A 57,671-nucleotide genomic window follows, 5' to 3' on the forward strand; every position below is an offset into this window, starting at 1 on the left:
TCTTTGGTGGTGAAGAACGGCTCAAAAGTGCGTTTACGTACGTTCTCACTCATGCCGATACCATTGTCTTCCACCTGAATCTCTGCCCACGGCGGGTTAAGACGTGTGCGCAGGATGATGCGCCCCGGTTCGCGATCGTCTTCACGCAGATGAATGGCCTGGGCTGCGTTTTTTAGCAGGTTGAGCAGTACTTGTTCCAGCTCGTTGGCAGTGCCGGGCACCGGGCCCAGTTGGGGGTCGAACTGACGAATGATCGCCTGGCCCTTGAAGTCGAAACCGATGGCCAGATCGAAGTCGTTACCGGCAATTTCCACGGCCTGGTCGATCAGCGCCGGCAGGTCGCAAGGCGCCATCTGCCGGTTGCTGCGGCGGCTGAAGCTGAGCATGTGAGTGACGATCTTGGCCGCTCGCGCACCGGCTTGCTGGATGCCATCCAGCAGTTGTGGCACCTCACGGCCTTCCAGGTAGCGGTTGATCTTTTCCAGTTCGATACCTGCCTGCTCGGCGAATTCCAGGTTTTTGGGTAGGTCGGACGACAGCCGGCGCCGGATGTTCTGCACGTTATGCAGGATCGCCCCCAGCGGATTGTTGATCTCGTGAGCCATACCGGCGGCAAGCCCACCGACCGAGAGCATTTTTTCCGACTGCACCATCATTTCTTCCAGGGACAGACGCTGAGTGATGTCGTCGATACGGATCACCACGCCCCGCCCGGCACCGCCCATCAGCGGGTAGAAGGTCAGGGCGTAATGCTTGGGTTCATCATCCTTGATCCAGGTGACACGCTCGATGCGTTCTACCGTGTGCTGCTCCACCGTAGCCTTGATCTGCGGCAGGTACGGCTTGAGCGGTTGAAAAGCGAGGTAGATCGGCTGATTCAGCGCTTCATCCAGGCGCGTACCGGAAAGCGCGCTGGCTTCCTGGTTCCACTGGGTGACGTAGAGTTGTTCGTCCAGGGCGATCAACGCCGAGGGCATCGAGTCGATGATGCTGTTCAGGTAGTTTTGAAAACCGGTGAGTTTTTTCTCGATCTTGCTGCGAACCTGGACTTCCAGCTCCAACTTTCGGTTGGTATGGCGTGTTTCTTCGGCCAGGCCTTGGGCTTGGTCATAAGCGGCTTGGGAGTCGTCCCGTGCGCGCTTGAGCTGCTGTTCGCGAGCTTCGATACGCGACAGCATGGTGTTGAAGGCTTCGGCCAGGCTGCCGATTTCATCGCGGTTACCACGGCCGGCGCGCAGGGCGTAGTTCTCTTCGCGGGTTACTTGGCGCGACAGTTCTTCCAATTCGTGGATCGGCCGGGTAATCAGGCGCTTGATCTGCCGGGCGATGATCAGCCATAGCAGCACACTGAAAATCAGGATACCCAGGCTGGCCGTCAGCGTGCCGGTGTAGAAGGCCACCGGCAGTTCGCTGCTGGCCACCAGCAGCAAATGCCCGGAAGGCTGGCCTGCCCGGGGCAGGGTGATGATCTGGTTACTGCGAAACTCGGTAACACGCCACGCCTCGATATGCCGATAGTTGTCCGGCAAGTGCAGGCGATCACCGTGTTGCATCTGCGCCAGGCGGTTGCCTTCGCCGTCATACAGGGCGGCGGCGCGTAATGGCGAATAGCTGGTCAGCTCACTGAGCAGGGCATCGGCTTGGGCGGGGGATTCGAGTGCTTCGGCGGCGAGGCCCGGGTTGGATACCAGGCGACCGATGGCCTGCAACGCCTGAGGTGCCATGCTTTCCTGGGAAATCCAGTACGCAGCGCTGATAAAGGTCAGGTTGGCCACCAGCAATACGGTGGTCAACAACACCAACAGGGCGGCCAGCAGTTTCTGCCCAACCGGTAGATTTTCGAGGCGCTGGCGCAGCGGCATCAGGGTTATCCCAGGTGATAGACAGGCGGGCAGGGTAGCGCGTGGTTCAGTCGCGGGGCAATCCGCGTGCAACTAACTGATCAATCAAACGCACCTGCAACTGCTGCAAATGCGGCAGGTTCAATTGGTGGCGTGCGGCCGCCTGGCAAGCATAGCCCAACAGGTAACTGATTTCGGTGCGGCGGGCGTTGGCGACGTCCTGGTACATGGAGGAGTAGTTAGCGGCTGTGGCGTGGATCACCCGTTCTACTTCGTGTTGCAGGTCCAGCGCGGCGTCGGGTTGGCCGCAACATTCCAGCAGCTCACCGAGTTCAGCGCACAGGGTTGCCACTTCACATTGATGGGTTTGCAGTTCGCCGTTGCGGCACTGGTAAAGCACGGTCAGCGGGTTGATCGCGCAATTGAGCGCTAGCTTGCGCCATAGCCGGGTCAGAATGTCGGTGCTCCATTCGTGGGGGATCCCGGCGGCGTGAAGGTCGTTCAGCCACAGCGGTGGGGCAGGGTGGGCTGCATCTCCCAGCCAGGTGTAGCCATGGCCTGCAAACACTACGCGCCAGTCACCGTCGCGAAACGCGCCTTCGGTGCTGGAGGCGAAGATGCAGCGTGCTTGAGGTAACTGAGCAACCACTGCGTCCTGGCTGCCAAGGCCGTTTTGCAAAAGGATCAGTTCGGCGTGTGGCGACAGGCGATGCTGCAAATGTGCGACGGCGCTCTGGGCGTCGTAGGCTTTGCACGCTACCAGCAGGCGATGAATCGGCTCGGGGTTGTCAGGCGTTTCGCCAATCACCGGATAAGTCTTTTCTATACCGTGTTCGACCAACGTCAGCCCCTTACCGGCCTGATAGCTGGCAAGGCGCGCCTTATCGCGCAGAATCATCCTCACGGGCAGGCCGGCGCGAGCCAAGCGCGTGGCCCAGAGTGTGCCCAGGCTGCCGGCGCCGAGAATATGCCAGGTGGTCGACATCAGTTTGTGCTCCGTAGGGTCGCCTGCGGTGAACGGGGCGAAAGAACCGCTATAATGCCCCGGCATTTTAGCTCGGGCGCGCTCCATCTCTACTGAACCCGCCCCTTATATTGGAGAAATCACATGCCTTCGTTCGACGTGGTATCTGAACTGGACAAACACGAAGTCACCAACGCCGTCGAGAACGCCGTCAAGGAGCTGGACCGTCGCTATGACCTGAAGGGCAAGGGCAGCTTCGAGTTCAAGGAAAAGGAACTGACCGTCAACCTGACCGCTGAAGCCGATTTCCAGCTGGAAGCCATGATCGAGATCCTCAAGCTGTCGCTGGTCAAGCGCAAGATCGATGCACAGTGCCTTGAAATCAAGGACGCCTACGCTTCCGGCAAGCTGATGAAGCAGGAAGCAGTGTTAAAGGAAGGCATCGACAAGGAGCTGGCGAAGAAGATCGTCGCCCATATCAAGGACGCCAAGCTGAAAGTCCAGGCGGCCATCCAAGGTGAGCAGGTTCGCGTCACTGGCAAGAAACGTGATGACCTGCAAGAGGCCATCGCTGCCCTGCGCGCCAAAACCTTCGACATGCCGCTGCAGTTCAATAACTTCCGCGACTGATGGCATTTTGGGGAACCAGCGGGCGATTTTGACGTCCCACGCCCCATAACCTGTGCCTGCACTTGAGCCCTACGGGGCTCATTTGCGTTTTTAGGCCGTCAATAAAGCCGCACATCCGCCAAACAGGAGACGATAGATGGATTTCAATGCTGAAGTGGATCACCTGATCAAGACCTCACAGTCGTGGATCCCGATGATCATGGAATACGGCAGCCGAGTACTACTGGCAGTGATTACCCTGGCCATTGGCTGGTGGCTGATCAACGTATTGACCCACCGTGTAGGTCGCTTGCTGGCTCTGCGTAACGCGGACCTGGCACTGCAACACTTCATCACCAGCCTGGCGAACATTGCGCTGAAGGTCATGCTGATTGTCAGCGTGGCCTCGATGATCGGCGTGGCGACTACCTCGTTCGTGGCGGCCATCGGTGCCGCGACCCTGGCCATCGGCCTGGCATTGCAGGGCAGCCTCGCAAACTTTGCTGGTGGTGTGTTGATTCTGTTGTTCCGCCCATTTCGCATTGGTGACTGGATCGAAGCGCAGGGCACCTCGGGCACTGTCGACAGCATCCAGATCTTCCACACCGTGCTGCGCACTGGCGACAACAAGACCGTGATCGTACCTAACGGCATCCTGTCCAACGGCATCATCACCAACACCAACCGTCAGCCGACCCGCAAGGTGGTGTTTGATGTGGGCGTGGATTATGACGCCGACCTGCAAAAAGCCCGTGACGTGCTTCTGGAACTGTCAAAAGATCCCCGTGTACTGACTGATCCTGCAGCGGTTGCGGTGGTCTCGACCTTGGGCGATAGCTCTATCACGGTTTCCCTGCGTTGCTGGACCAAAACCCCGGATTATTGGGATGTAGTCTTCATGCTCAATGAACTGGCGCGTGATCGTTTAAAGGCGGCGGGGATTGATATTCCCTTTCCGCAACGGGTTATTCGTGTGGTTCAGGAAGCGGCTGTGTAATCAGTTGCTTTATTAACTTGGCCGCTTGGTCAGCTATTGCTATTAAAGACAAGGGGCTTCATGCCCCTTGTTTTTTGTCACTCCCCTTTGGCAACTATCAAGTTTTAATCGACGCCGAGTAACACAACTAGTAAGCCTAGATTTTCTTAGTTAGCTTGCTATGTAAAATTGAAGCGCTTTTTGTAGGTCATAAAAAAACCGGCGACCTGATTAAGGGCGCCGGTTTTTATTAGCGTTACGCGTTAGCGCAATCAGCTGACCACTGAAATTACAAGATGCTCAGTGGGTATTCTACGATCACACGGGTGTCGACCAGGTTGTCGTAGTTGGTCGCGCGGTAATCGCTGTTGGTGCCGCTGTAGATTGCGTTACGAACGCGGAAGGACAGACCTTTGGCCGGGCCTTCTTGCAGTACGTACTTGGCTTCCACGTCCCACTCGTGCTCTTTACCATCGCTGGAATCTGCAACGGTAACGTTGCTACCGCGAGTGTAACGGGTCATGAAGCTCAGACCTGGCACGCCGAACGAGGCCATGTTCAGGTCGTAGCGAGCCTGCCAGGACTTCTCGTCTTCGCCAACGAAGTCGGAGATTTGCACGGAGTTGGCCAGGTAAACGGTACCGCCACCGTCGACACCGTAGTTGTAACCGGTTTTACCAGAGGACTGCTGGTAAGCCAGGGTGAACTTGTGTGCGTCGATGCTATACGCAGCTGCCAGGCTCCAGACGCGGTTGTCCAGGTCGCCGCCCAGCTTCTTGCCGTCATCCTTGCTGCGGTAGCCGTTGAAGTCGAAACTCAACGATTGTTTGTCGCTCAGCGGCAGGGTGTAGAAGACGTTGACGTACTGCTTCTTCCAGTAGTCTTCAACATCGGAGGCGTGGAACGCGAAAATGAAGTTTTCAAGACCCGAGTAGGTAAAACCAGCGATGTTCGCTGCTGTCAGACCTGGGTTTTGCTTGCCGGTAACACGGCTGCGGCCGTTGATGGTGTCACGGCCCATGCCGGTTTGCGCGCTCAATGCACTGAAGCGGCCGGCGGTCAATTCCAGACCTTTGATCTCGTTGCTGGTGATCAAGGTGCCGGTGGCGACTTCAGGCAGCAGACGGCCGTCGTCGGTAGTGAAAACCGGGCTGGATACGAACTGGTTGCCATATTTCAGCACGGTGTCGGAGATGCGGAGTTTCGCTGCCCCAGCCACTTTGGACTGAGTGGATTCTGGCTCGCCAGCGCCATTGGTTGCGAACAGACCGTTACCGGCACGGCCCGCACCGCCATCAAGCTTATAGCTGCCCATGGCCATGGCATCGACGCCGAAGCCGACGGTGCCTTGGGTGAAGCCGGATTGGTAGGTGAGCAACTCGCTGATACCGGTGTCTTGACGGTAGCCGCTGACTTTGTCGTCGGTGCCGGTGGTGTAGTTACCGTTACTACGACGCACGTTACCCACGCCGTCCTTGTAGTCACGGTTCATGTACATTGCACGGGTTTTCGCGGTCAGGGTGCTATCTTCGATAAAGCCCTTTGCGTCGTCCTGAGAGGACGCGATTGCGAACTGCGAGGTGCCTGCAGAAACAGCCAGGGCGATCATGCTCCACTTCATCACGCGCATCGTGATTTGCTCCTTTGGTTTTCGGAAGAGTACTGCCGTCCCACCTGTATTTTTATCTGGGCGGCTCTTTCTTTTTTGTGTCGGCGCAAAGTTATATCACGCAGACTCTAATGACGATACTTACCAAACTTTCCTTTCAGCTTCTTTACGAGGCTGTCGTAAATTGCTAGCTCCATGTCGCAAATTCACAGTCCTGAATGTTACGGGACTGACAACTTCAATGCTGTTTTCAGACCTCTTTCGAAGTTTGAAACCTTCCGTGGGGCGCATCGAAACGCTGCTGTTCTTTTATCGCGAAACACCTGCTTCCAAACGGGTGTCGTTGCCGACGATGTGAGTGTGAATGCAACAAGCGCGCCCAAACCGGTAACCGAATGTCATTTTTTCGTGAAAAGCGTGGTGGGCGTGTAAAAACCTCATAAGTACGGGGTTTTTAAGCCGTTTTGTTTGGGCTTGACGTGCACGGGTTACGCCTGTTCGGTGGTACTAAAACACTGTGCCAGAGAAAAACGTTACCGGTTCACCCTACAAGTGGGTAGTCGGCGGATCCCTTTGATGCACAAGTGGGTCATTTTGGTGCGCCCTTGAAAGGCCCGGATTAGCGTAGCTCAAATATTTGCCTGCCTCTTAAGAGTGCAGGTTTTTATCGGTTTGCGTTACGTTGCTGCCATTCGCCGTGAAGCCTGGCGCGTTCAAAGGTATGCTGGCGCCTGAAACTGACCTGCCGAAAGGAGTGCCCGTGGTGTTCGCCTTAGATCAACGTTTGCAACAAGACACACTGGTCATCGGGGACTTCCCGCTGTGCCGCCTGCTGCTGTCCAATGATTCGAACTACCCCTGGTTCATCCTGGTGCCGCGTATCAACGGTATCAGCGAAGTGTTTCAGCTGGATGTCGCAGATCAACATACCCTGTGGCAAGAGACCACGGCCTTGGCGCAGTGGCTGAACGAAGGGTTGGCCGCCGACAAGATGAACATTGGCGCGCTGGGCAACGTCGTCAGCCAATTGCATGTGCATGTGATCGTACGCAAGCGTGATGACGCTGCCTGGCCTGCTCCAGTGTGGGGCAAGCATCCGGCCCAGCCGTACACTGAAGAGCAACTGGTCGCCATTCGTTCGCGTCTGCGCGAGCTGCTGCCCGCCGACTTTATCTTTACCCAGGGCTGAACCATGGATCTGCAAGACCGCGTCACTGAACTGGAAAGCCGCCTGGCCTTCCAGGACGACACCATCGAAACCCTGAATGACATCCTGGTCACCCAGCAGCGGGCCGTCGAACGGCTGCAGTTGCAGATGACCGCGCTGCTTAAGCGCCAGGAAGAAATGGGCGCGCAATTCGAGTCATCCGAAGAAGAAGCGCCGCCGCCTCACTACTGATCGACAGGCAATAAAAAAACCGCGACCCAGCCAGGCTGGATCGCGGTTTTTTTTGCTGCGACGGCTGGAATCAGCGACGCGGCAATGCAGCGATCACGTCTTCGGCTTGTAGGCCTTTGTCGCGATTCATCACGGAAAACTCCACGCGCTGGCCTTCAACCAGAACACGATGGCCTTCGCCGCGAATGGCCCGGAAGTGGACGAAGATATCGTCGCCCGAATCACGGGAAATAAAGCCGAAGCCTTTGGATGTGTTGAACCACTTGACGGTACCGGTATCCCGATTGGTCATGTCGTAGTTTTGCGACGCGGCCGCGGGGGACGAGCGGTAGAAGCTGATAGCCAGGTGAAGAGCGATGGCGACCACAGCAATTACCAGGCTGAGCAGGATGGCCGGATGGCCGCCGACTTCAGGCATGGGTGCCAGGAGGGTGAGGGTTTGTACGACAACGGTCAGTACCAGCAGCGCGCTGACCAGGTTTTGCAGTTGATGGCGCGTGCCTTTGTTCCAGTAAGGGATTACTGGGGCGAGCGTCAGGTTAAGAAGGCCGAACAAGGCCAGGTACAAAGCGTCATGTTGTTGCAGGTAGGGCAGGCTTTCAGGCTGCAGGCTCGGGATAAAGGACAGCAGCAACGCTGCAACGCCCGTTAGCAGGTGGACGATTTTCAACATTTTGATTAACTCACGTTAAGACGGATCACAAGGAAGAGCTGACTGGCACGGTTCGCTTCTGAACAATGGGAGGCGTTGGGCACGTGCACGGGTATCAGCCTATGCCGCTCGCCGTGAAAAAACGGCGGCGACACGCTGCCTATTTAACAGCAAAGGCTGTGCCTACTCAAATCAAGCATTTTCGTGCTTTGCAGGGTGCGGGGCATTTCTGCGTGAAACGCTGGTCCTAGACAGGTGCAGGTGTTTTTTGGGCGGTTGGCGGGAATTTTCCTGCGTAGCTCAAAGGGCTTGGTTGCCGCCGAAGAGGGCGTAAAGCGCAGGACCATTTGCCGCACCGTGTCCTTGGCGGGCTGCGCGTCAGCAGCACTCTTGCTACAGTGGTCCTGCACCTGATCAATGAATGCTTGTCAATTGAAGGGGATAAACATGGCAATCTATATCGGTATCAGTGAAGAAGATCGTAAATCCATCGTCGATGGGCTTTCACGACTGCTTTCCGATACCTATGTACTGTACCTGAAGACCCACAACTTCCATTGGAACGTCACGGGCCCCATGTTTCGGACGCTGCACTTGATGTTCGAAGAGCAGTACAACGAGCTGGCGCTGGCGGTTGACTCTATTGCCGAGCGTATCCGTGCCTTGGGTTTTCCGGCGCCGGGCGCCTATTCGATCTATGCCCGTCTGTCTTCCATCAAGGAAGAAGAGGGCGTACCCAGCGCAGAAGAGATGATCAAGCAGTTGGTGGCGGGCCAGGAAGCTGTCACACGGACCGCGCGGGGTATTTTCCCGCTGCTTGATAAAGTCAGCGATGAGCCGACTGCAGACTTGTTGACTCAGCGCATGCAGGTTCACGAGAAAACCGCGTGGATGCTGCGCTCCCTGCTCGAAAATCAGTAATCGTTGACCCCAAGTGGCGCCATCGCGGCGCCACTTGCTTGTTTCCACGCATTTCCTGGCGTTGTCCTACGCCTTTCAACGTCCTGTCTTCTGGCTGCCTGCCTCGTCCTGCTGTTTTATAGGGTCACTGCCCAATGGGAGGACCCGTGGGCTGCTGTTTGGCAATGGAGTGTCAGGTGTATGTCACGTGGAGTGGATATTGGAGTAATGGAAACCGGTGGTTTTCATAAGATAAACGTCGACCCCTTCGCCAAGGGATTCGATATGGGGCTGGCCAAGCCAATGTCCCGATCGGTACGGCTCAATGGGTTTTCCACTTGTCTGCGGCTTGAGCAGATCTATTGGAACATCCTCACGGAAATAGCCAGGATCAATGCCTGCTCTGTCAGTGCGCTGCTGTCCTATGTCGATCGGGAAGTGCACTTGCGGTATGGAGGTGTGAAGAACTTCAGTGGCTTGGTCAGGGTTGTGTGCGTGGTTCATCTATTAAAAGGCCGTGTTGCCTCGCCAAACCCTGAGTGATCGGTCGGCTTTGGGGCCGGTCCGCCGTCGAAGTGGACCAGGCTCCGGGCAGAAAGCCGGCTGCGCTGCCTCGATTTACCAGATATAATCTCGCGCTTTGCTGCTGCCGGGGCTTTCTCCCTCTGCTCTACTCCAAGAGCGGGCGCGGCACAGTAACGATCGATCGCCGAGACATCGCCATGCCCATGTACGACTATCAATGTGCTTCCTGTGGACATCAGTTGGAAGCCATCCAGAAGATCAGCGCCGCGCCGTTGGTCGATTGCCCGGCCTGCCAGGCACCCGAGCTCAAGAAGATGTTGTCCATGCCAGGCTTCCGCCTGAGCGGCAGCGGCTGGTACGAGACCGATTTCAAGACCGGCTCGAAGAAGAATCTGGCCGGCGGCGACAAAGCAGACTGAGTTGAACTCCACGCGCAGGCTACTGCATTATCCGTCCCCTGCTTAACTGTGCGGTGACGAGGCAAGCCTCCACCGAATTTCGAATTACGAGAAGTGAAACCACGACCATGATGCGCAGCCACTATTGCGGCCAACTGAACGAGACCCTGGAAGGTCAGGAAATTACCCTTTGCGGATGGGTTCACCGTCGCCGCGACCACGGCGGGGTGATCTTCCTCGATATCCGTGATCGTGATGGTCTGGCCCAAGTGGTATTTGACCCGGACCGCGCCGAGAGCTTCGCCGCCGCTGACCGTGTGCGCAGCGAATACGTCGTGAAGATCACCGGCAAGGTTCGCCTGCGTCCGGCCGGTGCCGTGAACGCGAACATGGCGTCCGGTGCGATCGAAGTGCTGGGTTATGAGCTGGAAGTGCTGAACGAGTCGGAAACTCCGCCGTTTCCACTGAATGAATATTCCGACGTCGGCGAAGAAACCCGCCTGCGCTACCGCTTCCTCGACTTGCGTCGTCCGGAAATGGCCGAGAAGCTGCGTCTGCGTTCGCGCATGACCACCAGCATCCGCCGCTTCCTCGACGAAAACGGCTTCCTTGACGTAGAAACGCCGATCCTTACCCGGGCCACCCCGGAAGGCGCGCGTGACTACCTGGTGCCTAGCCGCACCCACGCCGGTTCGTTCTTCGCTCTGCCGCAATCGCCGCAGTTGTTCAAGCAACTGCTGATGGTGGCCGGCTTCGACCGTTACTACCAGATCGCCAAGTGCTTCCGCGACGAAGACCTGCGCGCCGACCGCCAGCCGGAATTCACCCAGATCGACATCGAGACCAGTTTCCTCGATGAAAAAGAGATCATGGGCCTGACCGAGCAGATGATCCGCAACCTGTTCAAGGAAGTGCTGGATCTGGAGTTCGGCGAATTCCCGCACATGACCTTCGAAGAAGCCATGCGCCGCTACGGCTCCGACAAGCCAGACCTGCGTAACCCGTTGGAACTGGTGGACGTTGCCGACCAACTGAAAGAAGTTGATTTCAAAGTTTTCAGCGGCCCGGCCAACGATCCTAAATGCCGCATCGCGGCCCTGCGCGTGCCTGGCGGCGCGAGCATGCCGCGCAAGCAGATCGACGACTACACCAAGTTTGTCGGCATCTACGGTGCCAAGGGCCTGGCGTACATCAAGGTCAACGAGCGCGCCAACGGTGTTGACGGTCTGCAATCGCCGATCGTGAAAAACATTCCGCTGGACAACCTCAACGCGATTCTGGATCGCGTTGGCGCGGTCGACGGCGACATCGTGTTCTTCGGTGCAGACAAAGCCAAGATCGTCAGCGAAGCCTTGGGCGCGCTGCGCATCAAGCTGGGCCACGACCTGGACCTGCTGACTTGCAAGTGGGCACCGATGTGGGTTGTCGACTTCCCGATGTTCGAAGAGAACGACGACGGCAGCTTCAGCGCCTTGCACCATCCGTTCACCGCGCCGAAGTGCTCGCCTGAGGAATTGGAAGCCAACCCGGCTGGCGCACTGTCCCGCGCCTACGACATGGTGCTCAACGGCACCGAACTGGGTGGCGGTTCGATCCGTATCCATCGCAAAGAGATGCAACAAGCGGTATTCCGCCTGTTGGGCATCAACGAAGCGGAGCAGGAAGAGAAGTTCGGCTTCCTTCTCGACGCCCTGAAGTACGGCGCGCCGCCTCACGGTGGCCTGGCGTTCGGTCTCGACCGTCTGGTGATGCTGATGACCGGTGCCCAGTCGATCCGTGAAGTGATCGCCTTCCCGAAAACCCAGAGTGCTGCGGACGTCATGACCCAGGCTCCGGGTGTGGTGGATGCCAAGGCGCTGCGCGAACTGCACATCCGTCTGCGCGAGACGCCAAAGGCTGAGTAAGGCTGCTGCGTGAAAGCGCTATAGGGTTTTACGCAGTCAAAAAGGCGCATCTTCGGATGCGCCTTTGCGTTAAAGAGCTGTATCCCGCCTGGGGCGGGGTTGATCAAGGTTTCTAGAGAATTTCGGAGTTGTGTTATGGCTGGCCATTCCAAGTGGGCGAACATCAAGCACCGCAAAGAGCGTCAGGATGCCAAGAAAGGCAAGATTTTCACCAAGTGGATTCGCGAGCTGACCGTCGCTGCCCGTCAAGGCGGTGGTGATCCGGGCTCCAACCCGCGTCTGCGCCTGGCACTCGACAAAGCGCTCGGCGCCAACATGAGCCGCGACATTATCGACCGCGCTGTGGCCCGTGGTGCCGGCGCTGCCGATACCGACGACATGGTTGAGCTGACCTACGAAGGCTATGGCCCAGGCGGCGTAGCGGTGATGGTCGAGTGCATGACCGATAACCGCAACCGCACTGCCGCAGCTGTGCGCCATGCGTTCAGCAAATGCGGTGGCAACCTCGGCACCGACGGTTCGGTGGCTTACCTGTTTGAGCGCAAGGGCCAGATATCCTTCGCGCCGGGTGTGGATGAGGATGCGCTGATGGAGGCCGCCATGGAGGCCGATGCCGACGATGTGGTCACCAACGAAGATGGCTCCATCGACGTGTTTACCTCGTTTGCCGGATTCTACGCCGTGCGTAACGCCCTGGAAGCGGCCGGCTTCAAAGGCTCCGACGCCGAGATCGTGATGCTGCCGACCACCAGCGCCGAGTTGGATTTGGATGGCGCGCAGAAGGTGCTGAAGCTGCTGGATATGCTGGAAGACCTGGATGATGTGCAAAACGTGTATTCCAACGCCGACATCCCGGAATCCGTGGCCGAACAGCTAGTCTGAGGAATGAAGTAGATCCAAATGTGGGAGGGGGCTTGCTCCCGATGGCGGTCGTCCAGTTAGACATAAGCTGACTGACACACTGCTATCGGGAGCAAGCCCCCTCCCACATTGGAACTACGGTGTATCAAAAAATGTGTTTATCCAACCTGCAGGCGTTATGACTTTAATCCTAGGTATCGACCCCGGTTCGCGCATCACCGGCTTTGGTGTGGTGCAACACACCCCGCGCGGCTGCGTCTATGTCGCCTCGGGCTGCATCCGCACCGGCGCGGGCGAGTTAGCCGAGCGCCTGCAGATTGTTTATCGCGGCGTGCGCGAAGTGATCCAGACCTACGGGCCGGTGACCATGGGCATTGAAAAGGTGTTCATGGCAAAAAACGCTGACTCGGCGTTGAAGCTCGGCCAAGCCCGTGGCGCTGCCATCGTCGCCGGCGCCGAAGAGAGCCTGGAAATCGCGGAATACACTGCTACTCAGGTCAAGCAGGCCGTGGTCGGCACCGGCGCCGCTAATAAAGAGCAGGTTCAGATGATGGTCATGCACATGCTCAAGCTCACCTCAAAACCGCAGATTGACGCCTCTGACGCCCTGGCTATTGCCATTTGCCATGCACACACCCGTTCCAGCCTGCTTCCCCACGGGTTGGGCACAGCACGCAGTCGTGGCGGGCGGCTGCGTCTCTGATAGCATCAGCGCAATCGAAATTTGCGGTCAGGCCTCGATCTGACCCCCACGCTTTAAGGATTTGAACCGTGATTGGACGCTTGCGCGGCACCCTGGCTGAGAAACAGCCGCCGCATCTGATTCTGGATGTAAACGGGTTGGGGTATGAACTCGAAGTGCCCATGACCACACTCTATCGCCTACCGTCGGTCGGTGAGCCGATAACGCTGCACACCCATTTGGTGGTGCGCGAAGACGCGCAACTACTCTATGGTTTCATCGGCAAGCGTGACCGAGACTTTTTTCGCGAACTGATTCGCCTCAATGGCGTAGGGCCGAAACTGGCGCTGGCCTTGATGTCGAGCCTGGAAGTAGACGAGTTGGTGCGTGCCGTTTCGGCCCAGGACACCTCGGCTTTGACCAAGGTGCCGGGTGTGGGCAAGAAAACCGCCGAGCGCCTGTTGGTCGAGCTCAAAGACCGCTTCAAGGCCTGGGAGGTTGTGCCGAGCATGTTCGCCCTGGTGCCGAACCAACCGGATATGCCGGCGGGCCAAGTAGCGAGCGCCGAAAGCGATGCGGTCAGCGCGCTTATCTCTCTGGGCTATAAGCCGCAGGAGGCAAGCAAGGCGGTGTCGGCGATTAAAGACAAGAACCTGAGCAGCGAAGACATGATCCGCCGAGCCCTGAAGGGAATGATTTAAGTGATTGAAGCTGATCGTCTGATTGCGGCCACTGGCCCGCGCGACCGTGAAGAAGTTCAGGACCGGGCCATCCGCCCCCTGAGCCTGGCCGACTACATCGGCCAGCCCACCGTGCGTGAGCAAATGGAGTTGTTTATCCAGGCCGCGCGCGGGCGCAGTGAATCCCTGGATCACACATTGATTTTCGGTCCACCGGGGCTGGGTAAAACCACCCTGGCCAATATCATTGCGCAGGAAATGGGGGTGTCGATCAAATCCACCTCCGGCCCGGTGTTGGAGCGTCCGGGTGATCTTGCGGCGCTGCTCACCAACCTTGAACCTCACGACGTACTGTTTATCGACGAGATTCACCGGTTGTCGCCCATCGTTGAGGAAGTGCTGTACCCGGCGATGGAGGACTTTCAGCTCGACATCATGATCGGCGAAGGTCCGGCGGCGCGCTCGATCAAGCTCGACCTGCCACCGTTCACCCTGGTGGGGGCGACGACTCGTGCGGGCATGCTCACCAACCCATTGCGAGACCGTTTCGGCATTGTTCAACGTCTTGAGTTCTATAGCACGGCGGATCTGGCGACCATCGTCAGCCGTTCGGCGAGCATCCTTGGCTTGCCCCTGGACCCGGAAGGCGCGTTTGAGATTGCGCGTCGTGCACGTGGCACGCCACGGATCGCCAACCGATTGCTGCGTCGTGTGCGCGATTTTGCTGAAGTGCGGGCCAAGGGGCATATCACCAAGGCAGTGGCTGACCTGGCGCTGAACTTGCTGGACGTGGACGAGCATGGTTTCGATCACCAGGATCGACGTCTACTCTTGACCATGATCGAGAAATTCGACGGCGGCCCGGTGGGCGTTGACAGCCTGGCTGCGGCCATCAGTGAAGAGCGGCATACCATTGAGGATGTTCTTGAGCCGTACCTGATCCAGCAGGGCTACATCATGCGTACGCCAAGGGGGCGGGTGGTGACGCGTCACGCTTATCTGCACTTTGGGTTAAACATTCCGTCACGATTGGGTGAGATGCCCGTGGTAGACGAATTCCTCGATGCAGTGGACGATTAAAAGCTTCATGGGAGTCGATTTATTCGATGTTTGTGCTGTCCCAGTGTCTGGCGTCGTCATTCAGTCACTGCAAATGTTTCAAAGAATGAAAAAACAGTTGCCCAGCCGGATTGGCAACCTCAGGAGTAAGCACTAGAGTATGCGCGCGCAAAACGGGGATCAGTCGTTCGCACATCGCTGTCGCGTTTATTACGAGGACACCGATGCCGGCGGCATCGTTTATTACGTCAATTACCTCAAGTTCATGGAGCGGGCTCGAACCGAGCGGCTACGGGAGCTGGGCTTTGCCCAATCCCAGCTGGCAGGGGAGGACCTGTTATTCGTCGTGCACTCCAGCGAGGCGCGTTACCACGCGCCGGCGCGACTGGACGACGAGCTTCTGGTTAGCGCTGAAGTAATCGAATTGAACCGTGCCAGCCTGCGTTTCAAGCAGCAGGTCAGGCGGGCAACGGATGCAACGCTGCTCTGTGAGGGGCAGTTCCTGGTGGCGTGTGTACGCACCAACAGTTTGAAACCTCGGGCCATTCCCGAAACTCTACGTGCGGCCTTTGCCGCCGTGAGCGGCGCGGGTAAACAATCAAAGCAGGAGATTTAGCGTGGAACCTACCGTCGTCGACCATTCCTCCATGTGGAGCCTGGTCAGCAATGCCAGTGTTGTGGTTCAACTGGTGATGCTGATCCTGGTAGCCGCATCGGTTACCTCTTGGGTCATGATTTTTCAGCGCAGCAACCTGCTGCGTGCCGGTCGACGTGCCCTGGAGAGCTTTGAAGAGCGCTTCTGGTCGGGTATCGACCTGTCCAAGCTCTACCGCCAGGCCGGCAGCAACCCGGACCCGGATTCGGGTGTGGAGCAAATCTTCCGTGCGGGCTTCAAGGAATTCTCGCGTCTGCGTCAGCAGCCGGGTGTTGATCCGGAAGCAGTGATGGAAGGTGTGGCTCGTGCCATGCGCGTCGCCATCTCCCGTGAAGAAGAGAAGCTGGAGCAGAGCCTGCCGTTTCTCGCCACCGTTGGTTCCGTCAGCCCGTACATCGGCCTGTTCGGTACCGTGTGGGGGATCATGAACTCCTTCCGAGGCCTGGCCCAGGCCCAGCAAGCTACCCTGGCCACAGTGGCCCCAGGTATCGCCGAAGCTCTGATCGCTACCGCGATCGGCCTGTTCGCCGCTATCCCCGCTGTTATCGCCTACAACCGTTTTGCCGCGCGCGGCGAGAACCTGATTGGCCGTTACTACACCTTCGCCGATGAATTCCAGGCGATCCTGCACCGTAAAGTGCACACCAGCGAAGAATAAGCAGGTACTCCCCGATGGCTTTAATCACTCGAGCTCGAACCAAGCGCAAGCCGGTCGCCGAGATGAACGTAGTGCCTTACATCGACGTGATGCTGGTGCTGCTGGTGATCTTCATGGTGACCGCGCCGATGCTCAACCAGGGTGTGAAGGTTGATCTGCCCAAGGTTTCCAGCGAAGCCTTGCCTCAGGACAACAATACCCAGGTCTTGACCATCTCGATCAAGGCTGACAAGACCTATTACTGGAACCTTGGCAGCGAAGTCGACACCCAGAAGCAGCAGGACAAGGCTCTGACCCTGCCGGCGATGACTGATGCTGTGACCAAGATCATTCGCTCCGGCAACGAAGGCGGCAAGCACACCCAGGTCTTCATTCGCGGCGACAAGTCGGTCGACTACGGCTCCGTCATGGGCGCCATGGGTGGGCTGCAGAAGGCCGGCGTCGGTAACGTTGGCTTGATTACCGAGGCGCCCTGATGCAGCAACAGCGAGAGCCGTCCGCCTCGGAAAGCTACTTCTGGCCTAGCGTCTGGGCAATTGCCCTGCACGTCCTGGTGTTTGGCATGTTGTTCGTCAGCTTTGCCATGACCCCGGACTTGCCGCCAGCCAAGCCGATCGTGCAGGCGACCCTGTATCAGCTGAAATCGAAAAGTCAGGCCACCACCCAGACCAATCAGAAGATTGCGGGTGAGGCCCAGAAGTCGGCTGCGCGCCAGACTGAAGTCGAACAGATGGAACAGAAGAAGGTCGAGCAGGAAGCGGTGAAGGCTGCTGCGGAACAAAAGAAAGAAGAGGCGGCTCAAAAGGCCGAGGAATCGAAAAAGGCTGACGAAGCGAAGAAGGCCGACGAGGCGAAAAAGGCTGATGAAGCCAAGAAGTCCGAGAAAGCTGCCGAAGCTAAAAAGGCTGAAGAGAAACAATTGGCTGATATAGCCAAGAAGAAATCTGAAGAAGAAGCGAAAAAAGCTGCCGAAGAAGAGGCCAAGAAAAAGGCCGCTGAAGAGGCCAAGAAAAAGATAGTCGAAGACGCGAAGAAGAAAGCCGCCGAAGACGCCAAGAAAAAAGCTGAAGCAGACGAGGCGAAGAAGAAGATCGCCGACGACGCGAAGAAGAAAGCTGCCGCCGACGCCACCAAGAAAAAGGCCCAGGAAGCAGCGCGTAAATCCGCCGAAGAGAAAAAGGCCCAGGCCTTGGCAGATTTGCTCTCCGACACGCCGCAGCGTCAGCAAGCCTTGGCCGATGAGCGTGGTGATGAAGTCGCGGGCAGTTTCGACGACCTGATTCGGGCACGGGCAGCAGAAGGCTGGACACGTCCACCTTCGGCGCGCAAAGGCATGACAGTAGTGCTGCAGATCGGCATGTTGCCGGACGGTACGGTGACTTCGGTCAGCGTGGCCAAGTCCAGTGGTGATGGTTCGTTCGACAGTTCGGCGGTTGCCGCAGTCAAGAACATTGGCCGGTTGACCGAGATGCAGGGAATGAAACCAAGCGACTTCGCTCCCTATCGTTCATTCAAGATGACATTCACACCTGAGGATCTAGCCTTGTGAGAAACCTTCTTCGAGGAATGCTTGTCGTTATTTGCTGTATGGCAGGGATAGCGGCGGCGGATGAAAAGAACATCCTGGTAACCAGCGGTAGCGACCGGGCCACCCCGATCGCTGTTGTACCGTTCGGTTGGCAGGGCGGCAGTGTGCTGCCGGACGACATGGCCCAGATCGTCAGCGACGACCTGCGCAACTCCGGTTACTACGCGCCGATTCCGAAAGGCAACATGATCAGCCAGCCGAACCAGGCCAGCGAAGTCGTGTTCCGTGACTGGAAAGCCGTTGGCGCCCAGTACCTGATGGTCGGCAACATCGTGCCGGCCGGCGGTCGCCTGCAAATCCAATACACCTTGTTCAACGTGGCCACCGAGCAACAGGTCCTGACCGGCAGCGTTTCGGGCACCACCGAACAACTGCGGGACATGGCCCACTACATCTCGGACCAGTCGTTTGAAAAACTCACCGGTATCAAAGGGGCGTTCTCGACACGCCTGCTTTACGTAACGGCTGAGCGTTTCTCTGTAGATAACACTCGCTACACTCTGCAGCGCTCGGACTACGACGGCGCACGTGCCGTGACGTTGCTGCAATCGCGTGAGCCTATCCTGTCGCCGCGCTTTGCGCCGGACGGCAAGCGCATTGCCTACGTGTCGTTCGAACAGAAGCGTCCGCGCATTTTCGTCCAGCACATCGATACTGGTCGTCGTGAGCAGATCACCAACTTCGAAGGCCTCAACGGTGCGCCAGCCTGGTCGCCGGATGGTTCGCGCCTGGCATTCGTGCTGTCTAAAGACGGCAACCCGGATATCTACGTGATGAACATGGCTTCGCGCCAGATCAATCGTGTTACCAGTGGCCCGGGTATCAATACTGAACCGTTCTGGGGCAAGGATGGTTCGACCATCTATTTCACCTCTGACCGGGGCGGCAAGCCACAAATCTACAAATCGAGCATTAGTGGTGGCGGCGCGGAACGAGTGACCTTTATTGGTAACTACAACGCTAACCCTAAGCTTTCGGCTGATGAAAAGACGTTGGTGATGATTCACCGTCAGGATGGCTTCACTAATTTCCGGGTTGCGGCCCAGGATTTGCAGCGTGGAACCGTAAAAATCCTCACAGATACCAACCTTGATGAGTCAGCTACTGTTGCGCCCAACGGCACCATGGTAATCTACGCCACCCGCCAGCAGGGCCGGGGAGTCTTGATGCTCGTGTCCATTAATGGACGCGTGAGGCTCCCGCTTCCTACCGCTCAAGGCGAAGTCAGAGAACCGTCCTGGTCCCCTTACCTGAACTGACGCGGCGCTACAAAAAGAAGTACTTAACACACTGGGGTTCATTAGGAGTTTCACGATGGAAATGCTGAAGTTTGGTAAGTTTGCTGCTCTGGCTCTGGCTCTGTCCGTAGCCGTTGGTTGCTCGTCTAAAGGCGGCGACAATGCCGGTGAAGGCGCAGCTGTTGATCCAAACGCTGGTTACGGCGCTAACACTGGTGCAGTTGACGGCTCCCTGAGCGAAGAAGCTGCTCTGCGCGCTATCACCACTTTCTACTTCGAATACGACAGTTCGGACCTGAAACCAGAAGCCATGCGCGCTCTGGACGTTCACGCGAAGGACCTGAAAGCTAACGGCGCTCGCGTTGTTCTGGAAGGTAACACCGACGAACGTGGTACTCGTGAGTACAACATGGCACTGGGCGAGCGTCGTGCGAAAGCCGTTCAGCGCTACCTGGTACTGCAAGGTGTTGCTCCAGGCCAACTGGAACTGGTTTCCTACGGTAAAGAGCGTCCAGTTGCTACTGGCCACGACGAGCAGTCCTGGGCTCAAAACCGTCGCGTCGAACTGCGTAAGTAATTCGTCATGCGAACGTGCCGTCGTGCTCTAACTGTATTGGCTCTCAGCTTCGCACCGCTTGCGGTGTGGGCTGCGGTTCCTGTGGAAGATAGCAACTCTGGCTATAACAATAGCGGGAGCAGCTATCCGCCAGCAGGTTATGGCACGAACGGCGCCTATGCTGGGGGGGCGGCTACGTCCGCCCCTTCGGCACAGGGCGAACTGTTCAACCAGCTGCAACGCATGCAGGATCAATTGGCGCAGCAACAAGGCACCATTGAAGTTCTGCAGAATGAAGTGCGTCAGCTGAAGCAAGAAGGCCTGGAGCGTTACCAGGATCTTGATCGACGCATAGGAGCCGGCGTTACACCTGCCGCTACTCCTGATAATTCTTCTGCCGGTGGCGCGCCAAGCGCCGCTGCCGGTGGTGCAGCAGTAGGGGCCGCGGCCGCGAGCCAAGCCCCTGCCGCCAGCAGTGAACCGGGTGATCCTGCGAAGGAAAAGCTGTATTACGATGCAGCCTTCGACCTGATCAAAGCCAAGGATTTCGATAAGGCCAGCCAGGCGTTTACCGCCTTCCTGCGCAAATACCCAAACAGCCAGTACGCGGGCAACGCCCAGTACTGGTTGGGCGAGGTGAACCTGGCAAAGGGTGATTTGCAGGGGGCGGGCCAGGCATTTGCCAAGGTCAGCCAGCTGTACCCCAAGCACGCCAAGGTGCCGGATTCGCTGTACAAACTCGCTGACGTAGAGCGCCGCCTGGGTCATACCGACAAGGTCAAAGGCATTCTGCAGCAGGTCGTTGCCCAATATCCGGGCACTTCTGCTGCACAGTTGGCTCAACGGGATCTGCAACGCTTGTAAGCGATGCTGCCCGTTTAGAAGAAACCCGCGCCTGGCGCGGGTTTTTTCGTTAGAATCCACGCCCTTTTATGACACCCGCTTCCTGGGGCCTACGCGTTGGCGGGGTTCCTTGAAGTGCCTGACGGAGGCGGACAGCCTGTTTAGCTGTTACGCCCGTGGCGACTATGCAAGACACATTACGCATCACCGAAGTTTTTTACTCGTTACAGGGTGAAACGCGCACCGCCGGCCTGCCCACAGTATTTGTGCGCCTGACCGGCTGCCCGTTACGTTGCCAATACTGTGACAGCGCCTATGCCTTCAGTGGCGGCACCGTTCGAACCCTTGAAGACATTCTGGAGCAGGTTGCTGGCTACCGGCCGCGTTACGTCTGTGTGACAGGCGGCGAGCCCCTGGCCCAGCCCAACGCCATTCCTTTGCTCAAGCAGTTGTGTGATGCCGGTTACGAAGTCTCCCTGGAAACCAGCGGTGCTTTGGATATCTCCGCGGTAGACCCGCGTGTGAGCCGAGTGCTAGACCTCAAAACCCCAGGCTCCAAGGAAGCGCACCGCAACCTTTACGAGAACATCGAACTGCTGACGCCCAACGATCAGGTCAAGTTTGTCATCTGTTCTCGTGAGGATTACGACTGGGCTAACTCCAAGTTAATCCAGTACGGCCTCGAACGCCGTGCCGGTGAAGTGCTGTTCTCCCCCAGCCACCATGACCTGAACGCACGCGATCTGGCCGACTGGGTGGTTGCCGATAACTTGCCCGTACGCCTGCAATTGCAGCTGCATAAATACCTGTGGAACGACGAGCCGGGGCGCTGAGATGACTGATCAAAAGCGCGCAGTCATTCTGCTATCCGGTGGTCTCGACTCCGCCACATTGGTGGCCATGGTGCGAGCGCAAGGCTATAGCTGTTACACCATGAGCTTCGATTATGGCCAGCGTCACCGCGCCGAGTTGAACGCGGCTGCGCGTGTCGCCCGCGACCTCGGTGTGATCGAGCACAAGGTGGTTGGCCTGAATCTAGGCGGCATGGGTGGTTCGGCGTTGACCGACAACACCATCGACCTGCCAGAAGAACCCTCGGAAGGCATCCCGGTCACTTACGTACCGGCACGCAACACAGTGTTCCTGTCCCTGGCCCTTGGCTGGGCCGAAGTGCTTAACGCCCGCGACATCTTTATCGGCGTCAATGCGCTGGATTATTCCGGTTACCCGGACTGCCGTCCGGAGTTCGTCGAATCCTTTGAGCGCATGGCCAACCTGGCCACCAAGGCCGGCGTAGAAGGGCAGGGGTTTCGTATTCAGGCGCCGCTGCAAAACATGAGTAAGGCCGATATCGTGAAGGCTGGCGTAGGACTTGGCGTCGATTACGCGCTGACTGTTTCCTGCTATCAGGCAGACGAAGGCGGTAGTGCCTGTGGGAAATGTGACAGCTGCCGGCTGCGTGCAGAGGGCTTCAAAATGGCCGGAATTACGGACCCAACGCGTTATTTCTGATTTATTTCAAATAAGGTGTTGAATAATCCTTAGAAATCAGTATTATACGCGCCACCACACAGCGGGTCGTTAGCTCAGTTGGTAGAGCAGTTGGCTTTTAACCAATTGGTCGTAGGTTCGAATCCCACACGACCCACCATTTTTGGCGGTTTAGAAAATCCGGAAGGCCCACGTAAGTGAGGATTTCCGGGTTTTTTTTTGCCTGCGATTTGGAGCTTACCTGCCGGTGCGCAATGCACCCGGCTATACCAGCATTTGGCAAACCTCCCTGTTGACTCTCCCGTTACGGGCACACCCTATTCTGAACGCTCAACTTTCAGGATGAAGTGATGATGAGTAAGCGAGTTCTGGTGATTTTGGGGCATCCCTCAACCGACAGTTTCTGTGGAGCACTGACCGACACTTATGTGGAGGCGGCTACACGTGCGGGGCATGAAGTGCGTCTGTTACGGCTGGATGCGCTGCGCTTCGATCCCGTGCTGCACGATGGCTACAAGCAGGTTCAGCTCTTGGAGCCTGATCTGCTCAAGGCGCAGGCCGATATCACATGGGCTGAGCACCTGGCGTTTGTGTATCCCATCTGGTGGGGAGGGATTCCGGCCTTGATGAAAGGCTTTTTCGATCGGATATTCCTTCCCGGTTTCGCCTTCAAGTACCGCGAAGGCAAAGCCTTTCCCGACAAGCTCTTGAAGGGGCGCACCGCTCACCTGCTGGTCACGATGGATACCCCGCCGTGGTACTACAAATGGTTCTATCGCATGCCGGGGCTGCACCAGATGCGCAAGACCACGTTGGAGTTCTGCGGCATCAAACCGTTGAAGACCCTCACGTTCGGGCCGATCCTCGGTTCCGGCGATTCCCAGCGACAAGCGTGGCTCAAGCAAGCTCAGGAGATCGCTGCTCGTTGACACACCGCTGTACAGCATCGCCTTGCAACAGGCGATGCCTGCTTCATCTCTGCCACTGCATAGCCTTTTGACACTGTCGGGTTTCAGACGCCGCACACATGTGTGAAGATGCGGCGCGCCAAAGTGCGCACCCCCCGTCTGTGCCATAAAAAAGGACTTTTACATGTATATCGGCAAAGCAGCCCAGCTGTCGGGCACGACAGTCAAGACCATCCGCCACTATGAAGACATTGGTTTGCTGCCACCGCCTGCGCGCGAAGGTAAGTACCGGGTCTATAGCCAGCAAAGCGTTGAACTGCTGACGTTCATCAAATGCGCGCAGCAGCTTGGCTTCAAACTCAAGGAAATGCAGGCGATCCTTCAGGATCACCGCGGCCAGGAGCTGCCGTGGGATTTGGCCAACCAGGCCATTGCGGATAAAAAGCTGGAACTGAAGACTCAGATCGAAGGGTTGCAAAGCATCTACGACGGCCTTGAACAGTTCGAAAGCAGCCTCAAGGACGCCCAGTACCAATGCCAGTTTGAACATCTGTCCAAAACGGCCTGAACGAACGTGCTGCACAATCTCATGAAGCGGTGTGTGCGCTTCGCAAACGCCGGCAATCCGTGGGTGCTCAATGGATATGGCCGGCGTCGTCCTCTTCAGCGTCTATCCCAAAGCGCCCTGGCGTTCTGGGTGTTCGCGTTCATCTCCCCGTTGCTCGGGCACAATGGCTGCGAAGAACCACGGAGATATCAGCGTTACTAACAAAATGGTCATCACACCGCTGGAGAACAGAGCCAGCGCGACCAGCGTGCCCAAGTCAATGACCGGCTTGTAGGCGGAAAACAGCAGGGCCAGGAAACCTACGGAGAAAATCACCACGTTGACCACCGTCGAACGCCCGACACTGTGCATCGCCGTCAAAATCGCCTCGTCCACGTGGATACCTTCCTGGACCAGCAACTTGATACGCGACAGCAGGTGCACCGCGTAATCCACCACGCCCACTACAAGGAACGTTACCAGTGTCGTGCCAATGTTCAGCTCAATGTTCAGCAGGTACATAAAGCCGTACACCGTCACCGAGGTGGTCAGCAGCGTCAGCATGCCCAGAATCCCCAGCCGGACGGATTTCAACCAGAACATCATCATCAGCGTGACCACCAGCAGCGCGAGCGAGAAGCTCAGGACTTGGCCCTGGGTGATCTCCGCCAGGATGCCGGTCCAGATTTTCGGCGTACCGGCATGGGTCACCTGCAGGTTGGCCGGCTTGTTCACCAACAGCCAGGCGTCCAGGCGATCAAGCATGTCTTTGTAGTCGCTGGCCACCGAAGAGGTCATGGTGTAGAGCGTCAAGGCCTTGGATTAGTCGGCATTGAGCACGTTCTGCAAGTCTGAGCCGCCGCCGTTCTCGAACATCATGATGTGTTGCTCGATCAGCGAGTTTCCGTCGACTTCAAAGGTTTCCGCCTGCCCCTCATCGTTGACTGACGTCACCTGCTCCACGGCCTGCGGTACTCGCAGATATTCGGGGTTCATGTCATTGAGCACAAGGTTCATGCGCTTGACGTAGGCCGCCACCGAATAGGTATAGCTGACGTTGGGCTGGGACTTGAGAAAGTGGTCGAGTTTGTCGAGGAACTGCACGGTCTCAGTGGTCAGCGCGCCACGCGGAGTCTTGGTATCGAACGCAATCCAGCCAGGGGAAGTGCCCGCGATCCGTGAGCGGTTGATGAACTCATCGGAAACACGCACCGGGCTGTCTTTCTTGAAGTAAGCGATGCCCGAGTCTTCGATATCGACCATGAAGGTAAACACCGTCATCAGCGCCAACATCGGCAAGCTGACCAACAGCACCGGTTTTCGCCAGCGGATCAGGCGGGCACAAAAAGCCACCAGGTAGCGCGAGATAATCGACTCTTTGTGTACGGTTTTACGCAACGGCTGGTCTTTACCCCAGATGGAAATCCACGCCGGAATCAACAGCAGCGAGATGATCAGCGCGGCCGTCAGCCCGATGGACATGAATACCCCGAAATTGCGGATGCTGACGATGTTGTTGGTGGTGGAGATCATGAACGTGGCGATGGTGGTCACGGTGGTCAACACGACCGGGACCACCATGCGGCGCATAGTCTCGCGGTTGGCCTCGCGGTACGTCTTGCCCGCATTGAGTTGCTCATAGTACTCAGCCATCACGTGTATCGCGTCGGCACAGCAGATCGTGAACAAAAATACCGGCAGCACACTGGTAAGCAGGTCGATGGGCACCTTCAACAATGCCATCAGCCCCAGCGTCCAGATCGTGCAGAAGAGGATATTGAACAGCGGCAGGAACACGCCCAAGGGCTTGCGGAAAAAGAACACCAGCATGGAGGTCACGAGCAGGAACACGATCGGAAACAGCAGCGCCAGGTCGTGATCGATGATCTCTTGTTGGGCGGCGATGAAGATCGGGGTTCCGGCGATGAACACTTCATCGGTGAACTGCGGATGTTTGCTCTGGTAGTCAGCGACGATCTGGCGAACCTGTTGGTAAGCCCGCAGTTGCGCCTGAGCATCGTCTTGCTTGGTGCCTAACTCGGCCACCACCACCGCGACTTTCCTGTCAGGGGAAACCACTCCACCGACCATTTGCTCATTGCCCATGATCTGGGCTTCGACGAGTTGCGGGTCCATGTCCAAGGCGTGCAGTGTCTTGTGAATCCACAGTTCGCCGTCGGCGCTCAGGCTGATGTTTTCCAGGTCCGCCATCGAGGCCATTTCCTGGATCGGATTGATCCGTTCTGCCAGGAAGGCTAGAAACTGCTGATCGCGCTCCTCCCAGCCCTGGCTGCGGGCGTGATCGCGCAGGGCCTTGGCTTGGGCGTAATCGTTCTGGCTGAACCCATCGCCGAGGATATCGCTGGCCAACAGTTGGGCGCGACTGTCGCTTTCGTGTTTGCCGACAATGCGGCGCAACTCGACCTCATCGTCGGCATTGGCCAGCATCAGCCGGCGAAGGGCCTGGGAGATTTCGAACTGGGCGTTGAGCGACTGAGTGTTAAACACACTGTGCGCATTACTCTGGGCCACCATGACCGAGTCATAGGTGCCGGTGAACTCGTGTTGCAGTTCAATAATGGTTTTTCGCGCTGGATGGCTTTCCTTGAGCAAATAGGGATTGGTGTCCGACATCAGCGAGCCGAGGGCATAGGTGAAGTAGGCCGTGATCGCCACCAGCACAAATACAATCGTGCGCGCATAGCGCTCAACGAAGTTCAGGTATCGTTCCATAGTTCAATCGGTTCCACGAAAGGCAGGCGCAGTATTCAGCGAGCGGAGACGGCAAATTCAGGCAGGTCGCCAGTTTTGAGGCCGCGTTTGATCGCGGTCTGGTTGAACAGCCAGTCGTCCAGTTCGACGTTGTACTGCAACTGGTTGAACTTCAGTTGGGAGCGCGTGCCGGCGATGAAGTCTTCGGTTTCGCTGAGGGTGATGCTGTCGATTTGATCGACTGTCTCGACTTTCAGCGTCCGCATCTGCTTGAACATCACGCCTTTGACGTCGAAGAAATCCTGACGCATGACCAGCCTGTTCTGCTTGTCGATCCAGACCTTGAGTTGGTTGTAGCCGGTTTTGGCCAGGATCTGCGCAGACACCGGCGTGCGCTCGATGACGTAGCATTCACGCCCGTTGATGGTCTCTTCGCCTACCAGTGTCTGGCTGTAGTCATCGGCCCGGATCTTGTCCAAATCCGCGTAGGAGTAATCACTGCCCATGAATGCGCCACGCTTGTCGGTGGTCGAGATCCGGCGGGTTTGCCGGCTGACCGGCAGGTACATCCATTGGCTGTCCTCGGCACTCAGGGCTTCGTGGGGGTTTTCGATGTGAAAGGCGACGTTGCGGACATCGTTGGGGGCCGAGAAGTACATGGTGAACTTGTCACTGTCCGGGTAATCCTTTTGCAGGTAGCTGAACTCGCGCACCCGGCTGTTGCCTTGCTTGTCCAGCAGGATCAGCGAAACCTGCGACATGAAGCTCTTGCCGTCATTGCGGTCACGGGCCTGACGAATGATTTCGTCGGCGTTCGGGGCGGCCAGTGCCCCCATGCTGGTGAGCATCAGGAGGCTGGCGGTCAGGACCTTGAGGGGCGGCAACATAGAAATTTCCTTTTCTTGAAGTGGTTTTTTTATTGAGGTCGGAACGGGGCTCAGAACAGATAACCCGCCGACACACGCAGTTGGTCGCGCTGGCTGTATTGGCCAAACGTGCGGTCTTCTTTGCCAAAAAACACATCCACCTCCAGCCCCAGCTTCAGCCAGTCCACGGGGGTGTACGTGAAGATGCCTTGCAGCAAGGCGTCGTCCTTGGCGGGAGGGGACATCGCCAGTACCAGGCGGGATTTGAGGCGGTCACGCAGGTGGGTGCCTTCGGCGGACAGCGTGAACAGCAGCTCGCGTTTGTCCTGCACCATGCCCTGCTGCCAGTCGAGCAATTGCTGCTCCTGCCATTGCACGGAGATCAGCCAGTTGCGCAGCAGGTAGTCCACGCCCAGCAAGGACTTGACCATCGGGCTCTGGCTGCTGCCGTGGTTACGGTACGGATTGGTGACGTGCCAGCGGTCGAAGTAGGCCACCTCACTGCGCACCACGATGCTGTGGCCGGCGTCGATCGCCAGGCCGGCACCGCCCATGCTGTAGCGGGGGAACTGGCGCTCCAGAACCACGCGCTGATCGTCAGCGATACCTTCGACGGCATACACCGGGTCTTGCTGGCGGGCGTTGAGGGCGACAAAGCTGGCGTCCACCGAACCGATCCTGCCGTTGGCGCTCATGCCATAGGAGAACCCCTTTTGCCCGCTGTAGTCCGGCTTTGAACCGACCAGGAAAAGGTTCGGGTCCGGTACTGCGAACAACGGAGCGTCGAATTCGCTGCCTTGGGCCGGCGCCTGGTTTTTCAGGAAGTCGGTTATCCACAAGGCTTCTACTTCCCACTCGCCCACGGGTTGGGTCAAACGCACCATTGGCACCGCGATGCGGCTGTCTTCAAGCAAGGCCGTCACGCCTTCGCGGTAATCGATAGGGTTGACCTGGTCCAGCACCCGCAACTCATCGGCGCGGCCCCAGACGACTTGCTGCCAACCCACGGTGACCTCACCGTCACCCAGGTAATGGCCCCAATACAGATGCCGCCAGTCGGCACTGAAACGGTAGTCATCCCGTGCCTCCTGGCTATAAGGGTTATGCCCGTCATAGCGCGCGTCGTAGCGTACCCGGCCCTTGGCCTTGTAGTAGCCGCTGTCCCAGTTGTCTTCCAGGTTGGCCTTGAAATACACCGCCTTCTGCGTGACCGGATCATCCCCGTGCAAGCGCAGGGCACTGGCCAATCCCACTTCCGCGTCGGCATGGGTCGGCAGCAGGTCCGCACCCGCCAGGCGTGGCGCCAGCGATATCAGGCCAAGCAACAGGCTGCGTGTGAGCAATGCTGTGTTCATGGCTACATCCCCAACCCGGCGCCGCCGTCGATCATCAGGCTCTGGGCCGTGACGCCGGAGGCCTCCGGGCTGACCAGGTAACGCACCATGGCGGCGACTTCATCAGCCTGCATAAAACGGCGCAACGGCAGCTTTTTCTTGGCATTGCGCAGGATCTGCTCCTGACTGATTCCGGCAATACTGGCTTGAGTCGCCAATTCGCCTTGAAGCATTGGCGTATCAATCCAGGCTGGCAAAATCGCGTTCACGGTAATCCGGCGCGGTGCCAGGTCCAGCGCCAGTGCTTTTGTCATGCCGATAATGCCGTGCTTGGAGGCGCAGTAAGCGGTGTTGCGGACCTTGCCGATGCGGCCCAGGATCGACGACAAATTGATGATTCGCCCTCGGTCCGCCAGCAGTGGCAGGCACAGCGAAGTGACATAAAAGGTGCCGTTCAGATTGACCGAAATCACCTTGTGCCAGTTGTCCAAGTCCTCCGGTTCGTTCTCGTTGCAGACGCCGGCGCTGTTGACCAGGACATCGATGTAACCGAGGCGCACCGACAGGTCGTTGAATAACGCTTGCACGCTCGCAAGGTCGGCGATATCGACGCCATGGGTTTCGATGCTTGCGGCAAATGCCCCGTTGCCGACCCAGCTTTGTAGCTGGGCCAAGTCACGGTCCACCAGGATCAGGCGATGGGCTTCGTCGGTGGCGAAGTGTTCCGCGACTGCGCGGCCAATGCCGTTGGCGGCACCGGAAATCAAAAAAGTTCGAGATGCGTTCATGGCATTTTCAACCCGCCATTGACCGACAACACTTCGCCGGTCACATAGGTGGCGCGGTCGGCCAGGTACAGCACGGCCTCGGCGATATCCCCTGGCACGGCAAAGCGCTTGATCAGCAGACGCGACTGGACCTCCTGCTCGTGGGTTTCGAGCAAGGCGGCGGTCATGTCGGTGCTGACGATCCCCGGCGCCACCGCGTTGACGCGGATATTGCGCGGCGCCAACTCGACCGCCAGGGCACGTGTCAGCGCCTCCACACCTCCCTTGGCGGCGGCGTAGCTGCTTTGGCCTTTGCCAGGCTTTTGCGCCGCCACCGAACTCAGGTTGATGATGCAGCCTTGACGCTGGCGCATCATGCCGGGCACCACCTGTTGGCAGCAGAGCAGTGTGCCGATCAAGTTGGTCTGGATCACCTCACTGATGGCCTCGACCGAGAGCGTTGCCAGCAAACCATCCCGAGTAATCCCGGCGTTGTTGACCAGCAGGTCGATGCGTTCGAAGTGTTGTTCAACCTGTTCGAAAAACGCCTTGATGCTGTGGGCGTCGCTGATGTCGCACTGCGCGGTAAGGCATTCGCCGCCCATCTTTTCGACTTCATCGCGCACCGCCAGGGCCGCCGCTTCGTCGCGCACGTAGTTGAATGCAACCCGGTAGCCGGCCTCGGCCAGTGCCAGGACAACCGCTTTGCCGATGCCGCGACTGCCTCCGGTGACTACCGCTGTTTTAGTGGTCATGGCCGTTCCTTAGAGTGAGTTGTGAGTCTTGAACTGCGCCAGGCCAAAGCCATGGATCGCCGCCAACGCACGAATCTGCTGCACTTGTTCGCGGCTGATGTCGCCGTAGGAGTAATGCTGGGTAATTCCCGCAAGCCCCATCAGCACCGACTCGGCCATGCAGGCATACAACTGGCCCTGTTTCAGGTAGGCCCGCACATTCGGCGCGAGCCCGTCGTCGAACGGCGTCTGGACAATGCCACCGTGCATGTACAGCACGTCGCTGCGCTGGGTGCCGATCGCTTGGTCAACGTTCAGCGGCACGGCGATGTCGCAGATCACGCTGTGTTCGGCGAAATGCCCAGCGTCGAGAAACGGCTGCGCTGCGTTTGCCGCACACAGCACGATGCGTGCGCGTTTGAGTGCTTGCAGGTCATCGGTGACGGTAATGAAGGCGTTGGCCCCCAGGCGTTCTTGCACCAGGCGCGAGACCTGCAGGCCCAACTGCGAGCTGCTGCCGAAGTCCTTTAGCAGCGCGTGAATGCCGTCGATGTCGAGTAGGCGCTGCGCCAGCAAGTCGTCGCTGGCCGTGCCCTTGAGAATCGAGCGGGCCGCGTCGGCGTAAATCAGATGGGCGGTTTTTTCCAGACGGCGCAGCGAGCCATCGCGGCCGCTGCCAATCAGGATCACGTGGTCGACAGCGGCTGACAGCAGCGACGCATAGGTCGACGCCACGTTACCGGCCGCGCCTACCACGGCTGCCGTTTGTGCGTGCAACTCAAGTCCCTGTTGTTTGCAGCCTTGCTCGATGGCCTCAAGGCCCATGCCGATGGTCAAGGCGTTACCGGACGTCAGCGCCATGTCCGGAATTTTCAGGGCCTGGCAGTTGTTGGTCACGATGGAGGTGTACATCCCCAACCCGGCAACGCGGTAGCCATCGGCGCGTGCGTCCAGGATGCGATTGCCGACTTCTTTGCGAATCACGTCGAGATCGCCGCTGATGATGTAGTCCGCCATGGCGTTGGAGTCCATGCACAGTGGGTACAACGTGAACTCCACGGCCATGCCCAGCTTCGAGCGGATCACCACCGGGCCCACGGGGGCCGCCCGGCGTTCCGGTGCGGTGCGTTGCATGAACACACATTTTTGTTCGGTGCTCAGTTGGCCGAGTGAGGGATCGACATCACCGAGGATGTCGGCATCGATCAAGTGATTGATAAAGGCCACGCGGGCGACGATGGGGGTGTCCTGCGGGGCGTTGGGCAGGGCGTTGACCTGGAAGCCGGTGTCGCGCGGCGCGACCGCCGGGATCAGGTCATTGCAAATGGTAGCGGCCAACGGGAACGCATCTCCGCGTTGCAGCATGTCGCAGACCTTTTGCAGGGCTTTGATCAGCCCGTCGATCTCGGCGAATGTGATGCAGGCGGGCGGCTCCAGGCGGATCACATTGGAGTTGCTGCCCGAAGGCGCCACGCGCAGGGCTTCAAACTGCAACAGGTAGCCGGCAATCAGGTAACCCAAGGCATCGTTGTACTGGGCTGAAGCCTGCACCAGCGAGCTGTTGGTGCTTTGGTCATGCAGCTCAAAGCCCAGCAACAGGCCGCGGCCCCGCACATCGGCGATCACCCCCGGGTAGGCCGCCTTGAGCTCAAGCAGTGAGGCCTTTAGGTATTCGCCCTTGGTGTGCACGTCCTTGAGCATCGCTTGGTCATCGGCAAACAGACGATTGAGCGCCGAGAGGGCGATGTGGCAGGAGGCATCGTCTTCGGCGAAGGTCGAGCTGTGGATATAGCTGAAGTCTTTTTCATAGTGGCTACTGCGAATCACGGTGGCCGCGATCTTCATCAGGCCACCGCCCAGCGCTTTGGACAGGCAGTAGTAATCGCCTTGCAGATTGAAATGACTGCTGGCCAGGAAGGTGCCGGTTCGTCCGAAGCCCGACTGCACCTCGTCGATAATCAACGGGCACTGCTGCTCGTTACACAGGCGACGCAACGCCCGGTAAAAATCAGTCGAGAATTCGATGATGCCGCCTTCGCCCTGGATCGGCTCCATCAGTACGGCGGTGATCGCGCTGAACGCATCGCGCTTGACCAGCAGTTGATCCCCGCTCCATTGCAGGCTCAGCCAATGTCGGGTGTGGCGCGCGGGCAGCTCCTGGAGTTGATGGGGTTGCTGGGGGTCAATGAACTCCACGTTCAGGCCGAACCGCGCGAACGGCTGGCGATACTGGCGGCCGTACGTCAGTTGCACAGTGTTGACCAGCTTGCCGTGAAAACTGCCGCGCAAAGCGACAAAGACCGGCTCGACATGCAATTCGGCGAGGTTGTGCTGGCGCACCGCTTCAACCACCTGGCGCACCGTGGCCGTGTTCAGGTGCGCGGGCAGCAGGCCTGCCGGCAAGTCGAGGTCAGCGACATCCACTTCGCGGTAGGCGCGGTCGCTGGAGGTCAATTGGGCCAGGGTGAAGTCGAGTTCGTCGAACTGGCGTTGCAGGTTTTTCTGACGACGAAACTCGGCATGCTTGACGGCAATTTCGACCGCTTCGGCACCACTGTTGGAAAAGGTCGAAATGTATTGTTCGTTGTTCTTCAGCTCGCGATTGAAGGCTTCGCTCAACGCGCGCGCTAGGGCTCCGGCCGTGCCGCGGATCGACATCTGGGCGTTAAAGGGCACGTCATTGCGCAACAGTGTGCAGAGCTGTTCGACAAACTGCGGGTCGTTGTGACCAAACAACGCCGCGCCATAGCCACCGAGAAAATCCGTCACGGTGACCTCGTCACCCTTGCGGTTGCGGTAGAACAATTGACTGCCCAGTGCGCGTTTGAACTCACACTCAAGCCCCAGGGCCTGGAGCAGATCTACAAACTTTGGGCGAACAAAATCACGGTAATCCATCACATCCATGTCCTATAAAAGAGGAGGGTGTTGTACAAAAAACGTCAGGCGTTATTGGCCTGCTCGCTGTACTTCAATTGGTAACAAGCGCTGAAACCGTTGTCGTCGCGGTTGAGCACCAGGCAATCGGTGAGCGTCGTTGAATAGGGAGCGCCCATCACAAAGGGCAGGTGCGCGGCCACGGGTTGGCTTAGCCCGGCAATCGGTGGCACACGCTGGGCGAGCAGGGCGCAGCGGGCCAGGATCAGGTCCGCCAGGCTGGGAGCCGCACTGAGCAGGCCGGTCACCGGCACGCCACTGGTGATGTGGGCGCCGCCGGTGCGGCCCAGTACGTGGCTCAATTGCCGATCTTTGTCGGGCGTGCCGGTGCCAGTGCACACCAGCAGATCGGTTGGCTGGTCTGGCAGGTTCAGTGCCTCGATAGAGACATGGGCGGTCATTGTTTGCAGGCAGACCTGGGGTTCATCCCCCAGATCCTCGCGACGGCGCAACACCAGGGCTGCCGCGCCTTCACCCGCGATACCGCCCGTGCCTTGCGCGTCGAAAGCTCGCAGGGTCTCCGAGCCGTCCGCACTGATGGTGCCGGCCTGTACCAAGGCGCTGAGTGCCAGGGCATCGAGTTCGCTGCCCGCACCGACAATGATCGCGACATCAATGCGCCCGCTCTGCAACGCGGCACAGGCTTCACGCAAGGCTGCCAGGTTGCCGGAGACGCCCTGCATGTAGGCATTGCATTCACACTCCAGCTTGAGCGCCAGGCTGGTCACGCCCAGCAGGATATTGCTCAGGCCCTTGAGCACCAGGAACGGATCCTGCGCCCGCTCCTGCAAAATACGTCGGGCCAGCAGGTGCATGTCTGCCCCTTCGCCCTGGCGGCATTCGTGGAGCAATTCGCCGTAGGACGCCAGAGAAGGGTGGGTGTATCCACCCTGGCAGCAATAGAGCCCATAGGTCAGGCCGTCTGCACCGGGTGTCAGGTCGGCATCGGCCAGTGCCTGACGAACCGCGCTGACACCCCAGATGACGGCGGGCGTGCAGTAGCGTTGCAGGTTCTGCGCGAGGTCCTGACGACTGCGTTGATGATCGTCATAGTGGATCTGGCCAAAGGCCGTGACCCGCTCGCTATGAAACTGCAAGGAGCGCAATGGCTTGATCCCGCTGCGCGACTCGCAGGCCGCAGTCCAGAACGCGTCCACACCCCATCCGCTGGCCAAGACACAGCCGCTGCCGGTGATAGCGATGGGTGTTTGTGCGGCACTCATTGTGCGTGCTCCTGGTATTTGCCCAGCACCAGGCAGGTATTGAGCCCACCGAAGCCGAATGAATTGCTCAGCGCCACGTCAACTCGGCGGTTGACCGTCTGATGGGCGCAGTAGTCCAGATCACAGTCGTCGGCGGCGCTGTGCAGGTTGAGGGTCGGGGTAATCCGGTCGTGCTGGCAGGCCAGTGCGGTGACGATGAACTCGGGTGCGCCAGCGGCCGCGATCAAGTGCCCGAACTGGGACTTGTTGGCGCTGATTGCCAGCCGTCGATAGTGCTCGTCTTGGGCGAATACCGACTTGATGGCCAGGGTTTCGGCGGCATCGTTGAGCGGGGTGGACGTGCCGTGAGCGTTGATCAGGTCCACCTGTTGCGGGCGGATGCCGGCATCGTGCAAGGCGGTCTGCATCGCCAGGGCGGCGCCTCGCCCTTGCGGGTCGGGAGCGGTGACCTTGTAGCCGTCCAGGCTGCTGCCAAACCCCAGCACTTCGGCATAGGGCACGGCGCCACGGGCAAGGGCGCTCTCCAGGGTTTCGAGCACTACAAAACCACCGCCTTCGCCAGCAACCAGGCCGCTGCGATGGCGATCGAATGGACGGCAAAGCCCGTCGCCCCAGCGTTGCTCGCTGCTGGCTGCGCCCAACAGGTAAAGCGCGGTCATGGTGTCCAGGCTCAACACCGAGTCGGCCCCGCCGGCGACAGCTACGTCGACTTCACCCCGGCGAATCATCTGGAAGGCATTCCCGATGGCCTGGGACGCCCCGGCGCAGGCGCTGCTGATGTTGATCACCGGGCCTTCGCAACCGCTGTCGTCAGCGATCACCCTGGCCAGCCGGTCGTTGCTCTGGCACAGCGAGTGGGCCGCACTGACCTGGTCAGCCTTGGCCATCAAGTGGCGCCATGCAGGGCAAGCCTGCTGCTCGCCGGACACGGTCAGCAGCATGTCCTGAATGTTGTGGGCCGGTGCGCCGGACGCGCACAGTACGGCCGCATCGCGCAGTTGTACGGCGCTCAGGCCGCTGTCGGTGATCGCTTGGCTGGCCGCCACCCAACCCAACTGGCTGCGTTTTTCCAGGGGCATCTGCCAGGCGCGATGGCCTTTCAAGTAGTCCGGCAGTTGGCGGGTGTCTACTGGCGCAGCGTAACGCACCGGGAAGCTACCGTCGGCCACGCCTTCGGGTTGCCATGGGCGGATGCAGTGCTCACCGCGCAGCATCTGCGCCCACATTGATTGCCACTCGAAACCGAAACCGGTCACGGCACCCAGGCCGGTTATCACAATCCTTGGTGGGCTCATGCCTGTTTCTCCATGGCTTCTTTGGCCAGTAATACGGCGCCCCAATGGCCCGCACGGCTGTGATTGAGCAGCAATGTGTAGCCATCGCGCTGGTCGTGAAGGGTCAGGGCGATTTCAGTCAACAGGGCGCTTGCTCCCAGGTCGCCGGTCATGGGCCGGGAGCTGTGAAGCGTCGCCTGGGTGTCTGCGAGCAGAAGCGGCAGGAAGGGGGTGTCCGGCGCGGCGACGACATGTGCTACGTCGCGCAAACCTACTTTCTCTCGGCTTAATGCTTGTTGGATGACCTTGTGCGCCACGGCGTTCGAGCGTTCGGGGCAAGCACTGTAACCACGGGCGAACCCGGCGATGCGCAAGGCGCCGTGGGTTGGCGTGCACGACGTCAGCAACAGGCACGCTGCGCCTTCCCCATAACGATCCGGCGCCGGGAGTGCAGGCTGTTCGGTGCTGTCGCGCAGGTACAGCGCAGGCGAGAGGTTCGGGCTACTGCTGACCACAACCCCGGCGTCGGCCCGGCCACCGGCGATGTGTTCGAACGCCTCAATCAGCGCATCGACTCCCGCATTTCCCTGTGAGCAGAAACCGCCCATCGGGCCACGGCAGTGCAGCGCCTCGGCTACATAGGCCATGACGCTGCTGTTGAGCATCATCAGTGCGTGCAGCGGCGGGGTATAAGCGAAGAGTTGTGCGAGCAGTGCGTCCGGTTGTTCGGCGATGGCCTGCACGGCTTCCCAGCAGGAACTGGGGCCGTCCACTTCCGGAATGGCGGCCATCAGCGCCACGCGCTCGCCAGGCAGGTGCAAGTCATTCAACGCGCCGGCAAGCTGCCCGGCGCAATACAGCAAACGGGCGCCCTGAGGTTCGACGCTGCGTTGAATCTTGCGGTCGAACACCGTGGTGGGCAGTCGCGGTACGGTCACGGGATAGGCCAGGTGGTCCGGGGCAAAATCCAACGGCTGGGCAGCCCGCACCGGGCCATGTAAATCGGCGCACTCAGTGCCTGCGTGATTGAACACCGACGCAGCGATCAAGTAGACGGGTTTTGTCTGGAGGCTGTTCATTTCATGCATTTCCCAACACCAGCGAACTGTTGACGCCGCCGAAACCGAACGAATTGGACAGCACCACCTTGATGGGCTGTTGCTGGGCTTCGGTCAGGAAGTTCAACTCAGGGAACTCGGCATTTGCCGGGTCATAGTTAAGGGTGGGGAGCAGCACGCCTTGCTGCAGACTCATCAGTGACAGCACCGCCTCAATGGCGCCGCTGGCCGCCAGGGAGTGGCCAATGGCCGATTTGTTGGCGGTGAATGTCATCGTGCTCACGGCGGTGCCGAATACCCGCTCAATCGCCAGGGCTTCACTGCGATCGTTGGCCTGGGTCGAGGTGCCATGGGTATTGACGTGATCGACGGCGTCGCAGTCCAAGCCGGCATTCGCGATGGCGGCTTGCATGCAGTGGGCGTAATGGCTGCCATCGCGGCTGCTGGAGGTGATTTTCTGCGCTTCGCAATAGTTGGCGTAACCCAGGACGCGGCCGATCGGGGTGGCCTTGCGTCGTTCGGCATGTTCCCTGGACTCCAGCACGATCATTGCCGCGCCTTCGCCGAGGACGAAACCGCAGCGGTCGTTCATGAACGGGCGGCTCTGTTGTTCGGCAGTGAGGTCGGCCCGCTGGCAAATGGCACCGAGGCCGTCGAAGCTGTAATAGGACAGTTCATGGGCCATCAACTCAACGGCGCCACAGATGGCCAAGTCGATCTCGCCGCGCTCAATGGCGCGAAACGCACTGCCGATCGCCATGGTGCCGGCCGCGCAGGCATCGGAATGGGTGCTGATATGGTCGCGAATGCCGAGCAGGTTGGCGATGTGCCAAGTCTGCTGATCAATCCGTCGAGCAAACGGGCCGCCCGCCAGTGTGTGCTGATCCAAGTAGCGATCAAGGTCGACGCTGCCGGCGTCGTCCATATAGCGGCTGGCCTCTTGCAGGTCACGGCTCACGCAATGCTTGTTGGCGCCGAGGAACACACCGCTGGCCGCGCGGGAGAAGTCCGCGGGAACCAGGCCGGCCTGCTGGAGCGCTTGCCTGGCAACAAACTCCGCGAGCAGGCACTGACGGGGCAGTGGCGTGGCGCCCACCGCAACCTGAGCGCCAATGGCGTGCCACTGGTCGTGATCGATATAACCTGCGGCGTTTACCGCAAAACCCAGCTCGGCAAACACCGGGTGTTGACGAATGCACGACCGCTTGGAGCTGATCTGCGAAAACAACGTTGCAGCGTCCAGTACCGTGGGCGCTACCAGCCCGTAGCCTGTGACTAAAACCTCTCGCGGCCCCATGAAAAACTCCTAGGCCGTTTCTGGCAAACGGGACGCGGCAAACTGCTCTACTAGTTGGCGAGAAATTTCGTCGCCTTCCAGCGGCGTCAGTCGCGCACTGCAACCGCCGCACACCACTTGGCGACGCTCATTGAGACGTGCATGCTCGGCGTTGCACTCAGGGCAGGTGGCGGGCAAGTGGTCAAACATCCGGTAGCACTGTTCGGCCCAATTGCGCACGGTCGTGGCCGCGAACACATCTGTCGGCTGCATGCCTGGACGCAATTGGCCGGGCGCAAATGCGCTCAGGCTTTGCTCCAGAAGGTCTACGCCGGACTGGGTGATACGGCCTTTTTCGACCAGCTCGCTCACGTCGCCAAACACCGCTACCGCATGGTCCAGCACGCTGGTCTTGGGCAATGTGCAGCCGTAATGGCGACCTAGCTGAAAACTCAGGTCGACGATATCCAGGGAGTCGGCATTGAGGTCCTCGACGATGCTGCTGTGTTCGTTCACCTCTGTGAGGTCCATCACCAACAGCTGCGCGAGGATTTCGCGGGTAGTGGTAATGACGCTGTTCAAGTCCAATGGATTGTTCATCGGCTATCTCCCTATAACGCGTGAATGGGGGGCTAAGCAGTGGCGCTGAGGGGCCATTTGCTTGAGGTGATGTGTGAAGGCGGCGCAGCGTAAACCCTCCCCTGAGGGGGAGAGTCAATGTGCCATTACCCTTTTTTGTCGGACAATCGAACGCGTCAAAAGCCAGATTAGGCTTTTGAATCCATTCGATATTCTGTAGCCTTGCGCAGCTTCACTTTTAGCCGTGCTTGATGAACACAATCACTTCGTCCGGCGGCGCCCGAAGGGCTCCAGAGCCGGTGGTACACTCGACTTTCGCGCTACTGCGCCTGCAGGTCTTGCGAACATGACGCAGATATCTGAACGCCTACTGGTTCAAGCCCACCTCGACGCCAAGCAGCCCAAGGCCCTCAGCGCCGATGAAGAGGCGAGCCTGCGTGCCGCCATCGCCGCCGAGCTGAAAGCTCAGGACGCGGTATTGGTTGCCCACTTCTATTGCGATCCGGTGATCCAGGCCCTGGCCGAAGAAACCGGCGGCTGCGTCTCCGACTCCCTGGAAATGGCCCGCTTCGGCGCCGCCCACCCGGCCAAGACCGTACTGGTCGCCGGTGTGCGTTTCATGGGCGAGACCGCCAAGATCCTCACCCCCGAAAAACGCATCCTCATGCCAACCCTGGAAGCCACGTGCTCCCTGGACCTTGGTTGCCCGGTCGATGAATTTTCGGCGTTCTGCGACCAGCATCCCGAGCGCACGGTGGTGGTGTATGCCAACACCTCGGCGGCAGTCAAAGCCCGAGCCGATTGGGTGGTGACCTCCAGCTGCGCGCTGGAAATCGTCGAAAGCCTGATGGACAACGGCGAGACCATCATCTGGGGACCGGACAAGCACCTGGGCACTTACATCCAGCGTCAGACCGGTGCCGACATGCTGCTGTGGGACGGTGCCTGCATCGTCCACGAAGAGTTCAAGTCCAAGCAGCTCGAAGACATGAAGGCGCTATACCCCGATGCAGCGATCCTGGTACATCCAGAATCGCCGACCGCGGTGATCGAACTGGCGGATGCCGTAGGTTCTACCAGCCAACTGATCGCTGCGGCGCAACGACTGCCGAACAAAACCTTTATCGTCGCCACCGACCGCGGCATCTTCTACAAGATGCAGCAGCTGTGCCCGGACAAGGTCTTCGTCGAAGCGCCCACGGCCGGTAACGGCGCGGCGTGCCGCAGTTGCGCGCATTGCCCGTGGATGGCGATGAACACGCTGGAGCGCACGTTGCAGTGCCTGCGTGAGGGCAGCAACGAAATTTTCGTCGAGCCGTCGGTGATTCCTCACGCTGTTCGACCGCTCAAGCGCATGCTGGATTTCACTCAGGCGGCGCGCCTGAAGCTGGCGGGCAACGCCTGAACCGAGGCGAGCTCGGTTAAAAATGTGAGAGGGGGCTTGCCCCCGATGACGGTGTATCAGTCAATAGAAATATTGAATGTAGAGCCGCTATCGGGGGCAAGCCCCCTCCCACATGTAGATCTTTAATTAAGAAGGGTTTTATTTCTTTTGCTTCGGGATGCGCACTAACTGGGTGTCCGAATAGATGTCATGCCAGCCGCGTTTCTGTTTATCGAACAACGCCCAGATAAACCCCAGCCCCACGCACAACCACGACGCAATCGACACCACAAAGCGCAACAGCGCCTGCCACAGGCTGATGCGCGAGCCATCGGCGTTCTGCACGCGCACGCCCCACACCTGCATGCCCAGGGTCTGCCCGGAATGGGTCCAGAACTTGGCGAAGAAGCCGAACAGCACAAAGAACAGAATCGTCGACAGCAGCGGGTCGCCGTCCAGGGCACCGGATTCGGTGAGGGTGCGCATCCTGGCTTCGCCTAGAAATGCCATCCACACCAGCTTGTAGATAAATGCGGTGACGATCAGCAGGGCGGTGCACAACAGGAAGTCATAGAACATCGCTGCCAGGCGACGGCCCAGGCCAACGGCGGGGAATTCGCCTTGGGGGCTCAGCAGGGGTTTGGACATGGCAGGATTCTCTGAGGAAAAAACGCATTTTACGGAATCGCGTCCATAAAAAAGCCCCTGATGTCATATCAGGGGCTTTTTGTCGCAGTAAGGATCAACCTTCTGCTTGTACTTCGTCAGCCTGCATGCCTTTTTGGCCCTGCACCGCAACGAATGTCACTTTCTGGCCTTCTTTGAGGCTCTTGAAACCGTTGCCCTGAATAGCGCGGAAATGCACGAACAGATCCGGACCGCTTTCTGGAGTGATAAAACCAAACCCTTTTTCGTCGTTAAACCACTTGACGGTACCGCTCTGACGATCAGCCATTTTCTTATTTCCTTGACGCTATAAATTAATGACAGCCCCTTTCACATGAAAGAGTACTGGGCTGGGTTGCAGGAAAGTAAGAGACGTCGAACGGGTTGTAGCACAACTACTTCAGCTACTGCCCAGGTCCAGGTTCCAAGCGACCCATGCAAACACAGTGGGCAAACTCTACGCCAACTAATAGAGAAAAAACAAGCCCTGCAAAACTCCATGTTTTGCTCGGCCGCATGACACTTCGTTGAATAATGTAGAGCGGACTTATTCGATAGATTTGCTCACTTGTTATAGCGGTACACCTATAACAATAACTATCGTGAATGCACTGTTTTATGGCGGTTGCGTTACAGATTAGTGCACGTTAACGCAACCGCGTTACTTATAGGAACAGTCAATCAACCACGATAGTAACGCTGTGGCACGAATGGCATTTTACTTACACGAAGCGGCACCTTTTTCCCACGCACCAACGCAGAGACTTCGGTATCCAGTGCAATGAATGCGCTGTCCAGGTAACCCATGGCCAAAGGGCCGCCGAGGCTTGGGCCAAAGCCGCCGCTGCAAACGTTGCCGATCACAGTGCCGTGCTCATCGACAATTTCTGCCCCTTCGCGCACCGGAGTGCGTTCCTGGGGTAACAGGCCGACGCGTTTGCGGCTCACACCGGTCTGCTGCTGGGTGAAGATTCGGTCGGCACCCGGGAAGCCGCCGGCGCGTGCGCCATCGGCACGGCGGGCCTTGGAGATGGCCCACAGCAGGCTGGCTTCAATCGGTGTGGTCTCGGTGTTCATGTCGTGGCCGTACAGGCACAGGCCGGCTTCCAGGCGCAGGGAGTCGCGGGCGCCCAGGCCGATGGCCTGTACTTCGCTCTCGGCCAACAGGCTGCGCGCGAGGCTTTCGGCATTGGCCGCAGGCACGGAGATTTCAAAGCCGTCTTCACCGGTATAACCGGAGCGGCTGACGTAGCAGTCCACACCCAGCAGGCGCAGGGAAGCGAACTGCATAAAGGTCATCTTGGTCACTTCCGGCGCCAGGCGCGCCAGCACCTTCACCGCTGCGGGGCCTTGCAGGGCAAGCAGGGCGCGTTCTTCGAACAGCGGCTCGATGGTGCACTGATCACCAATGTGTTTGCGCAGGTGCGCCAGGTCCTGGTCCTTGCAGGCGGCGTTGACCACCAGGAACAGTTCGTCGTTGTCCAGGTTGGCGACCATCAGGTCATCCAGGATGCCGCCTTGCTCGTTGGTGAACATTGCGTAGCGCTGCATACCTACCGGCAGGTCGATGATGTCCACGGGCACCAGGGTTTCCAGGGCCTTGGCGGCATTGGCGCCGGTCAGGCGGATCTGGCCCATGTGGGACACGTCAAACAACCCGGCGTGTTCACGGGTGTGCAGGTGTTCCTTCATCACACCCAGTGGATATTGCACCGGCATGTCATAGCCGGCGAAGGGCACCATGCGTGCGCCCAGTTCGATGTGCAGGGCGTGCAATGGGGTTTTCAACAGGGTTTCGGTGGACATATTCAGCTCCTGAAAAACGTGCTGCCGCGCCTTTAGGCGTCAGCACTCGATAATGTTGACCGCCAAACCGCCACGGGCGGTTTCCTTGTATTTGCTTTTCATATCGGCACCGGTCTGGCGCATGGTGCGGATGACCTTATCCAGCGAAACGAAATGCTGCCCGTCGCCGCGCAAAGCCATGCGCACCGCATTGATGGCCTTCACCGAGCCCATGGCGTTGCGCTCGATGCACGGCACCTGTACCAGGCCGCCAATCGGATCGCAGGTCAGGCCGAGGTTGTGTTCCATGCCGATCTCGGCAGCGTTCTCCACTTGGGACACGCTGCCGCCCAGCACTTCGCACAGCGCGCCGGCAGCCATGGAACAGGCCACGCCGACTTCGCCCTGACAACCGACTTCGGCGCCGGAGATCGACGCGTTTTCCTTGTACAAAATCCCGATGGCGGCGGCGGTGAGCAGGAAGCGCACCACGCCGTCTTCGTTCGCGCCTGGGATAAAGCGCATGTAGTAATGCAGCACGGCCGGAATGATCCCGGCTGCACCATTGGTGGGCGCCGTGACCACGCGCCCGCCGTTGGCGTTTTCTTCGTTGACCGCCAGCGCGTACAGGTTGACCCAATCGAGCACCGACAACGGATCACGCAGCGCCGATTCCGGGTGCTTGCACAGTTGGCGATGCAGCGCGGCGGCACGGCGTTTGACCTTCAGGCCACCGGGCAAAATCCCTTCATTGCGACAACCGGCGTCCACGCAGTCCTGCATCACCTGCCAGATTTTCAGCAGGCCAGCGCGGGTTTCCGCTTCAGGGCGCCAGGCACTTTCATTGGTCAGCATCACTTGGCTGATGGACAGGCCGTAAGTGGCGCAATGGCCGAGCAAGTCCTTGGCGTGCTTGAAGGGGAATGTCAGCGGCGTGGCATCTTCGACAATCCGGTCGGCACCGGCGGCGTCTTCATCCACTACAAAACCACCGCCGACCGAGTAGTACTCGCGGCTGCGAATCTGGATGTTGGCAGCGTCGAAGGCACGAAAAATCATGCCGTTGGGATGGTAGGCGAGGGGCTTGCGAATCATCGCCAAGTGTTCTTTCTCGTTGAACGCAATGCTGTGTTCGTCGAGCAGGTTCAAGCGGCCATCGCTGCGCATCTGTGCCAGGCGTGCGGCGACGGTTTCAGTGTTCACGGTGTCCGGGTGTTCGCCTTCCAGGCCAAGCAACACAGCCTTGTCGCTGCCGTGACCTTTACCGGTGGCGCCGAGGGAACCATAGAGTTCCACCTTGATGCTGCAGGTGGTGGTCAGCAGGTTGTCACGTTTGAGGCCTTCGACGAATCGAGCGGCGGCGCGCATGGGGCCGACGGTGTGGGAACTGGAGGGGCCGATGCCAATCTTGAACAGGTCGAACACGCTTAAAGACATGAGTGGTTCTCCGGTTTCTTATTATGTTTTGGGTGTACTCGGTCAGTGTGGGAGGGGGCTTGCTCCCGATGGCAGTGCGTCAGTCAACAGAGATGTTGAATGTAAAACCGCCATCGGGAGCAAGCCCCCTCTCACATTTGATTGAGTTCAGCCTCAGGTTACGCGTAGCTCTCGATTGAAGGGCATGCGCATACGAGATTGCGATCACCAAACACGTTGTCGACCCGACCAACCGGCGGCCAGTACTTGCCTTCGATCAGCGAAGCAAGCGGATACACCGCCTGTTCACGGCTGTAGGGGTGGCTCCATTCGCCCACCAGTTCCGCCGCAGTGTGCGGAGCGTTCTTGAGTGGGTTGTCGTCCTTGTCCAGGGTGCCGTTTTCCACTGCGCGGATTTCTTCGCGAATGGCGATCATGGCGTCGCAGAAGCGGTCCAGTTCTTCTTTGGATTCACTTTCCGTCGGCTCGATCATCAAGGTGCCGGCCACCGGGAACGACATGGTCGGTGCGTGGAAACCGAAGTCGATCAGGCGCTTGGCCACGTCATCCACGCTGATACCGCTGCTGTCTTTCAGAGGGCGCAGGTCGAGGATGCATTCATGCGCCACCAGGCCGTTGCTGCCGGTGTAGAGCACGGGGTAGTGCTCTTCCAGGCGGCGGGAGATGTAGTTGGCATTCAGGATCGCCAGTTGCGAAGCGCGCTTCAGGCCCGCGCCGCCCATCATGCTGATGTACATCCAGGTGATCGGCAGAATGCTCGCGCTGCCGAACGGTGCCGCACAGACCGCGCCTTCTTTGCGCTCCATGGCCGCGTGGCCCGGCAGGAATGGCGTGAGGTGGGACTTGACGCCAATCGGGCCAACGCCCGGGCCGCCACCGCCGTGAGGAATGCAGAACGTCTTGTGCAGGTTCAGGTGGGACACGTCGCCGCCGAACTTGCCCGGGGCGCAGAGGCCGACCATCGCGTTCATGTTAGCGCCGTCGATGTACACCTGGCCGCCGTTGTCGTGGATGACGCCGCAAATCTCGCGGATGCCTTCCTCGAACACGCCGTGGGTAGACGGGTAGGTGATCATCAGTGCCGCGAGGTGATCGCGGTGCTCGATGGCCTTGGCGCGCAGGTCTTCAATGTCCACGTTGCCTCGGGCGTCGCAGGCGGTGACGACGACGCGCATGCCAGCCATGTTGGCGGTGGCCGGGTTGGTGCCGTGGGCCGACGACGGGATCAGGCAGATGTCGCGGCGTTCGTCGCCACGGCTCTGGTGATAGGCACGAATGGCCAACAGACCGGCGTATTCGCCTTGGGAACCGGCGTTCGGCTGCAGCGAGATCGCGTCATAGCCGGTGGCCGCGCAGAGCATGGCTTCCAGGTCGGAGGTCAGTTGCAGGTAGCCGGCGCTTTGTGCGGCTGGTGCGAAGGGGTGCAGGGCACCGAATTCGGCCCAGGTCACCGGGATCATTTCGCTGGCGGCGTTGAGCTTCATGGTGCACGAGCCCAGCGGGATCATGGTGCGGTCCAGGGCCAGGTCTTTGTCTGCCAGCTTGCGCAGGTAGCGCATCAACTCGGTTTCGGAGTGATAACGGTTGAACACCGGGTGGCTGAGGATCGGCGACTGGCGCAGCAGCGCGGCCGGCAGGGTGCTCTCAGTTGCCGCGAAGGCTGGCAGGGCCTTGCCGTCGGCGAAGATCGCCCACAGGGTTTCGATATCGGCTGGGGTGGTGGTTTCGTCCACCGACAGGCCAACACGCTCAGCGTCCACCACACGCAGGTTGATGCGCTGGGCGCGGGCCTTATCGTGCAGGGCGGCGGTGTGGGCGCCGGTGTTGAGGGTGAGGGTGTCGAAGAAGTGTTGCTGCTCGACGTTCAAGCCCAAGGCAGTCAAGCCTTTGGCCAGGATCGCGGTCAGCTGGTGAATGCGCTGGGCGATCTGGGTCAGGCCTTTAGGCCCGTGGTACACGGCGTACATGCTGGCGATGTTGGCCAGCAGCACTTGGGCGGTGCAGATGTTGCTGGTGGCCTTCTCGCGGCGGATATGTTGCTCGCGGGTCTGCATGGCCAAGCGCAGGGCCGGCTTGCCGAAGCGGTCAACAGACACACCGACCAGACGGCCCGGCATGTCGCGCTTGAACGCATCCTTGGTGGAGAAGTACGCCGCGTGCGGGCCACCGAAGCCCAGCGGCACGCCGAAGCGTTGCGCGCTGCCGATGGCTACGTCGGCGCCGAATTCGCCCGGAGGGGTCAGCAGGGTCAGGGCCAGCAGATCGGCGGCCACGGCTACCAATGCGTTGGCGGCGTGGAAGCGTTCGGTCAGTTCGCGGTAGTCGAACACGTCACCGTTGCTGGCCGGGTATTGCAGCAGGGCGCCGAAGAACGGGCTGACGTCGGTCAGTTCACGCTCATCGCCCACAACCACATCAATGCCCAGCGGTTCGGCGCGGGTACGCAGCACGTCGAGGGTCTGCGGGTGACTGTGCACCGAGGCGAAGAAGGCGTTGCTGCCTTTGTTCTTGCTCAGGCGTTTGCAGAAAGTCATGGCTTCGGCAGCGGCAGTAGCTTCGTCCAGCAGCGAGGCGTTGGCGATCGGCAGGCCGGTGAGGTCGCTGATCAGGGTCTGGAAGTTCAGCAGCGCTTCCAGGCGGCCTTGGGAAATTTCTGGCTGGTACGGGGTGTAGGCGGTGTACCAGGCCGGGTTTTCCAGCAGGTTGCGCAGGATCGGTGACGGCGTGTGGCAGTTGTAGTAGCCCTGGCCGATGTAGGTCTTGAACAGTTGGTTCTGGCTGGCGATGGCCTTGATCTTCGCCAGGGCCTCGGCTTCGCTCAGGCCGTCTTCCAGGCCGAGCACGCTGGTGCCCTTGATGCTTTCCGGGATCACACTGGCGCTCAGGGCTTCCAGGGAGTCAAAGCCCAGGCTGGCGAGCATGTGCTGCTCATCTTCCTGGCGCGGGCCGATGTGGCGGGCGATGAATTCGTTAGCGGTGCTGAGATTGATCGTCATGGTGCGCTCCTCAGGCTTCAGCGTTGGCTTTGATCAGGCGGTCGTACGCATCCTGATCCAACAGCTTAGCCACTGCGTCGGCATCGGCCGGTTTAAAGCGGAAGAACCAGCCTTCGCCCATTGGATCTTCGTTGACCAGTTCCGGGCTGCCATCGAGCTTGTCGTTCACTTCGAGGACTTCACCGTCCAACGGCATGTACACACCGCTGGCAGCTTTTACCGACTCCACGGTGGACGCTTCGGCGCCCTTGTCATAGGTCTGCAGCTCAGGCAGTTGCACGAAAACCACATCACCCAGCGCGTTCTGCGCAAATGCGGTAATGCCCACGGTGACGCTGCCATCGGCTTCGGCACGCAGCCATTCGTGATCTTCAGTAAAACGCAACTCGCTCATGGAAATTCCTCAGGGCCAGATTCGTCTGGTGGACGGGATTGGAATAATGGGGAGTTACTTAGCAAGATCGCGGCCAATGTTATTAATCACTTATAAATCAATAGCTTAATAATTTTGGCTGCGACATTGGCCACGGCGGCTGTAGCGATTTCGATACAGCGCGGTGCGCGAAAAAAAGCCTATGTGGATCAAAGCCTTGCATGGCGCGTAAAAAGCAGGGCTGTAGCGATATCGTTCCGCTGTAGCGCTTTCAGTACGGTGAAGGTCGCTTTCAGCCCTTTGTGCAAGATAGATGTACTGCTTTGGGCCTTCCCTGACGCTTTAACGTGCCGTGATCTCGTTATCAGGATGCATCCCATGCGTGCTTCAACTGCAAATTCTCCGGAGCTCACCCAGGCGCGGATGTCCCGCGATTACTTATCCAAAGTGTTTGCCCATCGCTTGAGCCTGACCGCTGTGGCCCAGTCCATGATCCAGGGCTGGCTGGAGGAGCGGTTCGTCGGTGCGCGCCTGCGGGCGCCCACTGCCTGGATCGGTGTGATACAGGCTGGCGGTGGTTACACACAGCTCATCACGTTGAGCGATGCGCTGATCAAACGCTGCATGAGCGGCGAAGCGCTGAACTACACGCCAGGCCATCATCAACTGCTGACTCGCTCGGGCGAGCGGGTGTTCGAGGCGGTGACCGACGCGATCACCGTGGACGACATCGAACAGATGCTCAACGCCCTGGCCCCCGGTGTGCTGGAGGGGTTTGCCGAGCGGTTGGTGGACTACTGGAACGAGCGCGTGTCGGACGGTTCGGCGCACAGTCGCTGGGACGCGGTCGGCCGCCAATTGCGTGCGTGCCTGATGACGGCGCGGCAGAACCCGCCACTAAGCTCGGAGCACGCGCGCGCGCTGCTGGGGCAGGGCGATGAACATACCCAGGTCTGGAGCGACCGCGCGGATCGCGAAGCGTTGGGCCAGCCGCATGTATTGCGGATCTATCAGGTGTTTGCGGTCCAGAACGAACGCCAGGGCGAATGGCTGCCTTTGCTGGTGTTGCAACGTCAGGTGCAGGGCCAGCGTGTCACGCTGCTGTACGTCCCGGCGCTGAACCTGCTGACGCTCGATAACCTCGACGCGTTGGGCAATCTGTTGCCGCGCTATATGAACCACTATTTGCCCGGGGTTCCCGTCCACTGGGTGCTGCGTGAGCCCGAGGGCAACGTGTTCGATGCCCTGGCCCAGACGTTGCTGGAGCGCCAGTTGCGCAGCCTGTATCGAGTCGATTGGTCGGCACTGCCGGAGATTGGCAGTTATGAACAGTTGTTTATTTCACTCACCTCACCGCTGGCCTGGTTCGACCCCGACGCACTGCAGCAACCCCACGAAGAACAGTTGCCGCTCTGGTTGCAACTGGCCGGCAGCGCAGATCGTCTGGTTTATGGCCAGTGGCTTGAGCGCCTGCAGCAAACCACCGGTGGCGCATCATTTCTGGATGGCCTCGACTCAATAGATGTCTACGCGCGCAACGCCCTGCGCCGGCAAATGCGCCTGGACCGCCCCGGCCAGGCGATCATCGACCCGGACGATTACCAACTGACCTTCGAGCGCACCCAGGGCGGCACCGTTGGCTGGACCCAACGCACCGCCAGGACCTTGACCCAATGGTCACTGGAAAACCCCTTCGTCACGGCATACGCCAGCGTGCAGATCAGCCATCAGACCCAGCCGGAAAGCGTACCCGGCTGGCTGACAGCTGCGTACCTCAAGCAACTGATCGAACGCGTGGACGTGGGCAAGCACTATCCGACGCTGCTTGAGCGCGCGTTGATTTCGGACCCGGTGGACTGCCCACGGCGGCGTCGCTTGTTTGTTGATCAGATGACGATCCAACTGCCCATGCGCGCCTTTGAAAACAGCCTGCGCCGGCGCCACGGTTTTACCCGGACCGGCGCCCTGGTGGTGCGCACGATGCTGCAGGAAGACCCGCTCAAGCGTGTGCTCAGTGGCGAGGTGATTGTGGCGCGGCCCCTGGCGTTCCTGCTCCATGCCGGCGGGCGTGCCCACAAGGCGGACAACCTGTTTGTGATCGGCCCGCGCGATAACAGCCCGCTGCCCCACATTCTTTATCGGCCGGATCACGTCGACGCCGTGTTGCAACAATTCCCCAGTCGCCAGGCGCTACTTGATGAAATCGCCCGCGTCGACAGCGATCTGCAGCGCCTGGTGCTGCAACGCTTGCCGGACGCCAGTCGGGCGTTGTTCGGCAATGGCGGTTTTCTGCGGCCCCACGTTCAGCGTTTTCTACCGGGGGATGAATACGACGCGCAGCCCACTTCAAGCCCGGTCCTGCTCAGTGATGAAGTGATAACCGGTGATTTTCTGGCGGTCGTGTTCGATGAAAACGCCCACAGCCTCTGGCAACTGGCGGTGAAGCAGTCGGCGTCCAACGAGGCGTTGCGCTGGGCCGTGTTCAAGAATGATCTGTGGCAATTGTTCAATGCGCTGCTGCCCATGATTCGCGGGCCGGTGGCGGTCGCGGGCTGGCTGTTTCAAACCTTCAAGACGTTTCGCACGGTCCTGGCGCTGCCGCCAGACGCCAGCCAGGAAGACGCCGCCGCTGCCCTCACCGAACTGATCGGTAGCCTGGCCGGGTTGCTCCTGAGCCCGGTGGTCAAACTGGATGAACGTTTGGGCCTGAGTGCGAGCAAATCCGTCACCACCGGCACGGTGCACACCACGGACGTCATCCCGGTCGGCCACGTTCGCCAACCAACGTCGACGTTTGCCTGGCCGCGTTCGCTCGCGGATATCACCGCCATGGATTATTCCTGGGCTAATTCACGGCTCAAGCTCAATCCGCAGCAGCAGGCAAAGCTTGAGACCTTCCAGTGGGCGCCTGGTCGGGGAGAGCGTGGGCCCGACAGGCCCGCGGTGTTCTCGGCCGACAGCCCGGTGCGCGGCCAGGTCCAGGTGCTGCGCGACGGTGGCGCTGCGAGCCAGGAAAACTACACGTTGCTCGACAGCAAGGTGTATGGCGTGACGGCAGTGGAAGGTGGCTGGCGAATAGCCGATCTCAGGGATCCCCAGCGCCTGGGGCCGTGGCTCAGGAAAAGCCCGGATGACGTATGGAAAGTCGACCTCGGCCTGCGCTTGCTCGGTGGGCAGAAGAGAAGCCCGGCTGCGCGGCGCTATGCGCAAGTCGAGCGCAAGAGTCTCTTGATTAAGGATGAGTACGACGCGGCTGTCGCTGAACTCATAGCGTGCGAACGCAAAGTGAAGGCAGCCGAAAGCCTGTGCGAAAAGGCCCATTCAAGCGCTGAAGGGCAATTTACCGACCAGCACCGGCGCGATGCCAGGATGCGCTTTTTGGCGGAAATGGAAAAACAAGAGGGCGCGCAACAAAAACAACTCAATCTGCTTATCCGCAAGAACAGCATTAAGCCCATGGATGGTTTTGAAAGAGAGCATTGCGCGCAACTGAAGACCATGCTGGAAACCATGCGCCGACGCATGTACGTATTGACCTTCAATCGTCGTGAGGAGCAGTTGCCACCAGCGCGCATAGAGCAAGTGACCGCGCAGTTTGAGGATGCTGACGTGACGGTGTCCCAGGCCGCCGAGCGTGTGCTGAACGAAGAAGCGCATAAGATCGGCGAGTTTCAGCAATCCATGGTTAACCTGAGCTTCTGGGAACGGGTGTTCTACCAGCGTTTGCAGGGTATACCTGGCTATAAATCCTTCGTCGGCGACTTGGCGCCTTCGTCCTATGGTGCGCCGCTCGACTGGAGGACGCTGCAGTTGCAGACCCTCAAACAGATGATCTGGCGTCGACGGCCGACGCCCGAAGAACACGACGATTGCATGCGGGTCAAGGGGGCGATCGACGAGGCGATTCAATCGGCCCAGTCGCAAAAAACCATTGATGAAGCGGGCGTGCTCAGTGTGCAGCAGCGCATTGAAGGTATTCGGGCGATTCTGCACGAGTACGCCAGCACCCTGGCGATACTCGCGGAGTACCGCGAAGCACTGCCGGAGGTGATTCACAGCGACAATGAAGTGCCTGTGGAGTCGACAATCCTCAGTCTGGATCAAGAGTCCCGAATATCGTTGGCCAAACTGCTGCGCGAGCAGGAGAGTAGCCCCCAGGCCACGGCATTGCGACGCCCTGGCGCCGATCAACGGCTGGTCCGTGACTCGAAAAAACGCTACCAACTGGGGCGGGTGCGTGCGCGTACGCCGGATTCGGGTGAAGAGATCGTCGACCTGATCAGCCCGGTTGATCAGCGCGTGGTGGTCAGTTTGCAGGAGCGGGCCGGTTCAACTGAGTTCGAAGCGATTGCCGAGGCGGCGCCTGTTGTGCCGCGTCCTACACGTTCCCTGGAAAACCTCAAGGGCGACGCCCGCCGTTTGTTGCAACGCGAACCCATGGTGCTGCAACAGGCGCGCAACGAGGCGCTCGGCAATACCCCGCCGGAGAACGTTGAGGCGCGGCTGACGCGGCAATCCGCGACCGTCCGGGCGGTTGCCGACAAGTTGCGCAAGGCGCTGCCAGCCGCGCCCGATGTTGTGTCGCAGACGTTGTTGGATGATCTGGAGAAGGTCGCGCGGCGGTACCTGGAACAGGGGCGATTGTTGCGCATCGAGATGATCAAGCGTATGCCGCCCAATGAAAGCGGGATCGCCTGGCTTCATGCTCAAGACCAACTGCAGATCGTGCGCATCGAGGGGCGTATTGCCCTCAAGCGCGTCGATGATTTTTTGCAGGAGTATGTGGTCAAGGACAAGCTGGGCAGGGTGCTGGCGTACGCGCACTTTCATTATTTGACGCCCACCGCAGCGGATGCCGATTTCAAGGCCGGGCATCTGAAACTTCCGGAGCAGCGCTTCACTAGTTTCCGCAGCCTGGCCGACAAGACCGATTCGGATGTGGTCGCGATCTATTACTCGCGCATCAGCGCGCCCATGGCCGAGCGGCTGTTCTTTCGCGCAACTGACTCGGTCAAGCACCGAGGGCGGCGGGCGTTCTGGTGACGATTGGGTTCAGGATTTGCCGGGAATGCCGTACTTGCGCAGGCGATGGGCGATGGCGGTGTGAGAGGTCTGCAGGCGGCTGGCCAGTTGTCGGGTCGAGGGGTAGCTGACGTAGAGCGTCTCCAGCAGGCCGCGTTCGAAGTCCTCGACCGCCTGTTCGAGGCTGTCGACTTCGCCGTCGCTCTGGCGTGCCACTGAGGTGCCGGCGATGTCCAGATCGCCGATGTCCACCAGGCTGCTTTCGCAGATGGCGGCGGCGCGGAAGATCACGTTCTGCAACTGGCGCACATTGCCTGGCCAGCGATTGCCCAACAGCGCCGGGTAGGTGCCTGGCGCCAGGCGGCAGACCGGACGCTGGATCTGCGCGCAGGCTTGCTGCATGAAGTAACGCGCCAGCAACAGAATGTCCTGGCCACGCTCGCGCAGCGGCGGTACTTCGACGTTGAGCACGTTGAGGCGGTAGAACAGGTCTTCGCGGAACGTGCCTTCGGCGACCATTTTTTCCAGGTCGCGGTGGGTGGCGCTGAGGATGCGTACATTGACCTTCACTTCACGGTCGCCACCCACCCGACGAAAACTGCCGTCATTGAGGAAGCGCAGCAACTTGGCTTGCAGGTACGGTGACATTTCGCCGATTTCATCGAGGAACACCGTGCCCTGGTTGGCCAGCTCCATCAGCCCCGGCTTGCCGCCGCGCTGGGCACCGGTGAAGGCGCCGGGGGCATAACCGAACAGCTCGCTTTCGGCGAGGTTCTCCGGCAGCGCCGCGCAATTCAACGCCAGAAACGGTGCGCTGTGGCGCGTGCTGATAGCGTGGCAGGCGCGCGCCACCAGCTCTTTGCCGGTGCCGGTTTCGCCCTGGATCAACAGTGGCGCATCCAGTGCCGCGACCCGTTGGGCACGTGCCTTGAGGGTGCGGATCGCCGGTGATTCGCCGAGCAGCGCATCAAAGCCCTCGGCGTGGTCGTGGTGCAGCGCCGACAGTTGTTCGCCGATGCGGTTGGGTTGGTACAGCGTGAGCAGGGCGCCGGCGTCGGTGATCGGCGTGGCATCCAGCAGCCAGGTCTGACCGTTGATGCTGATCTCGCGCAAGGGCAGGCGAAAGCCCTGCTCCAGCAAGGTATCGAGCAACGCCATGTCATTGAAAAGCTCGGCGATACTTTCCCCGGCCGGTTCGCGTCCGTACAACGCAATCAGCGCCGGGTTGGCCAGCAGGATCTTGCCCGCACTGTCCAGGGCCAGCACCGGGTCGGTCATCGCTGCCAGCAAAGCATCGAGTTGCAGGTGGCGGCGTTGGCCGGGGAGGATGTCCACCACCCTTACCGCTTGCACGCCCTGAACGCTGAACAGCGCGTCGCGCAACTCTTCCAGTACCTCGGCGCTCAGGGTCGGGGCGTCGATGTAGACGTTGGGCGGCACCATTTCCACCGCATCCAGGTTGAGATTGCGCCCACCGAGCAAGGCCAGGACTTCCTGGGTAATGCCGACGCGGTCGATGAAGCTGACGTGGATACGCATGGGGCGCTAACAATTCTGGGGAGCGGGAGGCGGCAAGTATGCCTTGGCGCGGATGGAGATCAAAATGTGGGAGGGGCGGTGCGACGATTCGACTTGCTCCCGATAGCAGGGTGTCAGTCAGCTTACTTTCAGTTGACACACCGCCATCGGGAGCAAGCCCCCTCCCACATTTGGAGCAGGGTTGTGTCAGTTATTCCAAGTGCTCAGGCTTGATCGGGTCGCCGGATTTCACATCCAACTGATGCCGCACATCCTCGAACATCTGGTCGTACTGCTTGTGCATCGAGCCATTCAACACCGCGATCTTCGGCATCCCGTACTTCTGCGCGATGTTCATCGCGTGCCGCGCGAAGTCGAAGGCCTGGTCCTTGGGTAGATAGAACTCTTCGTTGATGTCCTTACCCTGCACCGAGCCGTGCAGCTTGAACAGCATGCCCGTGCCTTCCTTTGGGTCCTGGCTGACTTCATAGTCAATGCACAGGTTGTAGCTGTAGTCGTCCTTGTTAAGGGCGTGACGTTCGACGTGCAGGTGACCGGGTTCAAAGGTGGCCATAGGCGTATCTCCTCTACTTCACAGATAGGTGATGCCAGGTGTTGCCGTGCTGATGCGCGTGCCGGCGCTGCCCTGGACGATGGCTTCGATGTCCGAGAGTGAACCGATGACCGCAGTTTTGCCAGTCTGACGGGCGAATTCACAGGCGGCCTGCACCTTGGGCCCCATGGAGCCGGCGGCGAAGCCGAGTTTTTCCATGTCATCGGGATGGGCCTGGCCGATGGCCTTTTGCGTCGGTTTGCCAAAGTCGATGAACGCTGCGTTGACGTCGGTGGCGATCACCAGCAGATCGGCGTTCAGTTGCGAGGCCAATAGCGAAGAGCACAGGTCTTTGTCGATGACCGCTTCAATACCTCTGAGCTTGCCGTCTTCACCGTACATGGTCGGGATACCGCCACCGCCGGCGCAAATCACAATGGCGCTTTTTTCCAGCAGCCATTTGATCGGGCGGATTTCAAAGATGCGTTTGGGGCGTGGGCTGGCGACGACGCGGCGATATTTATCGCCATCCGGGGCAATGGCCCAGCCTTTCTCGGCGGCGAGTTTTTCCGCTTCTGCCTTGGAGTACACCGGGCCGATGGGTTTGGTGGGGTTCTGGAAGGCCGGGTCCTTGGCGTCCACTTCCACCTGGGTGAGCAGGGTGGCGAACGGCACTTCAAAGTCCAGCAGGTTGCCCAGTTCCTGTTCGATGATGTAGCCGATCATGCCTTCGGTCTCGGCGCCAAGCACGTCCAGCGGGTAAGGAGAGACGCTGGTATAAGCGGCCGCCTGCAACGACAACAGGCCGACTTGCGGGCCATTGCCGTGGGCGATCACCAGCTCGTTGCCGGAGTGAATCTTGGCGATCTGTTCGGTGGCGATGCGGATATTGGCGCGTTGGTTGTCTGCGGTCATGGGTTCACCACGGCGCAGGAGGGCGTTGCCGCCCAGGGCTACGACGATGCGCATAATTCAATCCTTCTATGGGTGTGAACACAGAGGCCAATGTGGGAGGGGGCTTGCTCCCGATAGCGGTATGTCAGGCAACTTATCTGTAGCTGATCCGCCGCCATCGGGGGCAAGTCGAATCGTCGCACTGCCCCTCCCACACTTAACCCGTGTAGCCTTTAGATATCTGCGAGTGCCGACACCAGGATCGCCTTGATGGTGTGCATGCGGTTTTCCGCTTGCTCAAAGGCGATGTTGGCCGGCGACTCGAAGACGTCCTCGGTCACTTCCACGCCATTGGCCAGGTTCGGATACCGCGCGGCAATGTCCTTGCCGACCTTGGTCTCGCTGTTGTGGAACGCCGGCAGGCAGTGCATGAACTTCACGCGTGGGTTGCCCGAGGCTTTCATCATCTTGGCGTTGACTTGGTACGGCAGCAGTTGCTCGATGCGCTCGTCCCACGCTTCCACCGGCTCGCCCATGGACACCCAGATATCGGTGTGGATGAAGTCCACGCCTTTGACTGCTTCTTTCGGGTCTTCGGTGATGGTGATGCGTGCGCCGCTTTCCTCAGCAAACGCCTGGCATTGCTTGATGAAATCTTCATGGGGCCACAGGGCTTTCGGCGCGCCGATGCGCACGTCCATGCCGAGCTTGGCGCCGATCATCAGCAGCGAGTTGCCCATGTTGTAACGGGCGTCGCCCAGGTAGGCGTAGCTGATGTCATGCAGCGGCTTGTCGCTGTGCTCGCGCATGGTCAGGGTGTCGGCGATCATTTGGGTCGGGTGGAATTCAGCGGTGAGGCCGTTGAACACCGGGACCCCGGCGAACTTGGCCAGTTCTTCGACGATTTCCTGTTCGAAGCCACGGTATTCAATGGCGTCAAACATGCGGCCCAAAACGCGGGCGGTGTCTTTCATGCTTTCTTTGTGGCCGATTTGCGACGAAACCGGATCGATATAGGTGACGTGGGCGCCTTGGTCATGGGCCGCCACTTCGAACGCGCAGCGGGTGCGGGTCGACGTTTTTTCGAAGATCAGCGCGATGTTCTTGCCTTTGAGGTGTGGGCGCTCGGTGCCGGTGTATTTGGCGCGCTTGAGGTCGCGGGACAGGTCCAGCAGGTAGTTCAGCTCGCGAGTGGTGTGGTGCATCAGCGAGAGCAGGCTGCGGTTGCGCATATTAAAAGCCATGGTGGATCTCCTTAGGTTTCGGTTATCCCCTCGGCTGCTGCTGGATAAGCAGCGGCCAAGGCCAAAAATTAATAGTCGATAGGGTCGCGGATGATCGGGCAGGTCATGCAGTGGCCGCCGCCACGGCCACGGCCGAGTTCGCCGGCGCTGATGGTGATGACTTCCACGCCAGCCTTGCGCAGCAGGGTGTTGGTGTAGGTGTTGCGGTCGTAGCCGATCACCACGCCTGGCTCCAAGGCCACTACGTTGTTGCCGTCGTCCCACTGCTCGCGCTCGGCGGCGAAGCTGTTGCCGCCGGTCTCGACCACGCGCAGGGCCTTGAGGTTGAGCGCGGCGGCAACGGTCTCGAGGAAGTTGGTTTTCTCCCGTTGGATGTCGATGCCGTGGGGCTTGCTGTCGTCAGGGCGCAGGGTGAAGGGCACGATCTGGTTGACCACTTCCGGGAAGATGGTCACCAGGTCGCGGTCGCAGAAGCTGAACACGGTGTCCAGGTGCATCGCCGCGCGGGATTTCGGCAGGCCGGCAACGATCACCCGTTCCACAGCTTTGTTCTTGAACAGGTTGCGCGCCAGTTGGCCAATGGCCTGGTGGGACGAACGCTCGCCCATGCCGATCAACACCACGCCATTGCCAATGGGCATGACGTCACCGCCTTCCAGTGTGGCGGCACCGTGTTCCTGGTCGGGGTCGCCGTACCAGATCTGGAAGTCGGCGTTGGTGAACTCGGGATGGAATTTGTAGATGGCGCTGGCCAGCAGGGTTTCCTGGCGTCGCGCCGGCCAGTACATCGGGTTGAGCGTCACGCCGCCGTAGATCCAGCAGGTGGTGTCGCGGGTGAACTGGGTGTTGGGCAGCGGCGGCAGGATGAAACTGGCGTGGCCGAGGAAGTCGCGGAACATCTCGATGGTCTTGCCACCGAAGCTGCTCGGCAGGTCATCGGCCGACACGCCACCAATCAGAAACTCGGCGATCTTGCGCGGCTCCAGGCTGCGCAACCAGGAGCTGACTTCATCGACCAGGCCCAGGCCCACGGTGTTGGAGGTGATCTTGCGTTCCAGGATCCAGTCCAGGGCTTCGGGGATGGCAACGATATCGGTCAGCAGGTTGTGCATTTCCAGCACATCAATATCCCGCTCGCGCATTTTGGTCACGAAGTCGAAATGGTCGCGCTTGGCCTGGGCCACCCACAACACGTCATCGAAGAGCAGTTCATCGCAGTTATTCGGGGTCAGCCGTTGGTGGGCCAAGCCTGGGGAGCACACCATGACTTTGCGCAGTTTGCCGGCTTCGGAATGTACGCCGTACTTCACTTTTTCCGTGGTCATTACAGATCCTCCAAGGAGCAACAGTTACAGAGTCAGGAAGCCGTCGTAGAGGCCATAGGCAGCCACCAGGGCGCCAATGACGACTGCGGCGAAAATCAGCTTCTCGACGTTGGTGAAAATCGGTTTGCCCAGTTCATGCTTAGCCTTGGCGAACAGGATCGCGCCGGGGGC

51 protein-coding genes, 1 tRNA gene and 1 pseudogene (2 of these 53 only partly in view) are annotated in these 57,671 nt (G+C 59.4%); 26 read left to right on the forward strand and 27 right to left on the reverse strand.

Annotated elements, in window-relative coordinates; translation table 11 throughout:
- Together G9Q84_RS07125 and G9Q84_RS07130 are read right to left on the reverse strand one after the other, a co-directional pair.
- A protein-coding gene (locus G9Q84_RS07125; protein ID WP_032890895.1) for a sensor histidine kinase crosses the window boundary here: on the reverse strand, nt 1-1,862 show its 5' portion. It extends 175 nt beyond the left edge of the window; the window shows 1,862 of its 2,037 coding nt (coding positions 1-1,862); it begins with the start codon at nt 1,860-1,862; the stop codon falls past the left edge of the window.
- Between the two features lie 46 nt (nt 1,863-1,908).
- The gene (locus G9Q84_RS07130) at nt 1,909-2,826 is read right to left on the reverse strand and encodes a putative 2-dehydropantoate 2-reductase (protein WP_122680799.1); all 918 of its coding nucleotides are present in this window, start codon (nt 2,824-2,826) and stop codon (nt 1,909-1,911) included.
- A gap of 123 nt (nt 2,827-2,949) precedes the next feature.
- On the opposite strand from G9Q84_RS07130, the gene G9Q84_RS07135 reads away from it, so the two are divergent.
- Nucleotides 2,950-3,435 carry a YajQ family cyclic di-GMP-binding protein gene (locus G9Q84_RS07135; RefSeq protein ID WP_003175814.1) on the forward strand — a complete coding sequence of 162 codons (486 nt, stop codon included), beginning with the start codon at nt 2,950-2,952 and terminating at the stop codon, nt 3,433-3,435.
- A 136-nt stretch (nt 3,436-3,571) separates the two neighbouring features.
- Nucleotides 3,572-4,411, forward strand: a complete 840-nt coding sequence (locus tag G9Q84_RS07140) for a mechanosensitive ion channel family protein (protein WP_032890899.1) — start codon at nt 3,572-3,574, stop codon at nt 4,409-4,411.
- A 268-nt stretch (nt 4,412-4,679) separates the two neighbouring features.
- On the opposite strand, the gene G9Q84_RS07145 is transcribed toward G9Q84_RS07140, so the two are convergent.
- Nucleotides 4,680-6,020 carry an OprD family porin gene (locus G9Q84_RS07145; RefSeq protein WP_122756131.1) on the reverse strand — a complete coding sequence of 447 codons (1,341 nt, stop codon included), beginning with the start codon at nt 6,018-6,020 and terminating at the stop codon, nt 4,680-4,682.
- 742 nt (nt 6,021-6,762) lie between these two features.
- Between G9Q84_RS07145 and G9Q84_RS07150 the strand changes: the two genes are divergently transcribed.
- Both G9Q84_RS07150 and G9Q84_RS07155 read left to right on the forward strand, forming a co-directional pair.
- Nucleotides 6,763-7,188: an HIT domain-containing protein gene (locus tag G9Q84_RS07150; RefSeq protein WP_032890903.1), complete on the forward strand. Its 426-nt coding sequence runs from the start codon at nt 6,763-6,765 to the stop codon at nt 7,186-7,188.
- Nucleotides 7,189-7,191: 3 nt separating this feature from the next.
- Nucleotides 7,192-7,398: a SlyX family protein gene (locus G9Q84_RS07155; RefSeq protein WP_122756132.1), complete on the forward strand. Its 207-nt coding sequence runs from the start codon at nt 7,192-7,194 to the stop codon at nt 7,396-7,398.
- 70 nt (nt 7,399-7,468) lie between these two features.
- Here G9Q84_RS07155 and G9Q84_RS29515 read toward each other — a convergent pair whose 3' ends face one another.
- Nucleotides 7,469-8,071: a cold-shock protein gene (locus tag G9Q84_RS29515; RefSeq protein WP_032890906.1), complete on the reverse strand. Its 603-nt coding sequence runs from the start codon at nt 8,069-8,071 to the stop codon at nt 7,469-7,471.
- 426 nt (nt 8,072-8,497) lie between these two features.
- Here G9Q84_RS29515 and G9Q84_RS07165 point away from each other — a divergent pair, with 426 nt between their 5' ends.
- The 20 genes from G9Q84_RS07165 to G9Q84_RS07260 all read left to right on the forward strand — a co-directional run bounded on the left by G9Q84_RS07165 (nt 8,498) and on the right by G9Q84_RS07260 (nt 23,564).
- On the forward strand, nt 8,498-8,971 hold the full coding sequence (locus G9Q84_RS07165; RefSeq protein ID WP_181643062.1) for a Dps family protein: 474 nt from the start codon (nt 8,498-8,500) through the stop codon (nt 8,969-8,971).
- Between the two features lie 180 nt (nt 8,972-9,151).
- A complete protein-coding gene (locus G9Q84_RS07170; RefSeq protein ID WP_095185763.1) occupies nt 9,152-9,493 on the forward strand; it encodes a ribbon-helix-helix domain-containing protein in 342 nt (113 codons plus the stop codon).
- A gap of 179 nt (nt 9,494-9,672) precedes the next feature.
- Entirely contained in the window at nt 9,673-9,894 is a 222-nt protein-coding gene (locus G9Q84_RS07175) for an FmdB family zinc ribbon protein (RefSeq protein WP_010208103.1), read from the forward strand.
- Nucleotides 9,895-10,001: 107 nt separating this feature from the next.
- A complete protein-coding gene (gene aspS, locus G9Q84_RS07180; RefSeq protein WP_032890910.1) occupies nt 10,002-11,777 on the forward strand; it encodes an aspartate--tRNA ligase in 1,776 nt (591 codons plus the stop codon).
- 135 nt (nt 11,778-11,912) lie between these two features.
- Nucleotides 11,913-12,659, forward strand: coding sequence for a YebC/PmpR family DNA-binding transcriptional regulator (locus tag G9Q84_RS07185; RefSeq protein WP_122753129.1), 747 nt, complete (start codon nt 11,913-11,915; stop codon nt 12,657-12,659).
- A gap of 157 nt (nt 12,660-12,816) precedes the next feature.
- A complete protein-coding gene (gene ruvC / locus G9Q84_RS07190; protein ID WP_032890913.1) occupies nt 12,817-13,341 on the forward strand; it encodes a crossover junction endodeoxyribonuclease RuvC in 525 nt (174 codons plus the stop codon).
- 68 nt (nt 13,342-13,409) lie between these two features.
- Nucleotides 13,410-14,021 (forward strand): Holliday junction branch migration protein RuvA, encoded by a 612-nt coding sequence (ruvA, locus tag G9Q84_RS07195; protein ID WP_003175802.1) that lies wholly within the window; start codon nt 13,410-13,412, stop codon nt 14,019-14,021.
- Nucleotides 14,022-15,080 (forward strand): Holliday junction branch migration DNA helicase RuvB, encoded by a 1,059-nt coding sequence (ruvB, locus tag G9Q84_RS07200; protein WP_003175801.1) that lies wholly within the window; start codon nt 14,022-14,024, stop codon nt 15,078-15,080.
- Between the two features lie 139 nt (nt 15,081-15,219).
- On the forward strand, nt 15,220-15,675 hold the full coding sequence (ybgC, locus tag G9Q84_RS07205) for a tol-pal system-associated acyl-CoA thioesterase (RefSeq protein WP_032890914.1): 456 nt from the start codon (nt 15,220-15,222) through the stop codon (nt 15,673-15,675).
- A gap of 1 nt (nt 15,676) precedes the next feature.
- Nucleotides 15,677-16,372 carry a protein TolQ gene (gene tolQ, locus G9Q84_RS07210; protein ID WP_032890916.1) on the forward strand — a complete coding sequence of 232 codons (696 nt, stop codon included), beginning with the start codon at nt 15,677-15,679 and terminating at the stop codon, nt 16,370-16,372.
- A 23-nt stretch (nt 16,373-16,395) separates the two neighbouring features.
- Entirely contained in the window at nt 16,396-16,848 is a 453-nt protein-coding gene (tolR, locus tag G9Q84_RS07215) for a protein TolR (RefSeq protein WP_160384999.1), read from the forward strand.
- On the forward strand, nt 16,848-17,921 hold the full coding sequence (tolA, locus tag G9Q84_RS07220) for a cell envelope integrity protein TolA (protein WP_032890917.1): 1,074 nt from the start codon (nt 16,848-16,850) through the stop codon (nt 17,919-17,921). Before tolR ends, tolA begins: the two co-directional genes overlap by 1 nt.
- A 17-nt stretch (nt 17,922-17,938) precedes the next feature.
- Entirely contained in the window at nt 17,939-19,219 is a 1,281-nt protein-coding gene (tolB, locus tag G9Q84_RS07225) for a Tol-Pal system beta propeller repeat protein TolB (RefSeq protein WP_032890919.1), read from the forward strand.
- Nucleotides 19,220-19,274: 55 nt separating this feature from the next.
- Nucleotides 19,275-19,775, forward strand: coding sequence for a peptidoglycan-associated lipoprotein Pal (pal, locus tag G9Q84_RS07230; protein ID WP_003209827.1), 501 nt, complete (start codon nt 19,275-19,277; stop codon nt 19,773-19,775).
- 6 nt (nt 19,776-19,781) lie between these two features.
- Complete coding sequence (ybgF, locus tag G9Q84_RS07235; RefSeq protein ID WP_032890921.1) at nt 19,782-20,618, forward strand: tol-pal system protein YbgF; 837 nt, start codon at nt 19,782-19,784, stop codon at nt 20,616-20,618.
- A 164-nt stretch (nt 20,619-20,782) separates the two neighbouring features.
- Entirely contained in the window at nt 20,783-21,430 is a 648-nt protein-coding gene (queE, locus tag G9Q84_RS07240) for a 7-carboxy-7-deazaguanine synthase QueE (protein ID WP_095185762.1), read from the forward strand.
- Nucleotide 21,431: 1 nt separating this feature from the next.
- Nucleotides 21,432-22,109 carry a 7-cyano-7-deazaguanine synthase QueC gene (queC, locus tag G9Q84_RS07245; protein ID WP_122756133.1) on the forward strand — a complete coding sequence of 226 codons (678 nt, stop codon included), beginning with the start codon at nt 21,432-21,434 and terminating at the stop codon, nt 22,107-22,109.
- 63 nt (nt 22,110-22,172) lie between these two features.
- Nucleotides 22,173-22,248, forward strand: a tRNA-Lys gene (locus tag G9Q84_RS07250).
- Nucleotides 22,249-22,438: 190 nt separating this feature from the next.
- Nucleotides 22,439-23,017 carry an NAD(P)H-dependent oxidoreductase gene (locus tag G9Q84_RS07255; protein WP_032890927.1) on the forward strand — a complete coding sequence of 193 codons (579 nt, stop codon included), beginning with the start codon at nt 22,439-22,441 and terminating at the stop codon, nt 23,015-23,017.
- A gap of 163 nt (nt 23,018-23,180) precedes the next feature.
- A complete protein-coding gene (locus G9Q84_RS07260; RefSeq protein ID WP_032890929.1) occupies nt 23,181-23,564 on the forward strand; it encodes a MerR family transcriptional regulator in 384 nt (127 codons plus the stop codon).
- Between the two features lie 102 nt (nt 23,565-23,666).
- Here G9Q84_RS07260 and G9Q84_RS07265 read toward each other — a convergent pair.
- From G9Q84_RS07265 to G9Q84_RS07315, 11 genes and pseudogenes are all read right to left on the reverse strand, one after another.
- Nucleotides 23,667-26,276: pseudogene (locus tag G9Q84_RS07265) on the reverse strand (efflux RND transporter permease subunit).
- 35 nt (nt 26,277-26,311) lie between these two features.
- The gene (locus G9Q84_RS07270; protein WP_032890933.1) at nt 26,312-27,142 is read right to left on the reverse strand and encodes an outer membrane lipoprotein-sorting protein; all 831 of its coding nucleotides are present in this window, start codon (nt 27,140-27,142) and stop codon (nt 26,312-26,314) included.
- 50 nt (nt 27,143-27,192) lie between these two features.
- A complete protein-coding gene (locus G9Q84_RS07275; RefSeq protein WP_181643063.1) occupies nt 27,193-28,476 on the reverse strand; it encodes a DUF1302 family protein in 1,284 nt (427 codons plus the stop codon).
- Nucleotides 28,477-28,478: 2 nt separating this feature from the next.
- Nucleotides 28,479-29,243: an SDR family NAD(P)-dependent oxidoreductase gene (locus G9Q84_RS07280; protein WP_181643064.1), complete on the reverse strand. Its 765-nt coding sequence runs from the start codon at nt 29,241-29,243 to the stop codon at nt 28,479-28,481.
- Nucleotides 29,240-29,977, reverse strand: a complete 738-nt coding sequence (locus G9Q84_RS07285) for a 3-oxoacyl-ACP reductase family protein (RefSeq protein WP_032890939.1) — start codon at nt 29,975-29,977, stop codon at nt 29,240-29,242. Before G9Q84_RS07285 ends, G9Q84_RS07280 begins: the two co-directional genes overlap by 4 nt.
- A 9-nt stretch (nt 29,978-29,986) precedes the next feature.
- Complete coding sequence (locus tag G9Q84_RS07290) at nt 29,987-32,854, reverse strand: aminotransferase class III-fold pyridoxal phosphate-dependent enzyme (RefSeq protein WP_032890941.1); 2,868 nt, start codon at nt 32,852-32,854, stop codon at nt 29,987-29,989.
- Between the two features lie 44 nt (nt 32,855-32,898).
- Nucleotides 32,899-34,116, reverse strand: a complete 1,218-nt coding sequence (locus G9Q84_RS07295; protein ID WP_122756136.1) for a beta-ketoacyl synthase N-terminal-like domain-containing protein — start codon at nt 34,114-34,116, stop codon at nt 32,899-32,901.
- Entirely contained in the window at nt 34,113-35,411 is a 1,299-nt protein-coding gene (locus G9Q84_RS07300; RefSeq protein WP_122756137.1) for a beta-ketoacyl-[acyl-carrier-protein] synthase family protein, read from the reverse strand. Before G9Q84_RS07300 ends, G9Q84_RS07295 begins: the two co-directional genes overlap by 4 nt.
- Complete coding sequence (locus tag G9Q84_RS07305; protein WP_233896887.1) at nt 35,408-36,469, reverse strand: beta-ketoacyl-[acyl-carrier-protein] synthase family protein; 1,062 nt, start codon at nt 36,467-36,469, stop codon at nt 35,408-35,410. Before G9Q84_RS07305 ends, G9Q84_RS07300 begins: the two co-directional genes overlap by 4 nt.
- Before the next feature lies 1 nt (nt 36,470).
- The gene (locus tag G9Q84_RS07310) at nt 36,471-37,745 is read right to left on the reverse strand and encodes a beta-ketoacyl-[acyl-carrier-protein] synthase family protein (RefSeq protein WP_122680764.1); all 1,275 of its coding nucleotides are present in this window, start codon (nt 37,743-37,745) and stop codon (nt 36,471-36,473) included.
- Nucleotides 37,746-37,754: 9 nt separating this feature from the next.
- The gene (locus tag G9Q84_RS07315; protein ID WP_122756138.1) at nt 37,755-38,324 is read right to left on the reverse strand and encodes an acyl carrier protein; all 570 of its coding nucleotides are present in this window, start codon (nt 38,322-38,324) and stop codon (nt 37,755-37,757) included.
- Nucleotides 38,325-38,649: 325 nt separating this feature from the next.
- Here G9Q84_RS07315 and nadA point away from each other — a divergent pair, with 325 nt between their 5' ends.
- Nucleotides 38,650-39,708, forward strand: a complete 1,059-nt coding sequence (gene nadA, locus G9Q84_RS07320) for a quinolinate synthase NadA (protein WP_032890946.1) — start codon at nt 38,650-38,652, stop codon at nt 39,706-39,708.
- Nucleotides 39,709-39,846: 138 nt separating this feature from the next.
- On the opposite strand, the gene G9Q84_RS07325 is transcribed toward nadA, so the two are convergent.
- From G9Q84_RS07325 to gcvH, 6 genes are all read right to left on the reverse strand, one after another.
- Nucleotides 39,847-40,335, reverse strand: a complete 489-nt coding sequence (locus tag G9Q84_RS07325; RefSeq protein ID WP_032890948.1) for an RDD family protein — start codon at nt 40,333-40,335, stop codon at nt 39,847-39,849.
- Between the two features lie 94 nt (nt 40,336-40,429).
- Complete coding sequence (locus G9Q84_RS07330; protein WP_014339904.1) at nt 40,430-40,642, reverse strand: cold-shock protein; 213 nt, start codon at nt 40,640-40,642, stop codon at nt 40,430-40,432.
- A gap of 392 nt (nt 40,643-41,034) precedes the next feature.
- On the reverse strand, nt 41,035-42,159 hold the full coding sequence (gene gcvT, locus G9Q84_RS07335; RefSeq protein ID WP_181643065.1) for a glycine cleavage system aminomethyltransferase GcvT: 1,125 nt from the start codon (nt 42,157-42,159) through the stop codon (nt 41,035-41,037).
- 39 nt (nt 42,160-42,198) lie between these two features.
- Nucleotides 42,199-43,575 carry an L-serine ammonia-lyase gene (locus G9Q84_RS07340; protein WP_122756140.1) on the reverse strand — a complete coding sequence of 459 codons (1,377 nt, stop codon included), beginning with the start codon at nt 43,573-43,575 and terminating at the stop codon, nt 42,199-42,201.
- 158 nt (nt 43,576-43,733) lie between these two features.
- Nucleotides 43,734-46,571 (reverse strand): aminomethyl-transferring glycine dehydrogenase, encoded by a 2,838-nt coding sequence (gene gcvP / locus G9Q84_RS07345; RefSeq protein ID WP_122756141.1) that lies wholly within the window; start codon nt 46,569-46,571, stop codon nt 43,734-43,736.
- Between the two features lie 10 nt (nt 46,572-46,581).
- Nucleotides 46,582-46,965, reverse strand: coding sequence for a glycine cleavage system protein GcvH (gcvH, locus tag G9Q84_RS07350; protein WP_032890954.1), 384 nt, complete (start codon nt 46,963-46,965; stop codon nt 46,582-46,584).
- Between the two features lie 357 nt (nt 46,966-47,322).
- Between gcvH and G9Q84_RS07355 the strand changes: the two genes are divergently transcribed.
- Nucleotides 47,323-51,987 carry a hypothetical protein gene (locus G9Q84_RS07355; protein ID WP_164440465.1) on the forward strand — a complete coding sequence of 1,555 codons (4,665 nt, stop codon included), beginning with the start codon at nt 47,323-47,325 and terminating at the stop codon, nt 51,985-51,987.
- 9 nt (nt 51,988-51,996) lie between these two features.
- On the opposite strand, the gene G9Q84_RS07360 is transcribed toward G9Q84_RS07355, so the two are convergent.
- The 6 genes from G9Q84_RS07360 to arcD form a co-directional block, all read right to left on the reverse strand.
- Nucleotides 51,997-53,505 carry a sigma-54-dependent transcriptional regulator gene (locus G9Q84_RS07360; RefSeq protein WP_122756143.1) on the reverse strand — a complete coding sequence of 503 codons (1,509 nt, stop codon included), beginning with the start codon at nt 53,503-53,505 and terminating at the stop codon, nt 51,997-51,999.
- Between the two features lie 190 nt (nt 53,506-53,695).
- The gene (locus tag G9Q84_RS07365) at nt 53,696-54,058 is read right to left on the reverse strand and encodes a DUF5064 family protein (RefSeq protein ID WP_032890958.1); all 363 of its coding nucleotides are present in this window, start codon (nt 54,056-54,058) and stop codon (nt 53,696-53,698) included.
- Between the two features lie 18 nt (nt 54,059-54,076).
- On the reverse strand, nt 54,077-55,006 hold the full coding sequence (gene arcC / locus G9Q84_RS07370; RefSeq protein WP_095185751.1) for a carbamate kinase: 930 nt from the start codon (nt 55,004-55,006) through the stop codon (nt 54,077-54,079).
- Nucleotides 55,007-55,164: 158 nt separating this feature from the next.
- On the reverse strand, nt 55,165-56,175 hold the full coding sequence (locus tag G9Q84_RS07375) for an ornithine carbamoyltransferase (protein WP_010208131.1): 1,011 nt from the start codon (nt 56,173-56,175) through the stop codon (nt 55,165-55,167).
- 68 nt (nt 56,176-56,243) lie between these two features.
- The gene (arcA, locus tag G9Q84_RS07380; protein ID WP_032890964.1) at nt 56,244-57,500 is read right to left on the reverse strand and encodes an arginine deiminase; all 1,257 of its coding nucleotides are present in this window, start codon (nt 57,498-57,500) and stop codon (nt 56,244-56,246) included.
- 24 nt (nt 57,501-57,524) lie between these two features.
- Nucleotides 57,525-57,671, reverse strand: the final stretch of a protein-coding gene (gene arcD / locus G9Q84_RS07385; RefSeq protein ID WP_032890966.1) for an arginine-ornithine antiporter. Its footprint extends 1,281 nt past the window's final position; only the last 147 of its 1,428 coding nucleotides appear in the window; the start codon falls outside the window, past its right edge — the gene reads right to left on this strand; its stop codon occupies nt 57,525-57,527.

Source organism: Pseudomonas sivasensis, from assembly GCF_013778505.1.
GTDB classification, from domain to species: domain Bacteria; phylum Pseudomonadota; class Gammaproteobacteria; order Pseudomonadales; family Pseudomonadaceae; genus Aquipseudomonas; species Aquipseudomonas sivasensis.

Coding starts and splice junctions, on each gene's coding strand:
- tolB (WP_032890919.1), top strand. CDS start 17,939: ATGCTTGTCGTTATTTGCTGTATGGCAGGGATAGCGGCGGCGGATGAA.
- G9Q84_RS07280 (WP_181643064.1), bottom strand. CDS start 29,243: ATGAACGCATCTCGAACTTTTTTGATTTCCGGTGCCGCCAACGGCATT.
- G9Q84_RS07130 (WP_122680799.1), bottom strand. CDS start 2,826: ATGTCGACCACCTGGCATATTCTCGGCGCCGGCAGCCTGGGCACACTC.
- G9Q84_RS07140 (WP_032890899.1), top strand. CDS start 3,572: ATGGATTTCAATGCTGAAGTGGATCACCTGATCAAGACCTCACAGTCG.
- G9Q84_RS07295 (WP_122756136.1), bottom strand. CDS start 34,116: ATGAGTGCCGCACAAACACCCATCGCTATCACCGGCAGCGGCTGTGTC.
- gcvH (WP_032890954.1), bottom strand. CDS start 46,965: ATGAGCGAGTTGCGTTTTACTGAAGATCACGAATGGCTGCGTGCCGAA.
- nadA (WP_032890946.1), top strand. CDS start 38,650: ATGACGCAGATATCTGAACGCCTACTGGTTCAAGCCCACCTCGACGCC.
- ybgC (WP_032890914.1), top strand. CDS start 15,220: ATGCGCGCGCAAAACGGGGATCAGTCGTTCGCACATCGCTGTCGCGTT.
- G9Q84_RS07135 (WP_003175814.1), top strand. CDS start 2,950: ATGCCTTCGTTCGACGTGGTATCTGAACTGGACAAACACGAAGTCACC.
- ruvC (WP_032890913.1), top strand. CDS start 12,817: ATGACTTTAATCCTAGGTATCGACCCCGGTTCGCGCATCACCGGCTTT.
- G9Q84_RS07305 (WP_233896887.1), bottom strand. CDS start 36,469: ATGAACAGCCTCCAGACAAAACCCGTCTACTTGATCGCTGCGTCGGTG.
- tolA (WP_032890917.1), top strand. CDS start 16,848: ATGCAGCAACAGCGAGAGCCGTCCGCCTCGGAAAGCTACTTCTGGCCT.
- G9Q84_RS07300 (WP_122756137.1), bottom strand. CDS start 35,411: ATGAGCCCACCAAGGATTGTGATAACCGGCCTGGGTGCCGTGACCGGT.
- queC (WP_122756133.1), top strand. CDS start 21,432: ATGACTGATCAAAAGCGCGCAGTCATTCTGCTATCCGGTGGTCTCGAC.
- G9Q84_RS07145 (WP_122756131.1), bottom strand. CDS start 6,020: ATGCGCGTGATGAAGTGGAGCATGATCGCCCTGGCTGTTTCTGCAGGC.
- G9Q84_RS07155 (WP_122756132.1), top strand. CDS start 7,192: ATGGATCTGCAAGACCGCGTCACTGAACTGGAAAGCCGCCTGGCCTTC.
- G9Q84_RS07330 (WP_014339904.1), bottom strand. CDS start 40,642: ATGGCTGATCGTCAGAGCGGTACCGTCAAGTGGTTTAACGACGAAAAA.
- G9Q84_RS07355 (WP_164440465.1), top strand. CDS start 47,323: ATGCGTGCTTCAACTGCAAATTCTCCGGAGCTCACCCAGGCGCGGATG.
- arcC (WP_095185751.1), bottom strand. CDS start 55,006: ATGCGCATCGTCGTAGCCCTGGGCGGCAACGCCCTCCTGCGCCGTGGT.
- G9Q84_RS07375 (WP_010208131.1), bottom strand. CDS start 56,175: ATGGCTTTTAATATGCGCAACCGCAGCCTGCTCTCGCTGATGCACCAC.
- G9Q84_RS07175 (WP_010208103.1), top strand. CDS start 9,673: ATGCCCATGTACGACTATCAATGTGCTTCCTGTGGACATCAGTTGGAA.
- arcA (WP_032890964.1), bottom strand. CDS start 57,500: ATGACCACGGAAAAAGTGAAGTACGGCGTACATTCCGAAGCCGGCAAA.
- G9Q84_RS07275 (WP_181643063.1), bottom strand. CDS start 28,476: ATGAACACAGCATTGCTCACACGCAGCCTGTTGCTTGGCCTGATATCG.
- G9Q84_RS29515 (WP_032890906.1), bottom strand. CDS start 8,071: ATGTTGAAAATCGTCCACCTGCTAACGGGCGTTGCAGCGTTGCTGCTG.
- pal (WP_003209827.1), top strand. CDS start 19,275: ATGGAAATGCTGAAGTTTGGTAAGTTTGCTGCTCTGGCTCTGGCTCTG.
- queE (WP_095185762.1), top strand. CDS start 20,783: ATGCAAGACACATTACGCATCACCGAAGTTTTTTACTCGTTACAGGGT.
- G9Q84_RS07315 (WP_122756138.1), bottom strand. CDS start 38,324: ATGAACAATCCATTGGACTTGAACAGCGTCATTACCACTACCCGCGAA.
- gcvT (WP_181643065.1), bottom strand. CDS start 42,159: ATGTCCACCGAAACCCTGTTGAAAACCCCATTGCACGCCCTGCACATC.
- gcvP (WP_122756141.1), bottom strand. CDS start 46,571: ATGACGATCAATCTCAGCACCGCTAACGAATTCATCGCCCGCCACATC.
- G9Q84_RS07290 (WP_032890941.1), bottom strand. CDS start 32,854: ATGGATTACCGTGATTTTGTTCGCCCAAAGTTTGTAGATCTGCTCCAG.
- G9Q84_RS07185 (WP_122753129.1), top strand. CDS start 11,913: ATGGCTGGCCATTCCAAGTGGGCGAACATCAAGCACCGCAAAGAGCGT.
- G9Q84_RS07340 (WP_122756140.1), bottom strand. CDS start 43,575: ATGTCTTTAAGCGTGTTCGACCTGTTCAAGATTGGCATCGGCCCCTCC.
- ybgF (WP_032890921.1), top strand. CDS start 19,782: ATGCGAACGTGCCGTCGTGCTCTAACTGTATTGGCTCTCAGCTTCGCA.
- aspS (WP_032890910.1), top strand. CDS start 10,002: ATGATGCGCAGCCACTATTGCGGCCAACTGAACGAGACCCTGGAAGGT.
- G9Q84_RS07260 (WP_032890929.1), top strand. CDS start 23,181: ATGTATATCGGCAAAGCAGCCCAGCTGTCGGGCACGACAGTCAAGACC.
- G9Q84_RS07165 (WP_181643062.1), top strand. CDS start 8,498: ATGGCAATCTATATCGGTATCAGTGAAGAAGATCGTAAATCCATCGTC.
- G9Q84_RS07270 (WP_032890933.1), bottom strand. CDS start 27,142: ATGTTGCCGCCCCTCAAGGTCCTGACCGCCAGCCTCCTGATGCTCACC.
- G9Q84_RS07360 (WP_122756143.1), bottom strand. CDS start 53,505: ATGCGTATCCACGTCAGCTTCATCGACCGCGTCGGCATTACCCAGGAA.
- G9Q84_RS07170 (WP_095185763.1), top strand. CDS start 9,152: ATGTCACGTGGAGTGGATATTGGAGTAATGGAAACCGGTGGTTTTCAT.
- G9Q84_RS07285 (WP_032890939.1), bottom strand. CDS start 29,977: ATGACCACTAAAACAGCGGTAGTCACCGGAGGCAGTCGCGGCATCGGC.
- G9Q84_RS07255 (WP_032890927.1), top strand. CDS start 22,439: ATGATGAGTAAGCGAGTTCTGGTGATTTTGGGGCATCCCTCAACCGAC.
- G9Q84_RS07325 (WP_032890948.1), bottom strand. CDS start 40,335: ATGTCCAAACCCCTGCTGAGCCCCCAAGGCGAATTCCCCGCCGTTGGC.
- G9Q84_RS07310 (WP_122680764.1), bottom strand. CDS start 37,745: ATGGGGCCGCGAGAGGTTTTAGTCACAGGCTACGGGCTGGTAGCGCCC.
- G9Q84_RS07365 (WP_032890958.1), bottom strand. CDS start 54,058: ATGGCCACCTTTGAACCCGGTCACCTGCACGTCGAACGTCACGCCCTT.